The 57671-nt window shown below is 55.1% G+C and carries 53 protein-coding genes and 1 tRNA gene (2 of these 54 running past the window's edge); 28 read left to right on the forward strand and 26 right to left on the reverse strand.

The window, feature by feature from the left end; all coding sequences use genetic code 11:
* From ACOOFE_RS23365 to ACOOFE_RS23425, 13 genes are all read right to left on the reverse strand, one after another.
* On the reverse strand, positions 1–90 hold the beginning of the coding sequence (locus ACOOFE_RS23365) for a DUF1688 family protein (RefSeq protein WP_420412267.1). The gene continues 1164 nt to the left of window position 1, outside the view; 90 of the gene's 1254 nt are visible here — the first part of the coding sequence; the start codon lies at positions 88–90; its stop codon lies beyond the left edge, outside the window.
* 11 nt (positions 91–101) lie between these two features.
* Positions 102–1100: an adenosine deaminase gene (locus ACOOFE_RS23370; RefSeq protein WP_420412268.1), complete on the reverse strand. Its 999-nt coding sequence runs from the start codon at positions 1098–1100 to the stop codon at positions 102–104.
* Positions 1101–1136: 36 nt separating this feature from the next.
* Positions 1137–2357 (reverse strand): phosphopentomutase, encoded by a 1221-nt coding sequence (locus ACOOFE_RS23375; protein WP_420412269.1) that lies wholly within the window; start codon positions 2355–2357, stop codon positions 1137–1139.
* A 74-nt stretch (positions 2358–2431) separates the two neighbouring features.
* Positions 2432–3748, reverse strand: a complete 1317-nt coding sequence (deoA, locus tag ACOOFE_RS23380; RefSeq protein ID WP_420412270.1) for a thymidine phosphorylase — start codon at positions 3746–3748, stop codon at positions 2432–2434.
* Positions 3749–3750: 2 nt separating this feature from the next.
* Positions 3751–4527: a deoxyribose-phosphate aldolase gene (gene deoC / locus ACOOFE_RS23385; RefSeq protein WP_420412271.1), complete on the reverse strand. Its 777-nt coding sequence runs from the start codon at positions 4525–4527 to the stop codon at positions 3751–3753.
* Positions 4524–5333, reverse strand: a complete 810-nt coding sequence (locus tag ACOOFE_RS23390) for a purine-nucleoside phosphorylase (protein ID WP_420412272.1) — start codon at positions 5331–5333, stop codon at positions 4524–4526. The genes deoC and ACOOFE_RS23390 overlap by 4 nt, the downstream gene beginning before the upstream one ends.
* Positions 5334–5338: 5 nt before the next feature.
* Positions 5339–5737, reverse strand: coding sequence for a cytidine deaminase (locus tag ACOOFE_RS23395; RefSeq protein WP_420412273.1), 399 nt, complete (start codon positions 5735–5737; stop codon positions 5339–5341).
* Positions 5734–6702, reverse strand: coding sequence for an ABC transporter permease (locus ACOOFE_RS23400; RefSeq protein WP_141183659.1), 969 nt, complete (start codon positions 6700–6702; stop codon positions 5734–5736). Before ACOOFE_RS23400 ends, ACOOFE_RS23395 begins: the two co-directional genes overlap by 4 nt.
* Positions 6703–6704: 2 nt before the next feature.
* Entirely contained in the window at positions 6705–7811 is a 1107-nt protein-coding gene (locus ACOOFE_RS23405; RefSeq protein ID WP_141183660.1) for an ABC transporter permease, read from the reverse strand.
* Positions 7808–9361 (reverse strand): ABC transporter ATP-binding protein, encoded by a 1554-nt coding sequence (locus tag ACOOFE_RS23410; protein ID WP_420412274.1) that lies wholly within the window; start codon positions 9359–9361, stop codon positions 7808–7810. Before ACOOFE_RS23410 ends, ACOOFE_RS23405 begins: the two co-directional genes overlap by 4 nt.
* 67 nt (positions 9362–9428) lie before the next feature.
* Complete coding sequence (locus tag ACOOFE_RS23415) at positions 9429–10421, reverse strand: BMP family lipoprotein (RefSeq protein ID WP_420412275.1); 993 nt, start codon at positions 10419–10421, stop codon at positions 9429–9431.
* Between the two features lie 86 nt (positions 10422–10507).
* Positions 10508–11509, reverse strand: a complete 1002-nt coding sequence (locus tag ACOOFE_RS23420; RefSeq protein ID WP_141183663.1) for a BMP family lipoprotein — start codon at positions 11507–11509, stop codon at positions 10508–10510.
* A 69-nt stretch (positions 11510–11578) separates the two neighbouring features.
* Positions 11579–12562 carry a sugar-binding transcriptional regulator gene (locus ACOOFE_RS23425; RefSeq protein ID WP_420412276.1) on the reverse strand — a complete coding sequence of 328 codons (984 nt, stop codon included), beginning with the start codon at positions 12560–12562 and terminating at the stop codon, positions 11579–11581.
* Positions 12563–13112: 550 nt separating this feature from the next.
* Between ACOOFE_RS23425 and ACOOFE_RS23430 the strand changes: the two genes are divergently transcribed.
* The 5 genes from ACOOFE_RS23430 to ACOOFE_RS23450 all read left to right on the forward strand — a co-directional run bounded on the left by ACOOFE_RS23430 (position 13113) and on the right by ACOOFE_RS23450 (position 18943).
* Positions 13113–13964, forward strand: coding sequence for a DUF1194 domain-containing protein (locus tag ACOOFE_RS23430; RefSeq protein WP_420412277.1), 852 nt, complete (start codon positions 13113–13115; stop codon positions 13962–13964).
* Positions 13965–14170: 206 nt separating this feature from the next.
* Positions 14171–14599 (forward strand): methylglyoxal synthase, encoded by a 429-nt coding sequence (locus ACOOFE_RS23435; protein WP_420412278.1) that lies wholly within the window; start codon positions 14171–14173, stop codon positions 14597–14599.
* Positions 14599–15636, forward strand: coding sequence for an ROK family protein (locus tag ACOOFE_RS23440; RefSeq protein ID WP_420412279.1), 1038 nt, complete (start codon positions 14599–14601; stop codon positions 15634–15636). The genes ACOOFE_RS23435 and ACOOFE_RS23440 overlap by 1 nt, the downstream gene beginning before the upstream one ends.
* Positions 15603–18119, forward strand: coding sequence for an ATP-dependent helicase HrpB (gene hrpB, locus ACOOFE_RS23445; protein WP_420412280.1), 2517 nt, complete (start codon positions 15603–15605; stop codon positions 18117–18119). The genes ACOOFE_RS23440 and hrpB overlap by 34 nt, the downstream gene beginning before the upstream one ends.
* Positions 18120–18163: 44 nt before the next feature.
* Positions 18164–18943, forward strand: coding sequence for a DUF1186 domain-containing protein (locus ACOOFE_RS23450; protein WP_420412281.1), 780 nt, complete (start codon positions 18164–18166; stop codon positions 18941–18943).
* On the opposite strand, the gene putA is transcribed toward ACOOFE_RS23450, so the two are convergent.
* Positions 18940–22080, reverse strand: a complete 3141-nt coding sequence (putA, locus tag ACOOFE_RS23455) for a bifunctional proline dehydrogenase/L-glutamate gamma-semialdehyde dehydrogenase PutA (protein WP_420412282.1) — start codon at positions 22078–22080, stop codon at positions 18940–18942. The two genes, ACOOFE_RS23450 and putA, sit on opposite strands and share 4 nt — an antisense overlap.
* A 139-nt stretch (positions 22081–22219) precedes the next feature.
* On the opposite strand from putA, the gene ACOOFE_RS23460 reads away from it, so the two are divergent.
* The 4 genes from ACOOFE_RS23460 to ACOOFE_RS23475 all read left to right on the forward strand — a co-directional run bounded on the left by ACOOFE_RS23460 (position 22220) and on the right by ACOOFE_RS23475 (position 26380).
* Positions 22220–22675, forward strand: a complete 456-nt coding sequence (locus tag ACOOFE_RS23460) for an Lrp/AsnC ligand binding domain-containing protein (RefSeq protein WP_420412283.1) — start codon at positions 22220–22222, stop codon at positions 22673–22675.
* 97 nt (positions 22676–22772) lie between these two features.
* Positions 22773–23990: an ABC transporter substrate-binding protein gene (locus ACOOFE_RS23465; RefSeq protein ID WP_420412284.1), complete on the forward strand. Its 1218-nt coding sequence runs from the start codon at positions 22773–22775 to the stop codon at positions 23988–23990.
* A 10-nt stretch (positions 23991–24000) separates the two neighbouring features.
* Positions 24001–25695 (forward strand): ABC transporter permease, encoded by a 1695-nt coding sequence (locus ACOOFE_RS23470; RefSeq protein ID WP_420415629.1) that lies wholly within the window; start codon positions 24001–24003, stop codon positions 25693–25695.
* Positions 25696–25699: 4 nt separating this feature from the next.
* The gene (locus ACOOFE_RS23475; protein ID WP_420412285.1) at positions 25700–26380 is read left to right on the forward strand and encodes an ATP-binding cassette domain-containing protein; all 681 of its coding nucleotides are present in this window, start codon (positions 25700–25702) and stop codon (positions 26378–26380) included.
* Between the two features lie 10 nt (positions 26381–26390).
* On the opposite strand, the gene bfr is transcribed toward ACOOFE_RS23475, so the two are convergent.
* Both bfr and ACOOFE_RS23485 read right to left on the reverse strand, forming a co-directional pair.
* Positions 26391–26876: a bacterioferritin gene (gene bfr, locus ACOOFE_RS23480; protein WP_420412286.1), complete on the reverse strand. Its 486-nt coding sequence runs from the start codon at positions 26874–26876 to the stop codon at positions 26391–26393.
* 16 nt (positions 26877–26892) lie between these two features.
* Complete coding sequence (locus tag ACOOFE_RS23485; RefSeq protein WP_420412287.1) at positions 26893–27135, reverse strand: (2Fe-2S)-binding protein; 243 nt, start codon at positions 27133–27135, stop codon at positions 26893–26895.
* A 124-nt stretch (positions 27136–27259) separates the two neighbouring features.
* Here ACOOFE_RS23485 and ACOOFE_RS23490 point away from each other — a divergent pair, with 124 nt between their 5' ends.
* The 10 genes from ACOOFE_RS23490 to ACOOFE_RS23535 all read left to right on the forward strand — a co-directional run bounded on the left by ACOOFE_RS23490 (position 27260) and on the right by ACOOFE_RS23535 (position 37203).
* Positions 27260–28018: an SDR family NAD(P)-dependent oxidoreductase gene (locus tag ACOOFE_RS23490; RefSeq protein WP_420412288.1), complete on the forward strand. Its 759-nt coding sequence runs from the start codon at positions 27260–27262 to the stop codon at positions 28016–28018.
* A 182-nt stretch (positions 28019–28200) separates the two neighbouring features.
* Positions 28201–30636: a methyl-accepting chemotaxis protein gene (locus tag ACOOFE_RS23495; protein WP_420412289.1), complete on the forward strand. Its 2436-nt coding sequence runs from the start codon at positions 28201–28203 to the stop codon at positions 30634–30636.
* A gap of 145 nt (positions 30637–30781) precedes the next feature.
* Positions 30782–31735 (forward strand): class I SAM-dependent methyltransferase, encoded by a 954-nt coding sequence (locus ACOOFE_RS23500; protein WP_420412290.1) that lies wholly within the window; start codon positions 30782–30784, stop codon positions 31733–31735.
* The gene (locus ACOOFE_RS23505; RefSeq protein ID WP_420412291.1) at positions 31732–32562 is read left to right on the forward strand and encodes a TrmH family RNA methyltransferase; all 831 of its coding nucleotides are present in this window, start codon (positions 31732–31734) and stop codon (positions 32560–32562) included. The genes ACOOFE_RS23500 and ACOOFE_RS23505 overlap by 4 nt, the downstream gene beginning before the upstream one ends.
* On the forward strand, positions 32562–33422 hold the full coding sequence (locus ACOOFE_RS23510) for an SDR family oxidoreductase (protein WP_420412292.1): 861 nt from the start codon (positions 32562–32564) through the stop codon (positions 33420–33422). The genes ACOOFE_RS23505 and ACOOFE_RS23510 overlap by 1 nt, the downstream gene beginning before the upstream one ends.
* Before the next feature lie 80 nt (positions 33423–33502).
* A complete protein-coding gene (locus ACOOFE_RS23515) occupies positions 33503–33955 on the forward strand; it encodes a YtoQ family protein (protein ID WP_420412293.1) in 453 nt (150 codons plus the stop codon).
* Positions 33956–34235: 280 nt separating this feature from the next.
* Positions 34236–34436, forward strand: a complete 201-nt coding sequence (locus tag ACOOFE_RS23520; RefSeq protein ID WP_141183684.1) for a cold-shock protein — start codon at positions 34236–34238, stop codon at positions 34434–34436.
* A 140-nt stretch (positions 34437–34576) separates the two neighbouring features.
* Positions 34577–35839, forward strand: coding sequence for a TCR/Tet family MFS transporter (locus ACOOFE_RS23525; protein WP_420412294.1), 1263 nt, complete (start codon positions 34577–34579; stop codon positions 35837–35839).
* Positions 35839–36504, forward strand: a complete 666-nt coding sequence (locus ACOOFE_RS23530) for an alpha/beta hydrolase (RefSeq protein ID WP_420412295.1) — start codon at positions 35839–35841, stop codon at positions 36502–36504. The genes ACOOFE_RS23525 and ACOOFE_RS23530 overlap by 1 nt, the downstream gene beginning before the upstream one ends.
* Before the next feature lie 108 nt (positions 36505–36612).
* Positions 36613–37203: a hypothetical protein gene (locus ACOOFE_RS23535; protein ID WP_420412296.1), complete on the forward strand. Its 591-nt coding sequence runs from the start codon at positions 36613–36615 to the stop codon at positions 37201–37203.
* Positions 37204–37278: 75 nt separating this feature from the next.
* Here the strand turns inward: ACOOFE_RS23535 and ACOOFE_RS23540 are convergent, their stop codons facing one another.
* Positions 37279–38322 (reverse strand): M42 family metallopeptidase, encoded by a 1044-nt coding sequence (locus ACOOFE_RS23540; RefSeq protein ID WP_420412297.1) that lies wholly within the window; start codon positions 38320–38322, stop codon positions 37279–37281.
* Positions 38323–38611: 289 nt separating this feature from the next.
* Between ACOOFE_RS23540 and ACOOFE_RS23545 the strand changes: the two genes are divergently transcribed.
* Positions 38612–39697, forward strand: a complete 1086-nt coding sequence (locus tag ACOOFE_RS23545) for a patatin-like phospholipase family protein (protein WP_420412298.1) — start codon at positions 38612–38614, stop codon at positions 39695–39697.
* A gap of 121 nt (positions 39698–39818) precedes the next feature.
* Positions 39819–40847, forward strand: a complete 1029-nt coding sequence (gene mepA, locus ACOOFE_RS23550; RefSeq protein WP_420415630.1) for a penicillin-insensitive murein endopeptidase — start codon at positions 39819–39821, stop codon at positions 40845–40847.
* Between the two features lie 22 nt (positions 40848–40869).
* Here mepA and ACOOFE_RS23555 read toward each other — a convergent pair whose 3' ends face one another.
* Positions 40870–41409: a GNAT family N-acetyltransferase gene (locus tag ACOOFE_RS23555; protein ID WP_420412299.1), complete on the reverse strand. Its 540-nt coding sequence runs from the start codon at positions 41407–41409 to the stop codon at positions 40870–40872.
* Positions 41410–41629: 220 nt separating this feature from the next.
* Here ACOOFE_RS23555 and lepA point away from each other — a divergent pair, with 220 nt between their 5' ends.
* On the forward strand, positions 41630–43435 hold the full coding sequence (gene lepA, locus ACOOFE_RS23560) for a translation elongation factor 4 (RefSeq protein WP_141183691.1): 1806 nt from the start codon (positions 41630–41632) through the stop codon (positions 43433–43435).
* Between the two features lie 136 nt (positions 43436–43571).
* Here lepA and ACOOFE_RS23565 read toward each other — a convergent pair whose 3' ends face one another.
* Positions 43572–43715: a hypothetical protein gene (locus ACOOFE_RS23565; protein WP_420412300.1), complete on the reverse strand. Its 144-nt coding sequence runs from the start codon at positions 43713–43715 to the stop codon at positions 43572–43574.
* 126 nt (positions 43716–43841) lie between these two features.
* Here ACOOFE_RS23565 and ACOOFE_RS23570 point away from each other — a divergent pair, with 126 nt between their 5' ends.
* From ACOOFE_RS23570 to pheT, 4 genes are all read left to right on the forward strand, one after another.
* A complete protein-coding gene (locus tag ACOOFE_RS23570; protein WP_420412301.1) occupies positions 43842–44774 on the forward strand; it encodes a LysR substrate-binding domain-containing protein in 933 nt (310 codons plus the stop codon).
* 333 nt (positions 44775–45107) lie between these two features.
* Positions 45108–46190, forward strand: coding sequence for a phenylalanine--tRNA ligase subunit alpha (pheS, locus tag ACOOFE_RS23575; RefSeq protein WP_420412302.1), 1083 nt, complete (start codon positions 45108–45110; stop codon positions 46188–46190).
* A 25-nt stretch (positions 46191–46215) separates the two neighbouring features.
* Entirely contained in the window at positions 46216–46869 is a 654-nt protein-coding gene (locus tag ACOOFE_RS23580) for a phenylalanyl-tRNA synthetase subunit alpha (RefSeq protein ID WP_141183694.1), read from the forward strand.
* Positions 46870–46927: 58 nt separating this feature from the next.
* Complete coding sequence (pheT, locus tag ACOOFE_RS23585) at positions 46928–49345, forward strand: phenylalanine--tRNA ligase subunit beta (protein WP_420412303.1); 2418 nt, start codon at positions 46928–46930, stop codon at positions 49343–49345.
* 84 nt (positions 49346–49429) lie between these two features.
* Here the strand turns inward: pheT and ACOOFE_RS23590 are convergent, their stop codons facing one another.
* Positions 49430–49771, reverse strand: coding sequence for a hypothetical protein (locus ACOOFE_RS23590; protein ID WP_420412304.1), 342 nt, complete (start codon positions 49769–49771; stop codon positions 49430–49432).
* 196 nt (positions 49772–49967) lie between these two features.
* Between ACOOFE_RS23590 and ACOOFE_RS23595 the strand changes: the two genes are divergently transcribed.
* Positions 49968–50624 (forward strand): nucleotidyltransferase family protein, encoded by a 657-nt coding sequence (locus ACOOFE_RS23595; protein WP_420412305.1) that lies wholly within the window; start codon positions 49968–49970, stop codon positions 50622–50624.
* Between the two features lie 11 nt (positions 50625–50635).
* On the opposite strand, the gene pabB is transcribed toward ACOOFE_RS23595, so the two are convergent.
* The 5 genes from pabB to ACOOFE_RS23620 form a co-directional block, all read right to left on the reverse strand.
* Positions 50636–52495 carry an aminodeoxychorismate synthase component I gene (gene pabB, locus ACOOFE_RS23600; RefSeq protein WP_420412306.1) on the reverse strand — a complete coding sequence of 620 codons (1860 nt, stop codon included), beginning with the start codon at positions 52493–52495 and terminating at the stop codon, positions 50636–50638.
* 190 nt (positions 52496–52685) lie between these two features.
* On the reverse strand, positions 52686–54176 hold the full coding sequence (locus tag ACOOFE_RS23605; RefSeq protein ID WP_420412307.1) for a methyl-accepting chemotaxis protein: 1491 nt from the start codon (positions 54174–54176) through the stop codon (positions 52686–52688).
* A complete protein-coding gene (locus tag ACOOFE_RS23610; protein WP_420412308.1) occupies positions 54173–54439 on the reverse strand; it encodes a hypothetical protein in 267 nt (88 codons plus the stop codon). Before ACOOFE_RS23610 ends, ACOOFE_RS23605 begins: the two co-directional genes overlap by 4 nt.
* Before the next feature lie 322 nt (positions 54440–54761).
* Entirely contained in the window at positions 54762–55427 is a 666-nt protein-coding gene (gene msrA / locus ACOOFE_RS23615) for a peptide-methionine (S)-S-oxide reductase MsrA (protein WP_420412309.1), read from the reverse strand.
* 143 nt (positions 55428–55570) lie between these two features.
* Entirely contained in the window at positions 55571–55789 is a 219-nt protein-coding gene (locus ACOOFE_RS23620; RefSeq protein ID WP_420412310.1) for a hypothetical protein, read from the reverse strand.
* A 603-nt stretch (positions 55790–56392) separates the two neighbouring features.
* Here ACOOFE_RS23620 and ACOOFE_RS23625 point away from each other — a divergent pair.
* A tRNA-Ser gene (locus ACOOFE_RS23625) sits at positions 56393–56482 on the forward strand.
* Positions 56483–56561: 79 nt separating this feature from the next.
* On the opposite strand, the gene ACOOFE_RS23630 is transcribed toward ACOOFE_RS23625, so the two are convergent.
* On the reverse strand, positions 56562–57671 hold the 3' portion of the coding sequence (locus tag ACOOFE_RS23630) for an oligosaccharide flippase family protein (RefSeq protein WP_420412311.1). It continues 252 nt past the right edge of the window; 1110 of the gene's 1362 nt are visible here — the last part of the coding sequence; the start codon falls outside the window, past its right edge — the gene reads right to left on this strand; it ends in the stop codon at positions 56562–56564.

Below are 57671 nucleotides of genomic sequence, written 5' to 3' on the forward strand. Positions count from 1 at the left end.
TCGGCTTAAAAACTCTTTCGAGAGTTTGCGGACGTATTCGGCCTTAAAGATTTCCAAAAGGCCGTTGTCATTTTGCGCTTCTGTTGTCATGGCCGGTGTATCTATCCGCCATTTTTTGCACTGTCGAGGCGAACCAGCAGCCTGTTCCTCGTAGTCTCGTCACAAAAGGCAGCATCGATCGCCGTTCGGGTTACATCCAACTGGTCGTCGAGTGTCCAGCTGAACGTCTCGGCCACCGAAGAGTACTCCTTGCCCAAGGTGGTTCCAAAGAACGGTGGATCATCGGAGTTCAGAGTTATCTTGACGCCTTCCCGGCGCAGGATGTTAACCGGATGGAACCGCAGGACCGTATAGACGCCAAGCGCTGTGTTCGACCCGGGACAGACCTCGAGCACGATCTTCTCGTCCGCAAGGCGTTTGACAAGATCTTTGTCTTCAATGGCACGGACACCGTGACCGAGCCGCTTGACCCGCAAAAACTCCAAGGCAGCGGTGATGCTCTCCGGCCCGCCGAATTCGCCCGCATGAGCCGTCGTTCCAAGTCCAGCTTCCTCGGCCATCCGGAACGCTTTTGCGAAATTGGCCGGATGCCCGGACCGCTCATCCCCAGCAAGACCAAATCCAGTTACCAGCGGATGCGGATTTCCGATGACTTCCTTTGCGACCCGCTCCACGGACGCAGCACCAAAGTGGCGTACACCAATGGCGATCATCCGCCCCTCAATGGCCGTGTCGGTCTTGGCCCGTTCTATCCCAGCCGCCAAGCCCTCGACATAAGACCGGTACGATAAGCCAGCGGCCTGCGCATGGTCTGGAGAGATAAAAATCTCGCCATAAATCGCTCCTTCAGCTGCCAGCATGCGAAAATAAGTTTCGGAAAGCAGCGAATAGTCGGCCGGAGTTTTGAAGACCGAACTGGCAACGTCATAGGCCTTCAAGAAGGTCGTGAAATCGGACCAGACATATTGCCCATTACCGTCGATGATCCCCGAGACATCAACTCCGTGCTGATCTGCAAGCTGCAGAACGAGACGCGGCGGTGCGGCGCCCTCAATGTGACAATGCAGTTCGGCCTTGGGAACGCCGACGGTCTCGTTCATAGCTGGTCCTGCCACTTTCGTCCTTCGTCTTTGCCGTTACAGAAAACTGGTTCCGTGCGGCCCCAGAGCAATACCGAGGTGATCTGCAACGCTTTCGCCTATATCGGCATAGGTATTGCGTCCGCCGATTTTTTTGCCTGCGATCCCTGGCCCGGTTGCGATCACCGGAACATGTTCCCGCGTGTGATCCGTTCCTGGCCACGTTGGATCGCAGCCATGGTCAGCAGTTAAGATCAATAGATCACCATCCCGCATTTTGTCGATCATCTCAGGCAAACGCCGGTCAAAGTGTTCAAGAGCGGCCGCATAACCAGGAACGTCGCGCCGGTGGCCATAGAGCGAGTCGAAATCGATGAAGTTGGCAAAGATAAGATCCCCATCTTCCGCCAAATCCATCGCTTCCAATGTTTTGTCGAAAAGCTGATCGTTACCCGCGCCTTTCAAGACTTTGGCAACCCCTTGATGGGCAAAAATATCAGAGATCTTACCAATCCCGTAAACGGTCCGGCCTTCCGCCGTCAACCTGTCGAGAAGGGTCGGTTCTGGCGGGAGGACGGAATAATCCCTGCGGTTTGCCGTACGCTCAAACGTATCGGCGTTTTCGCCTAAGAATGGGCGGGCAATGACCCGGCCGATATTGTAAGGATCAGCAAATTCGCGTGTGATTTCACAAAGCTTATAGAGTTTCTCCAGCCCGAAATGCTGTTCGTGGGCGGCGATTTGAATGACCGAATCCGCGGAGGTATAAAAGATCGGCTTTCCGGTTTTGACATGCTCTTCGCCGAGTTCGGCAATGATTTCCGTCCCCGAGGCATGTTTGTCACCCAGAATACCGCTCAGGCCTGCCTTCTCACTAACCTTGGCAATCAGGTCAGCCGGAAACGTTGGGATGGTTTCCGGGAAATAGCCCCAATCGAACCGGACCGGGACACCGGCAATTTCCCAATGACCCGAGGGGGTGTCCTTGCCGTTGGAAACTTCAGCGGCATAGCCCCAAAGACCTTCCGGCTCACCGGAAAAAGTTAGGCCCGGAATGTGTTCACCGGTCGATAAACGACCGGCCGCACCAAGACCCAGCCGGTCCATGTTTGGAACCGACAGAAGCCCGGATCGAAGATCCTCGCGGTCGCCTTTGTCAGCGGCACAATGCTGCGCAATGTGGCCCAGCGTGTCGGAGCCCGCGTCGCCAAAGGCGTCCGCATCCGCTGCGCCGCCAATCCCGAAACTGTCCAGCACGCACAAGATCGCACGGGGCATGAGCATCTCCTCATTTTTTGTTGCCGGCAGCTTGCGCCGGAGATGGCCGGGATTTTTCCTCGGCCGGGCCGCGGTCAGGGCGCGATGCGCTCCACGACACACGGCCGGTCAATCACATCGGCAGCTGCGCCAACTGTGTAGGCATTGCGCACCGCAATTGCAGCTTGCTCTGCATCTGCTTCACTCTTTGCATGAACAATCGCCAGCGGAGCATCTGCATCCACCGAATTGCCAATGCCGGCGAGCTCTACCAGACCAACGGACGGGTCGATGACATCTGCCGCTACCTTCCGGCCGCCGCCCAGTTCGACAACGGCAACCCCGACAGCGCGAGCGTCAATGCCGGTCACTACGCCCTCATGTCTGGCATAGATCGGAGCTTGAACCGGCGCCTTGGCAAGATAGACTTCGCTCTTGTCCATAAAGTCTGCCGGACCGCCAAGGGCATGGACCATCTGGGCGAATTTCTCGGCGGCTTGACCGCTCTCAAATGCAGCCCGCATCATGTCACAGCCCGCTTCTGCGGATGGCGCAAGGTTGCCGGTGGCCAGCAGCTCACCACCTTGGGCGACGGTGATGTCCCACAGCCGGTTGTCGACGGCGGTGCCTTTTAGAAAATCGACCGCATTCTGCATTTCGATCGCGTTGCCGGCTGCTGATGCCAACGGCTCATTCATGTCTGTCAAAAGTGCCGTTGTCTTCAAACCGGCCCCATTGGCGACCAGAACCAGGCTTTCAGCAAGACCGCGCGCTTCGTCCAGCGACGCCATGAAGGCACCGGTTCCCCATTTCACATCGAGAACCAGGCCCTGAAGGCCGGCCGCCAGCTTTTTGGACAGGATCGATGCCGTGATCAGATCGATGCTTTCGACCGTCGCGGTCACGTCCCGGATGCCGTAAAAACGTTTGTCGGCAGGGGCCAAATTGCCGGTCTGGCCGATAACTGCACAGCCGACTTCCTTGACCACTTTCTTGAAGAGCGCGTTGTCCGGCTGGGTTTGGTAGCCTGGAATACTATCGAACTTATCGAGCGTACCGCCGGTGTGACCAAGGCCACGTCCGGAAATCATCGGCACAGCCGCACCGCAGGCCGCAAGCGCGGGCGCCAACATCAACGACACATTGTCGCCCACACCACCCGTAGAGTGCTTGTCGAGGACAGGCGCTTCAATATCGGACCAGTCCAGCACATCGCCGCTGTCCCGCATGGCAAGCGTCAGGGCAACCCGTTCGTCTATGGTCAGTCCCTTGAAAAAGACCGCCATGGCGAGCGCGGAGACCTGCCCTTCGCTGACGGATCCATCGGCAAGGCCCTTGACGAAGAAAGCGATTTCCTCAGCGCTCAATGCACCGCCATCGCGTTTTGTGCGAATGAGTTCTTGCGCAAGCATGCTCAGTACCCTTCACTTGCAGAGGCTTCTTGGCCTTCTATCGTCGCAATCAAAGCATCGAGCAGGCCACTTGCACCAAAGCGGAAGGTGGACGCTGCCACCCAATTGTGGCCCATGATCTTATCGGCAAGCGCGAGATAGGCAGCCGCATCTGCCGACGTCTTGATCCCGCCAGCTGGCTTGAAACCGATCACACGCTCGGCATCGTCCCGGCGCGCCTCTTCAATCGCGGTGAGCATGATTTCTGCTGCTTCCAAAGTCGCGTTCACAGCGACCTTGCCTGTCGAAGTTTTGATGAAATCAGCACCAGCGGCGATCGCAACATTGGACGCTGCGTGAATTAAAAGCGGATCTTCGATCTCACCCGTTTCCAGAATGACCTTCAGGATCGCAGGTGCCGGAATGGCATCCTTTACCTGGATGATCTGTTCCTCGGCGAACCCCTTTCGGCCTTCAACAAAGGCTTTATAGGGCATGACGAGATCGATCTCATCCGCGCCGTCGGCGATCGCCTGCCGGGTCTCGGCAACGACAGCCTCATTGTCCTCACCACCTGCTGGGAAGTTGACCACCGTCGCAACTTTCACGCCGGTTCCAGCCAGCTCTTTAACTGCTTGCGCTACAAAACGCGGCCACACGCAAACAGCAGCGACTGCGCCGTGTTGTGTCACAGTCCGTCCGGTCAGCTTGGTTATGTCTTCCGCTGTGCAATCGTCATTCAGGTTGGTGAGATCCACCAGACCCAATGCGCGTTTGGCCACTTCAATCATATCGGTCATTGTCCGACCTCTTTCACAAATGCGCGCACGAGCTGTTTCATCCGCTCCATGCCTTTGAGGGCCACAGACTTGGTTTCATCGTGAGACAAGGCATGAGTCTGCATACCAGCGCCGTAGTTGGTAATGATCGACATAGCAGCGACACGCATACCAAGGAACCGTGCCATGATGACTTCCGGTACAGTCGACATACCAACAGCATCGGCACCGAGCATCTTGGCCATGCGGATTTCGGCCGGGGTCTCAAAAGACGGGCCGGAGAACCACATGTAGACGCCTTCGGCAACCGCATCTCCGGTTTCCTCGGCGACCTTTTTCATGACGGCGCGCAACTCCGGATCATAAGCGGTGCTCATATCCAAAAAACGCTTTTCGTCTTCCTCTCCGATCAGCGGATTTTTTCCGGACCAGTTGATGTGATCAGAAATCAGCATCGGATTGCCCGGGGCGACGTCTTCACGCAAAGAGCCAGCAGCATTGGTGGCCAGCAGGATCTCGCACCCTAGTTCCTTCAAGGTCTCAACCGGCGTGCGCATTACTGTCGGATCACCGCCCTCATAATAGTGCGCCCGTCCAGACAGGATCACGACGGGAACACCAGCGAGTGTTCCGGCGACCAGTTCACTGGAATGGGAGGTTACAGTGGACACAGGAAATTCAGTCAGATGGCCATAAGGGACACGAACTGCATCCTCCACTTCCTCTGCCAAGGACCCAAGTCCGGAGCCAAGGATCATGCCAACTTTGTACGAACCCTCACGGGCGGCGCGGACAATATCCGCACACTCACGGCCATAACCACTCATAGTGATCAGTCCTTTTTGTCTTCAAGTTCAAATGCCGCCGGCAGTAACTCATCCAGGGTAAAACTGCGGCGAATGCCATTGAGGTCCGCAACATGGACCACAAGATTTCTTGTTCCGAATTCCGCGAACCGTTGGCGGCACATGCCGCACGGTGTACAGAGTGCGGCGTCGCCAATGACCACTGCTTCTTCGATTTCCCGATAACCAGCTGCAATCATCGCGCTGGCGGCACCACCTTCAGCGCAGACACTCACTGGATAAGACGCGTTCTCGACGTTGCATCCGGTAAAGATAGTGCCGTCCGGAGTGCGGAAGGCCGCCCCGACCAGAAAATTGGAATACGGGGCATAAGCCTTTTCACGCACCGCCTTGGCGGCTTCAAAAAGCCTATCCAGATCGCTCATGACCGCTCCTTCAGGTAAGGAATGCCGGCTGCTTTTGGCGGGATGGCTTTACCAATAAAACCAGCCAGAAGAATGACCGTCAGAATGTAAGGCAGCGCCTGGAAGAACTGGACCGGAATTTCACCAATTCCTGGCAATTCCTGGCCTTGCATCCGGATCGCTGTTGCATCCAGGAAACCAAACAGCAAGCAGGCAAACATCGCACTTGCCGGCCGCCATTTGGCAAAGATAAGTGCGGCCAGAGCGATAAAGCCCTTACCAGCGGTCATATCCTTGATGAAGCCGGACGATTGCGCGATCGACAAATAGCTCCCCGCGAGACCACACAGGATCCCGCAAGCAATGACCGCCCGGTAGCGCAGCCAGGTGACCGAAATCCCTGCCGTATCCACCGCAGCTGGGTTTTCACCAACAGCGCGCAGGCGCAAACCGAAGCGCGTGCGGAATAATATCCACCAGGTGACCGGAACGGCGATGAAAGCGGCATAAACGAGGATGTTGTGGCCGGATAAAAGTTCGGAATAGATCGGGCCGATGATAGGCGTGTCCCGCATCTGTTCAGCACCAGGCCAGACAACATCGCGGAACCGGCCGCCATCTGGTAGCGAAGGTGTTCGCCCCCCTTGCCTGAACCAGGTTTGGCCAAGCAGTGCCGTCAAACCAGCTGCAAGAAAGTTGATCGCCACACCAGAAACGATCTGGTTGCCGCGGTTTGTGATCGATGCAAAGCCATGGATCAGGGCCAAGCCGATCGATACGCCGATCCCGGCCAGCATACCAATCCAGGCATTTCCCGTGATGTAGGCCACCGCACCAGCACCAAAAGCAGCGCCAAGCATTTTGCCTTCAAGGCCAATGTCAACAATGCCGGACCGTTCGGAGTACAGCCCCGCCAGACAGGCCAACAGCAACGGTGTGGACAGGCGGACGGTGGAATCGAGCGTCAGGATTAAAGTCTCAAACATGATCAAGCCTCCTTCGCCGTTTTGGCCCGGGAGGGCATGAAGAAGCTGGCAATCGCCGGCCGGAACATATGTTCAAGCGCACCGGCAAAGAGGATCACCAGACCCTGGATCACAATGATCATGTCGCGGGTGATGTTCGGCATTTCAAAGGAGAGTTCGGCACCGCCCTGATAGAGCATGCCGAACAGGATCGAAGCCAGCACAATACCAACCGGATGAGCCCGTCCCATCAACGCAACCGCGATGCCGACAAAACCGTATCCGGTGACAAAGTCGATCAGCAGCCGGTGCTGAGATCCCATGATTTCATTGATGGCCATCATCCCGGCGAGGCCACCCGAAATCAGCATCGTGATGACAATCGTGCGAACAGGTGAAATCCCGGCATAGACGGCAGCGGTCGCGTTGGCGCCAAATGACCGGATCTCAAAACCAAGTTTGGTCCGCCAGATCAACAACCAAACCAGAACACAAGCACCCAGCGCCACAAACAGAGACAAGTTCACCGGCGCATAACCAAAACCGAAAGACGGGAACAGATCGTTCAAGAACGGCAGGCGTCCGCCGTCTTCGAATGTGCGTGTCTCATTCTGCATAGACCCTGGTTTCTTCAAAAAACCATTCAGCAGATAGACCATCAAAGAGGACGCAATGAAGTTGAACATGATGGTGGTGATCACCACGTGGCTGCCACGTGTCGCCTGCAGCCATGCCGGAATAAACGCCCAGGCAGCGCCCATCGCAGCAGATCCGAGGATCGCAAAGGGCAGCGTCACATACCAAGGTACATATTGGTCCAAGGCAAGGCATGCAAAGGCAACGCCGAGACCGCCAATGTAGGCCTGGCCTTCACCACCGATGTTGAACAGCCCGGCGTGGAACGCGACGGCTACAGCCAGTCCGGTGAAAATGAAATTGGTCGCGTAAAAGAGCGTATAGCCGAAGCCTTCAGTGTACCCGAGTGAGCCCCAGACAAGGATCTTCACCGCATCCAGCGGGTTCTCGCCAATCAGGATCACGACGAGACCGGACACCAAAAAGGCGGCGGCTAGATTGAGAAATGGAATCAGGCCGTAATCGACCCAGCGCGGCAGCTGCCCCCCACTCATTGGATGCCTCCTTGACCGGTGGTCTTATTGTCTTCAATCCCGGCCATGAGCAGACCAAGGTCACTTTCTTCCGCGTTGGCGCCACGTTCTCCGACGATCCTGCCATCGAACATCACCAGAACACGGTCTGACATGCCTCGGATTTCATCGAGTTCCACGGAGACGAGCAGGATGCCTTTACCGGCATCGCGCAGTTCAATCAGACGCTTATGAATGAACTCGATTGCACCGATGTCGACGCCGCGGGTCGGCTGTCCTACAAGGAGAACCTCAGGGTCGCGTTCAATCTCACGAGCCAGGACGATTTTTTGCTGGTTGCCGCCTGAGAAATTGGCCGTCTTCAACATCGGGTTGGGCGGACGGATGTCGTACTTCTCGATCTCGTTGACCGCGGCTTTCTTAATCTCTGCCAAGTCCAGCAACATGCCTTTGGAATAGGCTGGATCGCGGTGATAGCCAAGAATGGAATTCTCGTATTCGGCAAAACTGTTGATCAGGCCCATGCGGTGCCGGTCTTCCGGAACATGGCCCATGTTCTTGGCTCGCATATCCGCCGCATCCGGAGCACTCGCCGCCAAGTCGATGGTCTCGCCATTGATCTTGATCGTGCCCCGTGTGGCCCTCCGGATGCCGGACAGGGTTTCCAGAAGTTCCGACTGGCCATTGCCCGAGACGCCGGCAACGCCGACAATTTCCCCGGCGTGCACTTTGAACGACACGTCCTTAACGACTTCAACACCGCGGCTGTCAGTGACCGTGAGGTTCTCCACCTCAAGCACTGGCGCTTCGGGTTCGGCCGGTTTCTTATCGACTCGCAACAAAACACTGCGGCCGACCATCAGTTCGGCCAGCTCTTCCATCGAGGTGTTTTTTGTTTCCCGGGTCGCGACCATTTCACCGCGGCGCATCACAGACACCTCATCGGTCGCCGCCATAATTTCACGCAGTTTGTGCGTGATCAGCAGGATCGTTTTGCCTTCGTTTTTCAAAACATTGAGGATCTTAAAGAGGTGATCGGCTTCCGCCGGTGTCAGCACGCCAGTCGGTTCATCCAGAATCAAAACCTCAGCGCTGCGATAAAGCGCCTTCAGAATTTCCACACGCTGCTGCAAGCCAACCGGGAGTTCACCGGTGATGGCCTCCGGATCGACGCGCAGTTCATACTCCATTTCCAGCCGTTGAAGTTCGGTTCTGGCTCGGGTCAGCCCACCGGCCAGAAGCGCGCTGTCTTCGGCGCCCAGCACGACATTTTCCAAAACCGTGAAATTGTCGACCAGCATGAAGTGCTGGTGAACCATCCCGATCCCCATACCGATCGCAGCCTTTGAATCGGCGATCGTAACCTTTTTACCATTGACTAGAATGTCGCCACTGTCGGCTTGATAGAAGCCGTAGAGAATGGACATCAAAGTGGACTTACCAGCGCCATTTTCGCCGATAATGCCGTGGATCGATCCTTTTTTCACCACAAGGTCAATGTCCTTGTTGGCGTGAACCGCTCCAAAGCTCTTGTTAATGTTGCGCAGTTCAATTGCTGGCGTTTCGCTCATGCCATCCCCCAGGCGTGACGATTGTTTTTTGTCATTGTTGTGCCCCGTTTGGTTGTCCAGGCTGCCCTTAGAAAGGGCAAGGTCCGCCCGTCACCACATCATGGACTTCGATCTCGCCATTTGAGATCGCTTGGACCGCAGCTTCTGCCGCGGTTTTCATATCTTCCGTAATCAGGACTTCGTTATTGTCGTCCAGCACCCAGTCCATGCCGCCCTCCTTGAGACCCAGAACCTGGATGCCCGGAACGAACTTTCCGTCTTTTGCAGCTGAAAAACTGTCATAGACCGCATTGTCGACACGCTTCCGGATGGATGTCAGCACCTTTCCCGGATGCAGACCATTTTGGTTGCTGTCAGTTCCAACTCCCAAGATATTCGCATCCGCTGCAGCCTGTAGAACACCAATTCCTGTACCACCGGCAGCTTGAATGATCACATCGGCACCTTGGTTGATCTGACCGCGAGCCAGTTCAGCTCCACGCACCGGATCGGCAAAGGCGGCCGGCGTATCGCCGGTCATATTGGAGAGAACTTTTGTTTGCGGATTGGCCGCAAGAGCGCCCTGTTTGTAGCCGCACAAAAACCGCTGGATGATCGGAATGTCCATTCCGCCAACAAAACCAATTGTGCCTGACTTGGATGCCATCGCAGCCAGCAAGCCGCCAATGTACGAGCCTTCATGTTCCTTGAACACGTAGGACCGGACATTGGGCTGGTCGACGACCATATCGACGATCGCAAAATCCGTTTCAGGAAAGTCTTGAGCCACTTGGCCGAGCGCATTTGCCTGGTTAAAACCAATGGCAACAACAGGTGCATGTCCACGGCTGGCGAAATTGCGCAAGGCCTGAAGGCTTTGTGCATCGCGCTCCAGCTCAAATTCGCTCACTGTTTGACCGGTTTCGCTGGCATAGCGTGAAACCCCGGTATAGGCGCTTTCATTAAAAGAGCCGTCAAACTTGCCGCCAACAGAATAGACGATTGCCGGATCTGCCTGTGCCGGTAAAACCGTCAAGCAGCCGACCACTGCCGCCAATAGTCCTGAACGAAAACGGATCATGAGATCCCCGCTAGTATTATCCGGGAGAAATTCAAGCAAAGTAGACCCCGCGCGAAACCACGCGCGAGGCCCGATTGATTATATAATTAAGAGGGGCATTTCTGATCGGACATGTAATCGTGAACCACGATTTCGCCGGATTTGATCTTAGCGGATGCCTGCTCAACTGCCGCTTTCATCTCATCGTTGATGAGTTCGGCATTGTTGTCGTCGAGCGCCCAATCAACACCGCCTTCTTTCAGGCCAAGAACCTCAAAACCAGAAGACCAGGCATCGTTTGAAGCATCTTCAAACGCCTGATAAACAGCAATGTCGACGCGCTTGAGCATGGAGGTCAGAACAGATCCTGGATGAAGACCATTCTGGTTGCTGTCCACGCCGATGCCGAGTTTGCCAGCGTCAGCTGCCGCCTGGAGAACACCAATGCCGGTGCCGCCCGCAGCGTGATAAACAACGTCTGCGCCGCGATCGAACTGAGATTTCGCAAGCTCACCGCCCTTAACCGGGTCGTTCCATGCAGCGCCAGTAGTACCGGTCATGTTTTCGAAAACTTCTGCGTTGGGTGCAGCTGCCAGGACGCCCTGCTTGTAACCACAAGCAAAACGGCGGATCAGCGGGATGTCCATGCCGCCAACAAAACCGACCTTGTCAGCTTCCGATGCCATAGCAGCCAGCATGCCGACGATGTAGGAACCTTCGTGCTCTTTAAAGAGAATGGAGCGAACGTTCGGCAGATCGACAACCATGTCAACGATGGCGAACTGAAGGTCCGGGAATTCCTTGGCAACTTTTTCTACGGCATTCGCCTGCGAGAAACCGATCGCAACGATCGGGTTCATGCCGCGCTTTGCAAAGTTCCGCAGAGCCTGCTCACGCTGGCTGTCGTTCTGGATTTCAAAGTCGCGGTATTCAATGTTGTAGTCAGTCTTGAATTGTTCCGCGCCGGTGTAGGCGGCTTCATTGAAAGACTTATCGAAACGGCCACCCAGATCATAGAGCACTGCCGGTTTGATGTCTGCCGCAGAAGCTGCAACTGCCGAAATAGCCAGACCGGCCAAAGCCGTTCCAATGGTAAGAAACTTTTTCACTTATATGTCCTCCGACATGTGCGGGGGCCTGCGTTTTGCCGACCCGTTTCCCCTCGAGACTCAGCTGCTTTATGCAGACTGTGCCAAGTTTAAGCCGACCTTGGCGCTGAGAGCCTTAGCAAGGGTCTCATCCGCCACTAGATCGGTAATGACACCGGTACGCAGCGCAGCAAGTGTTGCATCCACCTTGCTTTCGCCGCCCACCAGCGCAATCACCCGGCTCCCGCGCACTTCATCGAAATGAAGGCCGACCGCGCAATCCCCGAGCGGGTCGGGAGCCAATTCTCCGTCAATCGTCAAAAAGCGCCCCATCAAATCACAAACGGCGCCACCCGACATTAGATTTTCTTGTTCCTGCTTTGAGATCATTCCACGCTGAACCAAGTGCCCTTCATTTTCGACCGAGCCGATGCCGATCAGGAAAGCATCCGACTGGCGCGCGCGATTCATCAGATCCTGGACACTGCGCTGCGTGAGAAACATGGCCTTTTCGTCTAGGTTTTCGGCGAAATACGGCACAGGAAGGTAATAACCGACACCGCCAGTCCGGGCCTGCATCTTCTGAATGATGTCGTAAGGGTTCGCCGCCAGGGTGCGGGTCAAGGATCCACAGATCGACATGATCTCCAGATCGCTGCGCTGGATTTTGGGCAACGCCTCTACGGAAGCGGTCAATGTACGGCCCATACCAACGCCAAGACGCTTGACGCCTGAGCCACTCAACAGCCCGGTGAGGAATTGAGACGCAGAGACAGATACAGCGCGCAGGGCACTGTCTTCATCATGGCCGCCAAGCTCCGGCGCGATGATGCAATTGGACAGATTAAAGTGTGCAGTCAGCTCTTTCTCCAACTGCAAACACTCAAGCGGCCGGCCATCAATTTGAAATTTTACGTGACCGGCTTTTTGGGCATGCGCAATCAGGCGGTGGACTTTGGCTGGCGACACACCGAGCTGGACCGCGATCTCTCCTTGGGTGCGCCCGCCGACAAATGACAGCCAGGCAGCCCGGATCGCCATATAGGAGGCCCAATCGTCGTCCCGCACCGTCATTGATATTTACGCTCCCCCAAATTTTTCAGCCTGGCCCTTCCGCTATTTCAAATCCGCAATCAGCTTCACAGCCTCTCCACGGCCTCGAATCATCGGCACCCATCCAGCTTGAAAAATTCTTCACCAAATGAGAATTTCTTCAGATCATGGTCTGACGAAGCGGCAGCGTCAATAAGAAAAGTTCACAAAAATGCGGCAAACAGCCGCCTTTTTAGGCAATTCAGAGTCAGGCCAGCCGGATTCTCGATAGGCAAATATTGCCCACCACCACCCAACAGTTGCAACCAGGCCGGAAAATTATGCCTAGCAATCCGGCACTTAATTCCCATCTGTGGAATAAATGCACTCTGTGCGCGTCTGATTTTGCCGGTTAAACAGAAACCTAGTACAATTGGCACATCACTTGCTGAGTAAAACTCTAATAACCAGCAGATCAGGATAAGACCCTAAGTAGGAATCGCGAGAAACGAAAAGCTAATAAATTAGAATAGAAAATAACAAAAAGGGGAGACGTGGCAAAGGTCAAAAAGACCTAATGATGGAGAAACCAATGCGTCTCGAAAAAACTAGACACTGTGCACATAACATCGGCAGAATACTGCCCTTCCTTTGCGTGGCTTTCGCTCTAGCCATGCCAGCTCAAGCCCGGGACTACATCCCGTCGAAGCTGTTTGCGAAACAGTACACCTATAATCCCGCTAACGAGGTTGATGTGGAATTGGTGCTTGCTGTTGATATTTCCCAATCCATGGACACCGAAGAGCAGGAGATCCAACGTGCGGGCTATGTCTCTGCACTCACGTCCCAAGAGTTTCTAGATGCGATCCAGGTAGGGCCGATTGGCAAGATAGCCATCACCTATATGGAATGGGGCGGTGTGGACGAACACTTTGTCGTCGCCGACTGGACCATCGTCCAGGATGCCACGTCGGCATCTCATTTTGCTTCTAAGATATCTGAAGCCCCCCTTCGCCAAGTTCAAAGAACCTCAATCGCCTCCGCTCTGGAGAAATCCGTTTGGATGGTTCAGCACAACGAATACCAAGGCCTGCGCCAGGTGATCGATATCTCTGGCGACGGCCCGAACAACCAAGGTGGCTCCGTGACAGAAATGCGTGACCGTATGGTGCAAGCCGGTGTCACGATCAACGGCCTGCCGCTGATGATGAAGTCGAACAAGAACACCTGGCAAGCCATGCTGAACCTTGATCACTACTACGAAGATTGTGTGATTGGCGGTCCTGGTTCTTTCGCGATCCCTGTCCGGTCAAAGGAAGGTTTCGCCGATGCCATTCGCATGAAACTGGTCATGGAAATTGCCGGGATCTCTATGCCGGAACCGGATAACTACTTCCAAAAAGTCGCCATGCGCGAACCGGTCCGCTGCAACCTGTTTGATTAAATTCCACGTCTCCATCGCGGTTCCTCAGGCTGCGCCTTGCAAAAGGCGCAGCTCTTTTTTGTTGGCGCAAACCCTTCAATCTTCCATTTTTTTTGATAGTTGAATAAAACCTCAGCTCTCCAAAGCGCATCTCCCTTTGCGCCCGGGCCGATTTGGCGGTAAACACTGGGACATTCTCCCATTTCCTTGCTCAAAGGACGAGCCTCATGCCCGCAACCCCAACGCTTGCCCTGGTCGCACACGATGCTAAAAAAGACGCCATGGTCGAGTTTGCCAAGCACCATGAGGAAAAGCTACGTGGGTTCGATCTGGTCGCGACCGGCACAACAGGAGGCCGGATCCTAAAGGCGTGTCCTGATCTGAATATCAATCGATTTAAGAGCGGACCTCTGGGCGGCGATCAGCAAATTGGCGCTATGATTGCCGAGGGCCGATTACATGGCCTTATCTTTTTTGTCGATCCTCTGTCGCCGATGCCTCATGACGTTGATGTCAAAGCTCTGATGCGCCTTGCGGTCGTCTACGATATGCCCATGGCCCTCAATCCATCGACTGCGGCGATCTTGTTGCGTTCATCCCGGCTCACCGGACTGACAACGACATCCGATACGCCTGAAGTGAGCGTTGCTTCTTAATGACTCTCCAAGACCAAAACCCGTTCTCCTATCCAGTTCTGGTGGCCGATATTGGCGGTACCAATGCGCGTTTTGCGATGGTGGACAACGCAACGGCCCCGACCCGCATGTGTGCAAAAACGGCGACTGCAGATCATGCGGATATCTCCGCGGCCATTCGGGAAACGGTTTTGGCGGAAGCCGAAAAGAAACCAAGAACAGCAATCATTGCCGTTGCAGGCCCGGTCACTGGCAATGCGATTCCGCTGACTAATGCCGCCTGGATAATCGAACCCTTGAAAATGATTGCGGAACTCGGCGTCGAACAGGTCATCGTGCTGAACGACTTTGAGGCGCAAGCCCTCGCACTTCCTGGTTATCAAGGTTCCGATGTCGAGCAGGTCGGCCAAGGGTCACTACGCGTAGATGCCACCAAATTTGTGCTCGGGCCGGGCACAGGCCTTGGCGCTGCAGCGATGATCTTTGCAGCCGACACTTGGATACCGGTTCCAGGGGAAGGTGGTCATGTAGAACTCGGCCCAGTCACACCTGAGGACTTTGAAATCTGGCCGCATATAGCGCACCGCAATGGCCGGATTGGCGCCGAAGAGATTTTGAGCGGCACTGGCCTGCCAAAACTCGCTCAAGCTGTGTCAGCTTGGATGGACGCTGACCGCGACTTTGGAACACCGGCCAGCATCACTAAGGCTGCAGACGAAAACGACGCTGTTGCTGTGAAAACACTGGAAGTGTTCGCCCGGGCACTCGGCAGAGTCGCAGGTGATTTTGCCCTGACCACTCTCGCGCGCGGTGGAGTATATTTAACCGGCGGCATCACACCGCGGATACCGCGGTTTCTAACAGATGGAAATTTCAGAGCGGCCTTTGAGGCGAAGGCACCTCATGAAGCCTTAATGAACAAAATTCCGACCTTTATTGTACGCCACCCTGATCCGGCGCTTGAAGGTCTTGCTTCCTATGCCAGAGCGCCGGAGCAATTCGCTGTCGACCGGCGCGGCCGTGAATGGACCACCAACCCGGCTCAACAACCTGCCTAAGGTCAATAAACGTGGTCAAAGCAAAGACTTTCACGACCGCCCTTCCGATTGATGATGTGCTTCCAGAAGTTCTGGAAGCCCTCGAAACGACTGTGAATGCTGTTCTTGTGGCAGAACCGGGAGCGGGCAAGACTACCCGTGTTCCCTTGGCACTTCTCGATGCTGACTGGCGGCAGGACGGCAAAATCCTGGTTTTGGAGCCACGCCGTCTGGCCGCCCGGGCCGCCGCCCGCCGCATGGCAAGCGAGCTTGGCGAAAGAGCTGGCGAGACCGTCGGTTACCGCGTCCGCATGGAAAGTAAGGTCAGTTTAAAAACACGGATCGAGGTGGTAACGGAGGGTGTTTTCACCCGCATGATCCTGGATGACCCGGAACTGACTGGCATTGCCGTCATTCTGTTCGACGAATTCCATGAACGGTCCCTTGATGGCGATCTTGGTCTAGCTCTGAGCCTGGAAGTGCAATCCGCCTTGCGGGAAGACCTGCGCCTCATGCCGATGTCGGCCACCATTGATGCGGCCGGGGTTTCGAAACTTCTCGGCGAAGCACCGGTGATTGAAAGCAGGGGCAGAAGCTTTCCAGTCGAAACCCGTTATCTCGGACGATCCCAACAAGAGCGGATCGAACCGCAGATTACCCGGGCCGTCCAGCAGGCGCTTCGCGAAGAAACCGGCTCCATCCTCGTATTTCTCCCTGGCCAAGGTGAGATCAAACGGACGGCAGACCTTTTGTCCGGCAAGGTTCCCGGAAATTGCCAGATCACGCCGCTCTATGGCGGCCTCGACAGCAAGGCGCAGGATGCTGCCATCCGGCCCACATCCGAAGGCACCCGGAAAGTCGTGCTTTCCAGCGCGATCGCACAAACATCGCTCACCATTGAAGGCGTCCGGGTCGTTATCGACTGCGGCTTGGCCCGGGTACCGAAATATGAACCGCAAACCGGCCTGACACGGCTGGAGACGGTCCGGGTATCCCGCGCCTCAGCCGATCAGCGCCGCGGCCGGGCCGGGCGGACCGAGCCCGGTGTTTGCTACCGGCTATGGGATGAAGCGCAAACCATCTCATTGCCTGCCGCCGAAACCCCGGAAATCTTGGAAGCGGATCTGACCGGTTTGGCATTGGATCTGGCGGCTTGGGGTACAGCCGATCCCAGTTCGCTGACCTTTCCAGATCCACCTCCAACTGCGGCTTGGCGCGAAGCAACAACACTACTGGCCGATCTTCATGCACTTGATAGCGCAGGCCGGCTAACATCTGCAGGCAAAGATCTCGCCAAACTGCCCCTACACCCGCGACTGGCGCATATGTTGATGGATGGCGTTGCGCGAGACCTCGGATATACAGCCGCGCTGATCGCACTCCTGCTGTCAGAACCTGGCCTTGGCGGGCGGGATCCGGATTTGCGGGCACGCCTTCAAGCCATAAAGAACGACAAGAGCCAAAGAGCAAAGGATGGTCGGGCCCTTGCATCCAGGTGGTTGAAACAAGCGGGTAGTAACGCCGGCGCAATCGACGTTGAAAGCGCCGGGATGCTTCTGGCCCTTGCCTATCCGGACCGGGTCGCGCAGGCACGCGGGCAAACCGGCCGGTTCCGGCTGGCAAACGGCCGTGGCGCGGAACTGCCCGCAGAACACGCGCTTTCCGCAGCCCAATTTCTCACCGTTGCTGAAATCCAGGGCAAAGCGGCTAGCGGGCGGATCCAGCTATGCGCACCAATCACTCGGACGGACATCGAAGACCTGTTCGCTGATGACATCATCGAAGAGGACGAGGTTCAGCTCACCAAAGATGGCAATCTTAAAGCCCGCCGCGTGACACGCTATAAAGCAGTTGAACTGCAAGCCGTCACGATCGCTGCTCCGGATCCGGCCGCGATTGAAAGAGCATTATTGGCAGAAATAAAGCGCCGCGGTGTTTCCCGGCTTCCCTGGAGCAAGGATCAAGAGCGCTTGCGCAAGCGCCTCGCATATGCCCGCGCCAATGGCGCCGAGGACTTGCCAGACCTGTCGGATGTCGCCTTGAGCGAGGATCTGGACACTTGGCTGGGCCCGTTTCTGGCAGGCATGCCAAACTTGTCCGCCATCGACGCTCAGGTGCTTGGAACTGCACTGGCCGCCCGGCTCCCCTATGACGCTTCGGAGAAGCTTAACGCCATTGCGCCCTCCCATTTCACCGCCCCGACCGGCAGCAAAGTTCCGATCGATTATGGCGCGGCGGCTGGCCCCACACTGTCGATCCGGGTTCAAGAACTTTTTGGCTTGAAAGACCATCCGTCCGTCTGCAATGGACAGCTGCCACTTCTTCTGGAGCTGTTGTCGCCGGCCCAACGCCCGATCCAGATAACCAAGGACTTGCCTGGCTTCTGGGCTGGGTCTTGGGCGGACGTTAAGGCAGACATGAAAGGCCGGTATCCTAAACATCCTTGGCCGGACGACCCGACTTTAGCAGAGGCAACAAGACGCGCAAAACCTCGAGGCACCTAAAACTCCGAACTCTACCTGTGATAGAATGTTACTAGGAGATTCTTATGGACCGTAGGAACATTCTTGAAGATTTGGCGAGCCGAAACGCCTTCCCGGTAGAGACAATTCCATATTGTCTCGACAATCCCCAGAGGTCCGCAGCCATTTTCCTGCCGCTTCTGGGCAAAGCGGCTTCTGGGAGCACATTGGAGCCGACAGAAGAAAAATCGCTCTATCTCGGGATACATATCCTCGCTGCTCTTAGGATTTCTGCCGCCCTTTCGCCCTTACTGGATCTGGCGACCAAACAGCCGCAACTGCTTTTTCAGATCCTTGGGGAAGTCGGAATTGCAACGACGCTCCCGCGTATTCTGATGTGCCTGGCAGACGGACGGGGCGATGCCTTGTGGCAGGTGGTGAAGCGCCATGAGCTCGACTTCCTGATCCGCGATGCGTGCTTACGAGCCTGGACATATGAAGCTTTGAACGACCGCATGAGTGCTGTTGCCGTAACGCAGGCACTTCGGGCCTACCTAGACGAGGACGATGCGCCTGAGCCTGACGATCCAATTTGGAGTGGCTGGCTGATCGCCATTGCAGATTTGGGACATTCAGAACTGGAACCAATCGCAGTGCGGGCAATTGAAACAGGCCGTATCCTTGCTGAGGATGGCGGCCGAGCAGAAAATGACGTCGCGGGCTTTAAGACTGCGTTGCAAGAAACAATATCGGCCACAGACCTTTCAGCTTGGCTTGAAAAGCGCGGTTACGTTCCCTTTGGAAAAGGGGAGCGTGACTGGGGCGATTGTTTCCTGAATGCACCCCAGCCGCCGCATTTGCTCTAATCGTCTGATGCGGCCACCAGGCTTGCATTGCCTCCGGCCGCAGCCGTGTTGATCGACACAACTTGTTCAAGCGCAAAGCGGGTCAGATAGGCCGGCCCGCCGGCTTTGGGTCCGGTGCCCGACAGGCCCGAGCCGCCAAAGGGCTGGGTTCCGACAACAGCGCCAATCGTGTTGCGGTTGACGTAGACATTCCCGACCGACAGCCGGTCGACAACTTTCTTGACCGTTGCATCGATCCGGCTGTGAACACCCAATGTCAAGCCATACCCCGATGCCGCTATCTGATCGAGAACTGCATCGATGTCCTTGGACTTATAACGCACCACATGCAGTACCGGTCCAAAAACTTCCCGGGTCAGAGCTTCGGCTTTGTCCAACTCGATGATGTGCGGCGCAATCCAAGATCCATTGGCCAGTTTTCCAGCTGGCGTTTCTCCGGCAAAGCGCAATGTCTGGCTCTCGCGCATTTCATCGATGTGAGATTGGATGTTGGACTTGGCTTCATCATCGATCACCGGTCCAATGTCGGTGGACGGCAAGCGCGGGTCTCCAAGTTCAAGTTCCTTGGCTGCCCCTTCCAGCATAGCCAGCAGGCTGTCGGCCACATCATCCTGCACATAGAGCAGCCGCAGCGCTGAACATCTCTGCCCGGCAGAGCGGAAGGCCGACATCATGACGTCGTCGCATACCTGCTCCGGCAGAGCCGTTGCATCCACCAGCATGGCGTTGATACCGCCGGTTTCCGCAATCAGCGGCACAATAGGACCGCGTTTCATTGCCAGCGTTTTGTTGATCGCCCAGGCCGTCTCGGTTGATCCGGTAAAAGCAACACCGGCGACCTTTGGATGCGCAGTCAAAGCTGCACCAACAGCACCATCCCCCGGCACCAGAAGGAAAACATCTTCTGGCACACCGGCTTCATAAAGAAGCTTCGCGGTTTCATAAGCGATCAGCGGTGTTTGTTCAGCAGGTTTCGCGACAACCGCATTGCCGGCCAACAGAGCGGCACTGATCTGGCCGAGGAAAATCGCCAATGGGAAGTTCCAGGGCGAGATACAGACAAACACGCCGCGGCCGCGGTGGCGGTAGCGGTTCTCCTCACCCGTTGGCCCAGGCATCAGGCGTCCGTCACCAAATTGCGTGCGGGCTTCATTGGCATAGTACCTGCAGAAATCTACTGCTTCCCGTATCTCGGCAATGCCATCCGGCAGGCACTTGCCCGCTTCGATCGACAGGATCGACATGAGACGATCCCGGTTTTCCTCCAGAAGATCCCCGGCTTTCGACAAGATCGCAGCCCGCTCTTCGACCGGGCGCCGCGACCAGCTTTCAAATCCGGCCTGGGCTATCTCGATGGCCGTTTCGGCCATGGCCTTGTCTGCAAAACAGACGCTGCCAGCCTTGGTCGTTCCATCCATCGGAGCAAACACCGGATTTACCTCGCCGGAGGTTGTTAGGCCCTTGCCAAGAGGTGTTGCAGCCGTGAACGGTGCTGTCGTCTTTGCCATCCCGGTAACAAGCGTCGTGCGTTCTTCTGCCCAGCCGAACTCTATGCCGTCGGAATTCTTGCGGCTGTCGCCATAAAGGCCGTCAGGCATCGGGATCGACCGGTTCACTGCGTGATGGCCGTTGTCCAGAATTTCCTTTGGCCGCTGCAGCATGCTTTCGACCGGCACGGACATATCGCCCACAATCGTGACAAAAGACGAGTTAGCGCCATTTTCCAGAAGGCGGCGGACAAGATAGGCCAGCAGATCCTTATGACCGCCCACCGGCGCGTAGATACGGGTCGGGAACCCATCCCTTTCGCAGACTGATTTGAACAGGCTTTCGCCCATGCCGTGGAGGCGTTGGAATTCATAGCCTTCGGAGCTGCCTCCGGCCAATTCGATGATTTGTGCAACAGTCAGCGCGTTGTGGGTCGCAAACTGCGGATACAAGACATCGCGAGCCGCCAGCATCCGTTTGGCACAGCACAGATAAGATAGGTCTGTTGCCGCCTTGCGGGAAAACACTGGATAACCTTCCGCCCCATTTTCCTGAGCATGTTTGATTTCCGTGTCCCAATAAGCGCCCTTAACCAGACGCACCATGAGTTTGCGGTTGGTTTTACGTGCCGCCTTGATCAGCCAATCGATCACGTCGACGCCCCGCTTTTGATACGCCTGAACGGCCAGGCCGAAGCCATCCCAACCTTCTGTAACCGGATCAGATAGCAGGGCGGCAATCACATCGAGTGAAATCTCAAGCCGGTCGGCTTCTTCCGCATCAACGGTGAAATTCAAGTCCCGGTCGCGCGCCATCTGCGCCAGTTCCTTCAAGCGTGGCAGCAGTTCTTCGCGGACCCGGCCGCCTTTGATCGCTTCATAACGCGGGTGCAGGGCGGAGAGTTTGACGGAGATTCCCGGACGGTCCGGCAAAGTCTTGTCGCCAGCTGATTTGCCGATGGCTTCAATGGCATCAGCATAGGATTTGAAATAGCGCTCGGCGTCCTTCTGGGTGCGGGCGCCCTCGCCCAACATGTCGTAGGAATAACGATAGCCTTTGGCTTCTTGCGACTTTGCCCGCTCCAGCGCCTTGCCGATGGTTTCGCCAAGCACAAATTGATGGCCGAGCAACTGCATGGCTTTCCGGGTCGCAACACGGACCGTCGGCATGCCCATGCGCTTAACAAGGCTGGAAAGAATGTTCTGCGGCGTATCACCAGGGTGTAGCAGGCGGGAGGTGATGCCCAACGCCCAGGAGGATGCCGAAACAAGCCAGGTGTCGGATTTTGGCCCGCTCGGATCATCGAACTTAGCGGCCGCCAGTTTGTCTTCAATCAACTTGTCTGCGGTTTCGGCATCCGGCACGCGCAACAAAGCTTCGGCCAAGACCATCATCGCCAGGCCTTCACGGGTCGTCAGCCCAAACTCACGCATGAAATCTTCGACACCGCCAAGGCCGACTTGGACAGATCGCATGTCGTCGATGTAACCGCGGGCCCGTTGATCGATCAGTTTTTCGACCACCGGATCTCCGGTAGCTTCCTTTAGAAGCGCTTCGACAAGCGGTTTGTCGTCCGGCGCATAAGCAGCACGGAACGGCTCCAAGCTATTTTCTTCGCCTCCCGGCAAGACAGCAGCTGTCACAGACATAGGCACCTCCCTTCAGGCCCTAAAGCCAAAACAAAATATTTCCCTAAAATAACTTTTTATTTCTCGCGTTTTTCTCTATTTTTCACCTAATTACCCGACTATTTCCCGGTTAAAATCAAAATTTCGGAGAATATTCACTATGCTGGATGCCACAGACCGGCGTATTCTGAAGGTGCTTCAGGAAGATGGCCGCATCACCAACACTGAGCTGTCGGAACGGGTTAGCCTTTCGGCCACCGCAACGGCTGAACGGGTGAAGCGTTTGACCCGCGAAAAATACATTGAGCGGTTCTCTGCCAGCCTTGATCCGAAGAAGGTGGATCGCGGACTGCTGGTCTTTGTTGAAATCAGACTGGAACGAACTTCACCGGAGATATTTGATGCGTTCAAGCGGGCTGTTGAACGGTCACCCGACATTTTGGAATGCCACATGGTGGCCGGCGGTTTCGATTACTTGATGAAAAGCCGGGTCAGGGACATGGAGGCCTACAGGGCATTCCTGTCCGATGTGGTTCTCGCGCTACCTGGTGTTCGAGAAACACATACGTATGCGGTCATGGAAGAGATAAAGGACACACATATTCTCCCTGTCTAAGGCCGCCCCGGGATCGGAGCATCGATCACAAAGCCTTGTCTTGACCGTGTCCGTCGGCCTGCAGGAGAGAGAACGCACCATTCTCGTGAGGTCTCATATGAAACGCTTGTTTACAGCCTGGACTGCCCTGCTAGCTCTCTTTGTCTCAATACTGCAGGCTTCTGCGCAGGATCGAGATTGGCAAGCGACCGAGACTGAAGCGAATGGCCAGACCGTCTACTTTCATGCGTGGGGCGGAGAGCCACGGATCAATGCTTACATTCAGTGGGCGGCAAGAGAAGTCAAAGACCGGTATGGTGTGCGCGTTGTTCATGTGAAAGTCAGCGACACAGCCAGTGTTGTATCGCAAGTTCTGGCGGAAAAATCCGTCGGAAAAGCAAGTGGCGGCGCGGTGGACCTCGTCTGGATCAACGGCGAGAACTTCGCCGCTATGAAAAAGCATGATCTACTTGCCGAACCCGGATGGGCTCAAAGCCTGCCCAATTGGACCTATGTCGACACAGAAAACAAGCCAACTGTCCTGACAGACTTCACTGTTCCGACAGACGGTTTGGAAAGCCCCTGGGGCATGGCCAAGTTGGTTTTTATGCATGATAGCGGCCGGCTCAAAACACCTCCGAAAACTCTTGAGGACCTCCTGAATTTCGCAAAAGCCGATCCCGGCCGGTTTGCCTATCCGCAGCCGCCAAACTTCTATGGCACCACGTTCTTGAAACAGATCCTGATCAGCACAATTAAGGACCCATCCTTGCTAAGCAAACCCGTTGACCCGGCGCAGTTTGACGAACACACAGCCCCACTATTTGATTACCTCGACGCCTTGCACCCGCATCTTTGGCGGAAAGGCCAAGCTTTTCCAAAGAACGCAGCGCACATGCGCCAACTGCTTGCTGACAGCGAACTGGACATCGCGTTTTCCTTCAATCCTGGAGATGCGTCCGGTGCAATCGCCAACGGCGAACTGCCGCCAACGGTGCGCACATTTGTGCTGAATGGCGGCACAGTCGGCAACACGCATTTTGTTGCCATTCCTTTTAACAGCTCCGCGCAAGAAGGTGCCAAGGTTTTTGCCAACTATCTGTTGTCGCCCATGGCACAAATGCGCAAACAAGATCCACAGATCTGGGGTGATCCCACAGTTCTCAATGTTGCGGATCTGCCGGCAAATGAAAAAGCGCTGTTTGACACTTTGGATCTTGGCCCCGCGACACTTTCACCTGAAGACCTTGGTCCGGTGCTGCCCGAACCTCACCCAAGCTGGGTGACGGAACTGGAGCAAGCCTGGGCAACACGCTACGGTGCTGGAGGGGAGTAAGCCTTTGGCTGTGGCCCTGCCAGTCTCCAAAGCTCCAACATTGGTCGTGACATTGTTGCTCGCTGGACCGGTCATTGCAGGCCTCGCCGGAACCATCTTACCAGCTTTTGGGTTTCTACCGGTACTTGGTGAAACCCACTGGTCGCTAGCTCCTTTTAAGCAGCTGTTCGCTATGCCGGGCCTAGGGCATTCCATTGCTTTGAGTTTCGCCACAGGACTGAATGCTTCGCTTTTATCTCTTTCAATCGTGTTCCTGTTCGCAGCCGGATGGAGCGGAACGCGCACCTTTCAAGCCATCAGCTGGTTCTTATCTCCGCTTCTATCAGTCCCTCATGCAGCGGCGGCGATCGGCCTTGCTCTCCTGATCGCGCCATCCGGTTTTTTGGTCAGGCTGAGTTCTCCCTGGGCCACGGGTTGGGACCGGCCGCCGGACCTGTTGTTGATCAATGACCCGCTTGGGATAGCCATGACCCTTGGTCTGGTGGCCAAAGAGGTTCCTTTTTTATTTCTTATGACACTTGCGGCATTGAACAAGCCGGGCATCAAGGACTTTGCCAAAGCAGGCACCAGCCTGGGCTACGGCCGGATGGCAACTTTCTTTAAAGTGGTTCTGCCGCAAATCTATCCCTTAATCCGCTTACCGATACTTGCAGTGATTGCCTACGCGACGTCTGTCGTTGATGTAGCGCTCATTCTTGGGCCAACCACTCCGGCCCCGCTAGCCCCACGCCTAATCGGCTGGATGAATGACCCGGATCTTTCAATGCGGTTAACTGCTTCGGCAGGCGCGCTTGTTCAATTGGCTGTCAGCATTTACGCAATCTCGGTCTACCTGGTTCTGGAAATCTCAGTCACACAACTGGCCAAACACCGGCTGTCATTCGGACGGCGGAGGCCCGCGGATCAGTACACAAGAGGGATTGCCCTCGGAATGATGGCTGCAATCATCGGCGCAATGTTACTGGCATTTCTGGCGCTGTGCCTTTGGGCGATTGCCAAATCCTGGTGGTATCCGGCAGTCTTGCCACAAAGCTGGGACTTCACGGCATTTACAAAAGCACTTCCTGAGACAAGGGGGATTTTCGCAACATCGCTTATATTGGGGATCCTCGCAGCCGTGCTCAGCACGGGCCTGACGTTGTGGCTTTTGGAAAGCAATACCAATCAAAGCAAACAGACAGGGATATGGCTACGAACCTTCATCTTTGTGCCGCTTGTGCTGCCTCAGGTCGCATTCCTATTCGGACTTCAGATCCTGTTTCTAACGCTCGGACTAGATGGCGGTTATCTTGCCGTGTTGCTCGCCCATTTGGTTTTTGTCCTTCCGTATGCCTTTCTTGCCCTCAATGACCCCTGGCAGCGGCTCGATCCGCGTTATGCACGACTCGCAGCGTCCATGGGCGCTTCCCGGCTTAGGATCTTTTTCAAGGTACACATACCAATGCTTCTAAGACCGATCCTGGTGACTTGTGCAGTCGCACTGGCTGTCTCCATCGGCCAATATCTGCCAACCCTTTTGATTGGCGCGGGCCGGGTGATAACTGTCACGACCGAAAGTGTTGCCTTGGCCAGCGGTGGCAATCGGCAATTCGCGGCGCTCTACGCCCTGTTGCAACTCTTAATTCCGCTGGCCGGGTTTGCACTGGCCGCCTTGATCCCGGCCATTGTCTACAGACATCGCAGCGCAATGCGCCTGGAGCTATGACGTCATGATTGCCCCGACTTCCAGCTCAACAGCGGGCCTTGTCTTTAAGAAGGTATCGCTGCGCCTTGATGACCGGCTGTTGCTGACACTCGATCATGCCATCCGCCCAGGAACCGTGCTCACTGTGATGGGTGAAAGTGGCAGCGGCAAATCTACTTTGCTCGACTTTATCGCCGGCTTCCTAAAGCCGGACTTCACGGCCTCAGGGCAGATCCTGTTGGACGGGAAAGATATCACCAGCCTGCCCCCTCAAAACCGGCACATTGGGTTGATGTTTCAAACACCGCTCCTGTTTCCGCATATGTCCGTTTTGCAGAACCTGATGTTCGCAATTCCGCAACACATCAAAGACAAAAACAAGCGCAGGAGTTTGGCAGAAGAGGCTTTGCAAGCCGTCGGTCTTTCAGGTTCGGGTCTAAAAGACCCGGCAAAACTGTCCGGCGGACAGCAAACCCGGATAGCCTTGATGCGCACACTTCTGGCCGAGCCTAAAGCGCTTTTGTTGGACGAACCTTTTTCCAGCCTTGATCAGTCGCGGCGCGCAACCGTCCGCGAGCTGGTCTTTTCCGTTGCGCGCAACAAGAATCTCCCCGTTTTACTGGTTACCCATGACGAAGAGGATGCAGAGGTCGCTGGCGGGCAAGTTTTCCGGCTGGAAAACAATAAGGCCGGTCACTCAACCTGACTGCAATCCATTATTCAGCTGAGTCTGCAGACTTCGCCTGAAGCAGGGAGTAATTGTCGATCCCGATCCGTTCAATGAGGCCAAGCTGAGTTTCGAGGAAGTCGATATGGCCTTCTTCATCGCTCAGCAGCTGTTCAAACAGCGCCATCGATACATAGTCGCCCTCTTCCCGGCACACTTCGCGGGCTTCGTGATAAAGAGACCGTGCAACATATTCGGCCGCAAGATCGCCCTCCAGGCATTCTTTCACAGATTGACCAATGCGCAGCGGATCGAGGGTCTGCAGATTTGGAAAGCCTTCCAGAAACAGGATCCGATCCATCAGATCCTGCGCATGCTGGCGCTCTTCTTCAGCTTCCTCCAGCTCCTTATCGGCAAGCTTGCCGAAGCCCCAGTCAGACAGAAGCCGTGCGTGCATCCAGTATTGATTGACCGCAGTCAATTCGTGCCGGAGAGCCTTGTTCAAATAGTCAATGACCCGCGCTTCACCCTTCATCAGTCCCTCTCAATGCTCAACCAGCCGCTGCCGAGCGCCTGCGCCGAGCAGGCTTGGCATTTTTCACTTCATTCTCTGGAGCATCTTCATGAATGATGTCAATAACGCTCGGAAAACATCCACCACAGCGCGGCCGGCATCCCAGATGTCGGAAGACCGCACCCGGTGTCGGAATTTTGCCGTTTGGATCTGCACGCATTTCGGCCGCCGCTTCGCGCAGCTGCTTGTCAGTCAATACATTACAAGAACAAATGAGCATTCTAGGGTCTGGCCGTCACCGGGTCTTGAGAGCATATTGTGGTTGACTGATTGCAGCGCAATACAGAAACCATACTATAAGAGTCAACTTTTATGTCCACGGTCTTGTTTTGGTAGGCGAACGAATGAACATTGAAAACCCTTCTGACGAACGGCGTACGTTAGTTTTAACAGGAGCAAGCCGGGGCATTGGCCACGCAACGGTCAAAAAATTCTCCGCGGAAAACTGGCGTGTTATTTCCTGCTCCCGGCAAGCCTTTTCAGAAAAGTGCCCCTGGCCGATGGGCCCGGAAGATCACATTCAGGTCGACTTGGCGGACCCGGAAAACCTGGGGTTTGCCGTTCAGGAAATCAGGAAACGCCTTGAGGCCCACGGCTCCCGCCTCCACGCCCTAGTCAATAATGCTGGCATCAGCCCTAAAGGGAGTGACGGTGAACGCCTCATGTCTCTGAACACGCCAATGCATGAGTGGCGCAATGTTTTCCAGGTGAACTTTTTTGCCCCGATCCTTTTAGCCCGCGGTCTCTTCGAAGAACTCAAAGCCGCATCAGGTTCAGTGGTGAATGTTACTTCGATTGCCGGTGTCAGGGTTCATCCCTTTGCCGGAACCGCCTATGCGACCTCCAAGGCCGCCCTTGCGTCCCTTACCCGCGAAATGGCTGCAGACTTCGGACCACATGGGGTGCGAGTCAACGCAATTGCCCCAGGGGAAATTGATACGTCAATCCTCTCACCTGGAACAGAAAAACTGGTTGAGGAAATCCCTCTGCGGCGTCTTGGCCAAACAAACGAAGTCGCGGATACGATTTTCTATTTGTGCAGCGAAACCTCGTCCTACGTCACCGGATCTGAAATACACATCAATGGCGGCCAACATGTTTAATAGGAAGGAAATTCAGTCAACCAGAAATAGTATTGGATAATGTTCCTTGATAAAATTATTGATGCTGCCTGCCGGAACACTAAAATACCGCATAGTAATTTTCCGCATTTTTACCTAATCTTCACAGCTCTCATCGAATTTAAGCCTAATGGACGAGGTTTACCGGTAGCACGGGGTTTTCGATGAGACGCGCATTGAAATGGTTGGTTGATCTGAAATTTGGTTACAAGGTCAGCGGCGGGTTCGCAGCAATTCTTTTGCTGACAGCGGTAGTTGGTGGTGTCGGTTACTTTGCGATATCCACTCTCTCCGGACGTTTTGAAGTTGCGGATCAATCCGCAGATGTCAGCAGAATGGTTCAATCAACCTCTCTGGTTCGCGAGAATTATCTGAATTCTCCTTCCTCTGAGCTAGCCGATACAACGCGTCAGGAAATCTCTGGATTGAATGGCGCCTTAGATACTCTGGCACAAAGTGTTGCCGGAGATACCGAGGCGGCGGAACAGGTAAACACTGCAAAAGCAGCTGTCGGACAATTTGCTTCTACATTTGATGAGGTGGTGGAGCAAACCAACCAGCAAGCGGAGCGCCTGTCGACCGTGCGCAGCAGCGTCCACGATCTGGAAAAACTGGCCGCCTCTATTACCGAAGCCGTTCTGACTGAAGAAAAGAAAGTCAGTGCTGAGGTGTTTTCTGCAAACGGCACTTTGGAAGATGCCAACTTAATGTTGCGCAGCGTGTTCGATTTGCAGGGTGAGGTCTCTACCATTCAGTTTGCCTATCTGAAAGGTAGCGGCAATCTGGACGGCGATGATCTGAAGCAAGGCATGGAAATCAGCTATGCGCTCGTCGACCGTACAAAGGAAATGCGATACCGGCAAATTGAAGGTATTGAGCGCAAGACCGTAAGCAAACTGGCCGGTGCAGCCAAGAAACTTGACAAGGCAATTGCTCGTCTTGGGGAAGACTTGGGCTTTGCCGAGGCTTATGAAGCACGGACTGCCGTCGGCACACATCTCGATGCCATCACCGCTCTGGCCGAAAGCATTCGTGAGCAGGCAATTTCCGCAGTCAGCAAATCAAAAGCAACGGTCCTGACTGCCAATACCCGGCTTGCGACCATCAAAGCCATCATGGAACAAGCGGCCGAGCTGGACCAGTATGCTCTAAAGGCCGAAGCAGAAACGTATAATTTGTTCGGCAACTTCGGTGTCACAGACCCTGCTGGTGTGCAGGAGCAGATCGCCGGACTGGTCAAACTGGACGAAAAACTCGTCACCTACGCAGATGCTCTGCCCGCTGCTGCTGATGCTATCAATGGTATCGCGGTTTCCGTCGCGACTTTTGATCGTGCATTTAAAGAAATGCTGACGACAAAAGCAGATCTTCAAGCGAAGAGAACTCAGCTTGATACGCTGACCAAACAAGTCAGCGCGGATATTGCCGGAATCTCGCAGGCACAATCTGCAGCAGCCAAATCAGCGGCCACTGCTGCAGAAGTGCAGATCGCAATGACTGTTCTCCTTTCGATCCTTGGCGGCATCGGTCTGGCGATTGTTCTCAATCTGGCAATTACACGTCCAATCCGCACCATCACAAATGTGATGAACAGCCTGGCTGGCGGCGACAATGAAGTCACCATTCCTGGACTTGACCGCGGTGACGAGATTGGCGACATGAGCCGAACAGTTCAGGTCTTCCGGGACAATGCAATCGAGCGCGCAAATCTACAGGCGCAAAACGCACAGGAAGAAGCCTCACGCCAGGAACGGCAGCAGCGGATCGACAGTTTGATCAACAACTTCCGCGCAACTGCAGAAGATGCGATTGGGTCTGTTGCAACAACCGCCGGCAGCTTGGACACGACCGCGCAGGCATTGACCGATATTGCCCGCGACAGCGCGGGACACGCCAGCGAAACACAAGATTCCTCCAATGAAACCACCAACAATGTTCAGACCGTTGCAAGTGCGGCGGAAGAACTGGCGGCATCCATTGGTGAAATCTCGCGGCAGGTGTCCCAAACGACCGAGATCGTGGAACGGGCAACAATTGGCACACGGGAAACCAACGACAAGGTCGAAGGCCTTGCCGAAGCTGCCACGAAGATCGGCGAAGTTGTCACGCTCATCCAGGCTATTGCCGAGCAAACCAACCTCTTGGCACTCAACGCAACGATTGAGGCGGCACGGGCTGGTGAAGCAGGCAAAGGCTTTGCTGTTGTCGCCGCCGAGGTGAAAGAATTGGCGACGCAGACCTCCAAGGCAACAGAGGAAATCAGTTCGCAAATTACCGCCATTCAAACAGCAACCAAAGATTCGGTTGTTGCGATTGGTCAAATCGCTGAGACCATGGACGAGGTCAACAACTACACATCCGCAATCGCTTCAGCTGTCGAACAGCAGGGCGCGGCAACTGCGGAAATCTCGCAGAATGTCCAGCGCGCGGCAGAAGCCACTGGGACGGTTTCCAACAATATGACTCAGTTGTCTCAAGCCGTCGATCAGACCGCCTCCTCTGCAGACATGGTTTTATCTGCGTCAGGTGAATTGACCGAGAAGACCGATGAGCTGAAGACTGAGGTCGAGAGCTTCCTGTCTGAAGTCGCAGCTGCGTAAACGGATATTCATCACTTAAAAAGTAGGCGGGCGTGCCAGGCACCCCGCCTTTTTTGTTGCCGAGCCAATGCCGCAGCGTTGACGTTGCAACGTCAGACGACTAAGGCGTGGACAAGACCCTTTGCGCAAGAATTGAGAGAGAATCGTGGCGGAGAAAACCGACGCGCCAACCTTTGCCCCAACCGGCCAGTCTCCCGTACAGGCTTGGCCCGTTGTCCTGGAAACTGGTGGCTGGAAGGATTACCGGCTCCTCGATATGGGTGCCGGCCAAAAGCTGGAACGCTACGGGCGCTACACCATTGTGCGGCCTGAGCCGCAAGCAATGGGCAAGCGTTTGCTGAAAAACTCCGTCTGGGAGCGCGCAAATGCGGTCTTTTCCGGCGACACGGATGAAGAAGGCCCCGGTCGTTGGAAATACTCCGGCAATGTCTCCGAAACCTGGCCCATGTCCTATGGTCCGGTGACCTACAATGGCCGGTTCATGTCGTTCCGCCATGTCGGGGTCTTTCCCGAACAAGCGGCCCATTGGGATTGGGTGAATTCAAAGATCCGGGCAGAGAAGCAAAAATCACCTGACAAACCGCTGAAGATCCTCAATCTGTTTGGTTACACCGGCCTGGCGTCCCTGCTTCCGGCAACGGAAGGCGCGCAAGTCACTCATGTCGATGCCTCTAAAAAAGCCATCGGCTATGCACGCGAAAACCAGGCGTTGTCTGGTCTTGAAGACCTCCCGATCCGCTGGATCTGTGAGGATGCGTCCAAGTTTGTTGCCCGGGAAGTCCGGCGCGGCAACACTTACGACGGCATTATCTTGGATCCACCCAAATACGGCCGAGGCCCAAAAGGCGAAGTCTGGGACCTCTATACCAGCCTTCCAGGGATGTTGAGCGATCTGCAGCAGCTTCTTGCCAAGGATGCCCTGTTTATGATCCTGACAGCCTATGCGATCCGGTCCAGCTTTGTGTCGATCCACGAGTTGATGGCGGAGACCCTGGCCAGCCAAGGCGGGCGGCTGGAGTCCGGCGAATTGGTCATTCGCGAAGAAAACGGTGCGCGCGCCCTGTCAACATCCCTGTTTTCCAGGTGGAGCAGCCGATGACCCCCAAACGCCAAGGCGCCGTCAAACAGATCACAAGCCATTCCAATCCCATCGTCAAGGAAATCAAGGGGCTGGTCGCCCAGCGCAAGCACCGGAGCCAGTCCGGATTGTTTGTGGCCGAAGGACTGAAACTTGCGACGGATGCCATTGCAGCCGATTGGGGCGTGCGTTATCTGGCCCTTGGCCCGGACGCCCGCGACAATCCCATCGCGCAGAAGGCGGCCGCCACTGCTAAGGCCAGAGGCGCTCTGATCTTGGAAGTCTCGACCGCAGTCTTGAGCGCCATGACCCGAAAAGACAATCCGCAAATGGTTGTCGGTGTCTATGAGCAAAAACTACTTGGCGCCAAGGATATTGATCCGGCCGGTGCGACTGTCTGGGTCGCGCTCGACCGGGTTCGAGATCCCGGCAATCTTGGAACAATTATCCGCACCGTCGACGCTGTTGGCGGCAGCGGCGTCATGCTGGTCGGCGACTGCACCGACCCTTTCGCGGTGGAAGCTGTCCGTGCCACGATGGGATCGCTGTTTCACGTACCGCTGGCGAAACTCTCCAAGGACGAGTTCAAATCCCTCGCCAAGAACTGGCCCGGAACCGTTGCCGCGACCCACTTGAAAGGCTCGGTTGATTACCGGACACCGGATTACCAGGTCCCTTCGCTTCTGGTTATGGGGAATGAACAAAAGGGACTGGAGGACGACATGGCGGATGCTTGCTCGACCTTGATCCGTATTCCGCAGGTCGGCGAGGCCGACAGCCTCAATCTTGCCGTTGCCACCGGCATTTCCCTTTATGAAATCCGCCGCAATCACCTGGAGCTTTCTTGATGCGTTTGTTTGTTTTTGGTGCTGGATACTCCGGCAAAGCCATCATGGAAGAAGTCCGGGACCAGTTTGAATGGATTGGTGGTACGACCCGCGCGGCAGATAAAGTTGATGAACTCAAGGCATCGGGGTTTGAAGCATTCCTCTTTGATGGCGAATCCCCCGGCACAGGAATAGCCGATGCCTTGTCCAAGGCAACACACGTCCTTATCTCCATCGCTCCGAACGACACCGGCGATCCGGTCTTGAACCACCACGCCAAAGACATCGCCGCCGCCAATCCAAAATGGATCGGCTACCTTTCGACCGTCGGCGTTTATGGCAACCACGATGGCGCCTGGGTCGACGAGACGACTGATTGCAAACCTGTGTCCAAACGCTCGGTTCAACGAGTTGCCGCTGAAAAAGCGTGGCTGGACTTTGCCGAAGAGCATCAGTTTGCTGTTCAGGTTTTCCGCCTTTCTGGGATTTATGGACCCGGCCGCAATGCGTTCGAGAATTTCAAAAAAGGCCGGGCCCGCCGTCTTGTAAAACCGGGTCAGGTGTTCAACCGCATCCATGTGGCCGATATAGCCGGTGCTGTCGCTAACGCGATGCAAAAGCCCAGCACACGGATATTCAACGTCACGGACAACGAGCCAGCCCCGCCGCAGGATGTGGTTGCCTATGCCGCTGAGCTTTTGGGTGTTGCTCCGCCGCCAGAAATTGCATTCGAAACCGCCGATCTTACCCCAATGGCCCGGTCGTTTTATGGCGAAAACAAACGGGTCTCAAACCAACGTGTCAAAGATGAACTCGGCTATACGTTCCGCTTTCCAGATTATCGGATTGCCTTAAACACTCTCATTCAGAACTACGCTTGACACCAGGCAGCTGTTTTTCCAGTTTCTGCGCCAATGATGCGGTGACCCAATCGCACCTTCAATATTGGAAAGGCAAAACGATGAGTGAATGGCGTGTCTACCTGTCCGGTGAAATTCACACGGATTGGCGCGAGCAGATCATAACCGCAACAAAGGAAGCTGGTTTGCCAGTCAGTTTCTCCGCCCCGGTTACAGATCACGATTCCAGCGACGATTGCGGTGCTGCGATTCTTGGCGGTGAAGACAACAAGTTCTGGTACGACCACAAAGGCGCCAAGGTGAATGCCGTGCGCACCCGGACGCTGATCGAGAAGGCCGACATCGTCGTTGTCCGCTTTGGCGACAAATATAAACAATGGAACGCCGCATTTGATGCCGGTTATGCATCAGCGTTAGGCAAGTCCCTGATTGTTCTGCATGATCCGTCTCTGACGCATCCCCTGAAAGAAGTCGATGCTGCAGCTCTTGCGGTTGCTGAAACACCGGATCAGATCGTGCGTATCCTGAAGTACGCGATCCGCGGCGAACTCTAAGAAGCGGCCTTCGTTAATCGGCCGATCTTGAAATTAACAATTTAGAAACCATATTCTCTGAGTCTGAGCAGTCTGAAGCAATCACAACTGCTCAGACCGGCTGCAGTGCCATAGCTACTGGCGCGATTGTATTGTTCCCCGGAGGAACCAGCGCCAGGCAAGCCTTCCGCTGCAGACCTGTTTTTTAGTATTACAATAAATGACTGTCATCAAAGCTTTGAACTCTAGCGATAAATGATCGCGCTGTTGCTTTGATGCAAAGAATTGGAAAGTAGGCTCCATGCTGCATGGAAACGTAAAATGGTTTGATATGGGCCGCGGTGTCGGCACCATCGAACCCGAAGATGGGGATGATGTTCTCGTCGAAATCACCGCATTGCGCCGGTCCGGCATCGACACTTTAAAAGAAGGCCAGCTCGTGGCTTTTGATCTGGAGTGGCGTCGTGGCCAGATGGTCGCAGAGGATCTCAAGGTTCTGTAACGGCCTCAAAGATACTGCGGATTTTGGAGGGCGGTTTCACCGCCCTTTTTTAATATCTGGGGTTTACACTGTAGATGCCTCAAAGGTTGCGTGTGCACCAAAATTAGGCTTCCCTTTCCGCCAAATCTAAGGAAAGCCCCTTGTCATCCAGCCTGAACAGATCCAGCGCATTTGTGTTCATTTTCATCACGCTGACCATCAATGCGATGGGCATTGGTTTGATGATGCCTGTGCTCCCCAACCTCTTGACCGAACTGACCAGCTTGCCGGTTGGTGAGGCAGCCCGCTGGGGCGGCGCGCTCAGTGTTATCTTTGCATTGATGCAGTTCCTCTGCGGTCCAACACTCGGCAATTTGTCCGACCGTTTTGGCCGGCGCCCGGTTCTGCTGATATCCATGTTGACCGTTGCGGCGGATTATCTTCTCATTGCGCTCTCCTGGAACCTCGCGCTGCTCTTCATTGCCCGTATGATTTCCGGGATCGCCGGGGCAACACACTCCGCAGCTTCTGCGTATATCGCGGATATTTCCGACAAAAAAGACCGGGCAAAAAACTTCGGTCTGCTGGGTGCCGCCTTTGGCGTCGGATTTGTTCTTGGGCCTGTTATCGGCGGGCTGCTGGGCGAGTTTGGATCCCGGGCGCCGTTTTATGCAGGTGCGGCGCTATCGTTTCTCAACTTCGTCTTCGGCTATTTCATTCTTCCCGAAACACTTAAGCCCGAAAACAGACGCTCCTTTGACTGGAAGCGCGCCAATCCATTCGGCGCCCTAAAACACGTTTCGGCGAACAAGGATGTTCAAGTCCTTTTGCTGGCGTTGTTGTTGTTCGACATCGCACACTTCGTCTACCCATCAGTCTGGAGCTATTTCACAACGGAGGTGTTTGCCTGGACACCAAGTGATATCGGCTTGTCCCTTGCCGTCGTCGGATTTGGCTATGCTTTTGTTCAAGGGTATTTGATCCGGGTTCTCGACCATCGCATCGGAACCGGTGCCATTTTGATGATTGGCCTGACCTGCAATCTGATCGCATTTGCAGCACTCGCCTTTATCAGAGACGGCTGGCTGGCCTATGCTTTTATCGGATTTGCGATCATGGGCGCTTTGGCCACCCCGGCATTCACCGGCCTGATGTCCAACCTGGTCGCGGACGATGCGCAAGGTGAACTTCAAGGCCTGATTGCCAGCGCGGCCGGGCTATCCATGATCATCAGCCCGTTTGTGATGACACAAAGCTTTTCTTATTTCACAAGCTCAAGCACAGTCTATTTCCCGGGAGCTCCTTTCGCAATTTCTGCAGTCCTCATAATCTTAGCTGCAATGATTGCCTTGCCGTTCTTGAAGAAACAGGCCAAGGCCACCGCAGAAAACAGTCCAAAGAGCCAGAAAACACCAGCCGAGTAATGACGCCCGCCTTTTCTCCACCCCCGCTTGATGGACCCCGCCTTTCGCCACGCTCCGGCGGTCCAGCCCGGCAGCTTGTTGTCATCCTGCATGGCTATGGCGCTGATGGTTTCGACCTGATCGATTTGGGACGAGCCTGGCAAGGACAACTGCCCGATGCCGCATTTGTTGCGCCCAATGCACCAGACCCCCTCCCTTTTGAAGCCTTTGGCGGCCGGCAATGGTTTCCGCTCTCCGAGCGTTCCCCTCAGGAATACGTGATCGGCGCGGAGGCTGCCCAGGCTTCGCTTGACCGTTTTCTGGATGCCGAATTGTCAAGGTTGGCGCTTGATGATTCATCACTGGCATTGGCCGGTTTCAGCCAAGGTGCAATGATGACGTTCCAGGCGGGCCTTCGCCGCAAAAAGCCACCGGCTGCTCTACTCGCCTATTCCGGATTGCTGCCAGGCGCTGCCCAGCTAAAAACCATCCAGACGACCACTCCTGTTTTGATTGTTCACGGTGAAGACGATGATGTTGTCCCCGCCTATCATTTGGGCGCAGCTAGAACCGCGCTGACTCAAGCTGGTGTTTCCGTGGACACCCATTGCCTTGCCGGTCTTGGCCATTCCATTGACGAACGCGGCATGGTGCTCGGCGGCCGGTTTCTGGAAAAGGCCTTTTAGTAAGGCGTTGCGATCGCAACCTAATTGGTTAATGGCTTCTTAACGGTTTTGCGTCATGCTTTTTCGGATTCGCCGTCCCAGAAAGGGATGGTTTCTCCGGAGAGCGCCATGCAGATCTCAATTGAAACCACCACGCAGAGCACCAGCTTGATGTCCGCGTCGTTTCAAGGATCTGGCAACCCGTCGCTGAAACCGGAAAACGAGGATGGCAAACCGGGTGCTGCACCGAAAGACACCGCAGTCAGCCTGTTAGAAGCAGCCTCCCAAAAAGCCGAAGAAGATGCCGTTGTGATCGCTGCCCTTCGCGAAGCTGTTGAAGAAGGCAAGGGCGATGAAGACGATGATGAGGATGGCGCGCTTGCGACCGTTGAGGACTATCAAAAAACGGCCGGCCAAATAGCCGCTGCGCTTGGTGAAGACGCGCCAGGTTCTACCGCATCACTTGCCTATGAAAGCGCAACGATTTCCACGACAACCATTGAAGCGGAAATCGGCGGGGAAACACTCACGGCACAGTTTGTGTCCTTTGAGCGGGTTTCCTACAACAGCGAAACCGGTCTTTCAGCCCGCTCAGCCAGCGCATCGACCATCGAAGGCGACTTTAATAACGGATCCTTCAGCTACCAAAGCGCGTCTGTCAGTGAACTCTACACCGGAACAGGCAACCAGGTATCCAATTTGGCAGGCCTCACCGCTTAGAGCCTCGGCCTTAAAACCAACTCAGAGCTTGAAATTGAACTCAGGGAAACCGTTGGTCTCCCTGAGTTTAGGCTATCAAGCCTTTTTCAGATAAGCTGCCAGGATGTCGAGCGCAGCCTGAAGATCTGATTTATGGATCATTTCGGTGACCGTATGGATGTAACGGGTCCCGACAACAATCCCGACCGCCTTGGCACCAGCTGCAGCTTGTTGAGCTGCCGCTCCGTCCTGGCCACCGGCTGCCAGCATCGTCCGCTGGAACGGGATTTTTTCCTTTTCAGCAATGGCCTCGATTTCCTTGACCAGGTCCCGGTCGGCAATGAAGCTGGAATCCTTCACATGCAAGCCGAACCCTTCACCTTGAACCGTAGTCCGATCTTGTTCGGGAACACCTGGGGTGTCACAGGCCAAAGTGGTGTCGACGCCAAGTCCAATATCCGGTTTGATCGCGAAGGACGCTGTACGTGCACCGCGCAGTCCGACTTCTTCCTGGCACGTGAAACCGACGTGGATTTCGCACTCGTGTTTGGCCTTGCCCAGCGCCCGGATTGCTTCAATGCCGAGCCAGCAGGCGATACGGTTGTCCAAGGCCTTTGAGACGACCTTTTCGCCGATCTCGATCAGTGGTTCGTCCATGGTCACCATGTCACCAACCCTGATGACATCTTTTGTGCCTTCGCCCAAACCAAGGTCAATCACAAATTCTTTTGGTTCTGGAATCTTCTTGCGTTCCTCGGGCGAGGAAATGTGGATCGGCTTGCCGCCGGGGTTCATGACACCTTTGTAGTCACCCTCGTCGGTGGAAACCAAAACCCGGCGGGAGAACAGATTGCGGGCATCAAATCCACCAACAGGCTGAACATGCACAAAGCCTTTGTCGGTCACATGAGAGACAAGAAATCCGATCTCGTCCATATGACAGAGCAGCATGACCTTCTTTGGATCACCGTTCTTCGGTTTCTTGCGCGAATTGCGGCGGCACAAAAGCGATCCCATCGGATCGGTGGTGACCTCATCGAAGAGGCCTTCGATTTCTTTTTGAATCAAGTCCCGCACGCGGTGCTCGTGACCCGGTACGCCCGGTGTTTCGCAAAGGCGTCGAAGAAGATCGATATTCATGGAACATCCCGTTTGTTAAAAAATCGGCTCGATCCTAATCCGATTTGCCGCGCTCTACAAAGATGGAATGAGCCCCCCCTTACTTCCTTTGTGTCAGCTATTTATTAGAATTGTGAGGCAACGGTTTACGATAAATCGGTCATATACGGTTTTCGGAACAAGTTTCTGGCGTTTGCCATTGCTGTGACGCATTTCATGGCAAATATTGGATTTCAACACTTGGGCCACCGGCCGCGCGGGCCGGACGTCGCTGCGCCATAATCTAAATCACTCTGCAGGGGGAATTCCGATGACCCAGAAGAAACGCTTCATTCTCTCCATTGACGGTGGTGGTGTCCGCGGATTGATCCCCTTGCGCATCCTGGAATCATTGGAAAGCCGCCTGATGCACCGGGGGATTGAACAGCCGATGCATGAGCTGTTTGACCTAATGGCGGGAACATCGACTGGTGGCTTAATCGCAGCTGGCCTGAGCGCACCGCGGCCCGGCGGCACCAATGGCGACGCGGCCGCAACGATATCCGAGCTCCGGTCTTTTTATGAATGCGAAGCCCGGGAGATATTCTCTTATTCTATCAGCGCCCGCTTGGCGCGCGCCTTTACCAATCCGCTCGGCCTCTTTGACGAGACTTATGACGCCCGCCCGCTTGAGAAACTTTTGAAGGAGCGCTTCGGCTGGACATCCATGGCCAGCGGATTGTGCAAACTGGTGCTGACAGCCTACGACATTGAGCAGCGCAAGGCGGTGTTCATGACCAATGGCCTGGAGGAAAACGGCAGCCGGCCGGACGACTACTATTTCTGGCAGGCCGTGCGCGCAACAACTGCAGCGCCGTCCTATTTCGAACCGGCCCGGATCGACAATCTGACCCGTAAGAGCCAAGAAGCCATGGTGGATGGCGGTGTCTTTATGAATGACCCGGCAATTGCCGCTTATCTGGAAGCGCGCAAGCTTGGCTGGGACGAAGACGAAATTGTAATCATTTCACTTGGCACCGGCCGGGCCAAAGAACACCCGTTCCGCTACGAGGATGCTGTTGGCTGGGGTGCTTTGGGCTGGATGCAACCGTCCAAGGGCGTGCCAATCCTGTCGATCTTCTCCGACGGCCAGACCCAGACAGCGTCTTATCAGGCGACGCATCTGTTCAACGAGATGCCGAATGTGTCTTATCACCGGATCGATGGAGAGCTGGAACCGCACGCCGAGGATTTCGCGAACGCCCGGCCGGGCAACATTATTACGCTCAATGGCGCCGCCGATCGAATGATCCGCGACAACACGGTGCTTCTGGATCAGCTCGCAGATCTGTTGACGGATCATGTTGAAACGCGGGAAAGAGATGCCTCCTCTGCCGTTTTAGGGCATGCTGCTTGATAGGTTGCCGGATACATAGGAATCGGTTTTCTGGTGCACATGGTTCCGGCGGACAGGCGCGAGGTCCATCGTGACATACGGCACTTTGTTTTTTGGCAAGACCAGGTTCGTTCAAGCAGCAATTGGCGCATTAGCGCTGGTGACTTTTGTCCCGGCGGCGGCTGCCGCGCCCATCCCTTCTGCAAAACCAGGCCAGCTGTCGTTGACAGATCCAGGCCTCACCATTCAGAAAGTTGCCGGAGTTCCTGTTCCGGTGCAAAAACGAGCGGTGCCGGAAGGCTATCAGGCAGCAAAACCCCGCCTTGTTTTACGTGGCAACCAACCGGCCAAAGACTATTTCGGCTATGTTGACGGCCCGGCCCCGCTGAAGGCTCGGGCGATCGGTTCTTACGCGAAGGGCTGCCTAGCGGGCGGCGCTATGCTGCCGACCGATGGACCGACCTGGCAAGCCATGCGGCTGTCACGAAACCGCAACTGGGGTCATCCAGAGCTCATCAGTTTTCTGAAAGCCTTGGCAGCAGATGCACCCGGCCTTGGCTGGAACGGCCTTCTGGTCGGCGATCTGGCACAGCCGCGCGGCGGGCCAATGGTGTCCGGCCACGCCAGCCACCAGATCGGGCTTGACGCGGATATCTGGCTAACGGAAATGCCGCAACGCCGCCTAACGCCCGAAGAAAGGGAACAAATCTCCGCGATTTCCATGCTGAAAGGCCGGCTGGATGTCAAAGGTGCAGACCGGCGGGTTGATCCCAAAAAATGGTCCAACACCCATGCAAGGCTCATCCGGAGAGCTGCATCTGACAAACGGGTGGCCCGGATCTTTGTGAACCCGACCATCAAAAAAGCCCTGTGTGAGTTTGAAAAAAGCCGCGACCGGGCATGGCTCCGGAAAGTGCGCCCTTGGTGGGGACACCACTATCACTTCCATGTGCGGCTGGCCTGTCCATCGGGAAGCGGCGGCTGCAAAAATCAAAATCCTCCACCTCCTGGCGATGGCTGCGGGAAAAATCTGACCTATTGGCTGTCCGACAAACCCTGGGTGCCAAAAACTCCGCCAAAGAAAGGCAAAAAGCCTAAGGTGGTCAAAAAACGCCCGATGGCTTTGGCAGCTCTGCCGCAAGCGTGTCAGACGGTTTTGAAGGCAAACTGAACACCTTTGATCAGAAAGACCTTCACATCGGCGGGCTCACCATATCCGGCGTAATGACCTTGGACAAAAACACGAGATCGAGCCAACGCCCGAATTTGGTGCCAGCTTCGGGCAACCGGCCGGAAATTTCGAAACCCAGCTTCTTATGGAGCGCGATTGAAGCTGTGTTGTCGCCATCCACGACACCAACAATCACATGCACATCTTGGTCGCGCGCTGCGTCGATCAAACACTCCAGCAGCTTGACGCCAATTCCCTGTCCTTGAAATCCAGGATCTACATAAACCGTGTGTTCAACGGTTTTGCGATACCCCTCACGCGGGCGGAACGGACCGTAGCTGGCAAAACCTATCACCTGATCGTCTTTATCGACAGCAACAATCACCGGCCAGCCGCCGTTACGGCGATTTTCAAACCAGGTGATGCGCTCATCGAGTGTCTCTTCCTGGCTCGTCCAAGCTGCGGTGGTTTCACGCACCGCCAGATTATAAAGCGCCAGGATCGCTGGAATATCGCGCGGTTCTGCGTCTCGGAGCGCCATGGCGTGTACATTCTTCCGCATTGGGTGCAAACTCTTCCACCACACCAATTAACATATTGAACTGATTGCTATTATCCGTCCGCACTTTGGCAGCCTTGTCAAGTTTCCAAGAAGCAAGTGCAGATATCCAGGATCGGCAGCGAGCCTCAGCAATTCAGGAACTTCAAAAATCCTCGGCTTTTCCGCAGTATCGGGCCGCAATCCTCTAGTCGAAATGGAATTGCGGTGGTAAACGGGCGCCATGACGACGAAGACGCTTTCCAACATCCGCAATTTCTCCATCGTGGCGCACATCGATCACGGCAAGTCGACGCTCGCCGACCGCCTGATCCAGATGACGGGAACGATGACCGACCGTGAGATGACCGAGCAAGTGCTCGATTCCATGGACATCGAGCGCGAGCGCGGCATCACGATCAAGGCGCAAACCGTGCGGCTGGTCTACAATGCCAAGGACGGTCAGCAATATATCTTGAACCTGATCGACACCCCAGGGCACGTGGACTTTGCTTATGAAGTCTCCCGGTCGCTCGCTGCATGTGAAGGCTCCCTTTTGGTGGTCGATGCCTCGCAAGGCGTGGAAGCGCAGACCCTGGCCAACGTCTATCAGGCCATCGACAACGATCATGAGATCGTCCCTGTCCTGAACAAAGTTGACCTGCCGGCCGCTGAGCCCGAGCGGATCCAGGAGCAGATCGAAGATGTTATCGGCATCGACGCGTCCGAAGCCTGCATGATCTCCGCCAAAACCGGCCTCGGCGTCGACACGGTTCTGGAAGCCATTGTCGAAAAACTGCCGGCGCCAGTAGGCGATCCGGACGATACGCTGAAAGCCATGCTCGTCGACAGCTGGTACGACACTTATCTCGGCGTGATGGTCCTTGTCCGCGTCATCAATGGGTCTTTGAAAAAAGGCCAGAAGATCAAGATGATGGGCACGGGTGCAGCCTATGACGTCGACCGCGTGGGCGTCATGACACCGAAATTCCTGCAAGTCGAGGAATTGAAAGCTGGAGAAATTGGCGTCATCACCGGCTCCATCAAGGAAGTGGCGGATACCCGCGTCGGGGATACTATTACCCTCGACAAAAAGCCCTGCGATGAGGCCCTGCCCGGCTTCAAACCGGCGCAGCCAGTCGTTTTCTGCGGCCTTTTCCCGGTCGATGCCAACGATTTTGAAGACCTGCGCGCTGCCATGGGCAAGCTGCGGCTGAACGATGCCAGCTTCTCTTTTGAGATGGAGACGTCAGCCGCGCTCGGATTTGGTTTCCGCTGTGGTTTCCTTGGGCTTCTGCATCTGGAAATCATCCAGGAGCGCCTGTCGCGTGAATTCAATCTCGACCTGATCGCAACGGCTCCGTCCGTGGTCTATCAAATGTCCATGACCGACGGCACGGAATTCGATCTGCACAATCCGGCCGACATGCCGGATGTGGTCAAGATTTCCGAGATCCGTGAACCATGGATCCGGGCCTCTATCATGACCCCGGATGAGTATCTCGGCGGCATTTTAAAACTCTGCCAGGAACGGCGCGGCATTCAGGTTGATTTGTCTTATGTCGGCAGCCGGGCACTGGTCGCTTATGACCTGCCGCTCAACGAAGTCGTCTTCGATTTCTATGACCGGCTGAAATCGATCTCAAAGGGCTATGCATCCTTTGACTATCAGATTTCCGACTACCGCGCCGGAGACTTGGTCAAGATGTCGATCCTGGTCAATGAAGAACCGGTGGATGCCCTGTCCGTTCTCGTGCACCGCTCACAGGCTGAGCGCCGCGGCCGGGCGATGGTGGAAAAGCTGAAAGAGCTGATCCCCCGGCACATGTTCAAGATCCCGATCCAAGCGGCCATTGGCGGCAAGGTGATTGCCCGTGAAACCCTATCTGCTCTGCGTAAAGACGTGACCGCGAAATGTTACGGCGGCGATGCGACCCGTAAGCGGAAGCTGCTTGAGAAGCAGAAGGCCGGTAAGAAAAAGATGCGCCAATTCGGCAAAGTGGAGATTCCACAAGAAGCCTTCATTCAGGCCCTCAAAATGGACGAATGAGCCGTTCAAGTGCATTCAAAAAACAGAAACGGCGCCGGGTCTTAGCTCGGCGCCGTTTTCTGTTTCCAAAGGTATAACCGATCGGCCATGGCCGATCAGGAAACTTTATGGCCAGCTCGAATGCTGGCCGACTGGATTACCGCCGGTTAAACGGTAGATCCGCGAGTTCACGCGGGTTCATGCGCTGGACTTCCGGATGCGACAGCGGATCGCGGCGGTCAAAAGCATTTGCGGATTGAGCGGTCAGCTGGCGGCGTTTGAACAGTTTCAACATGATCATTATTTTCCTTCTTGTTGTTTGTCTCATGGCCAAATTCCTTATCTTGAATTTAGCATGTCTATAAATAGACTCGATTTACCCCGATAAAAATCGACTTCTTCTGATTTTCAGTTTAGTTTTTCTAATATGAAAACTCTCAATCAAATTCATCTGTCCGGCTTGCGCGCAGTTGAAGCTGTCGGCCGTTTGGGGTCCGTTAAAGCAGCCGCTGACAGTCTTGGGGTGACAGTCGGCGCCGTCAGTCAGCAGGTGCAAAAAACGGAAGCCCAGCTTGGTGTTCAGTTGTTTGAGAGAAAAAATCGGCTGCTGCTTCCAACACCACAGCTACTCGCCATGCAGCCGCACTTAACGTCAGCCATGTCTTCCCTAGCAACGGCGGTGGCGACGACAGTGCGCGGCCGCGAAGATGCACTCACGATCTCAGTCGCACCTGTGTTTGCTGGAAAGTGGCTGGTTTGGCACCTAAAAGAATTCAACAGATTGAACCCGGGAATCCGAGTCCGTGTGGAAGCAACTGTTGACCTGGTGGATCCGAACACCAGTGATGTAGATTTGTGCATCCGTGTCGGCCACGGCCCTTATCCAGGCATGAATGCAGAAAAACTGCTGAACCAGCGGGTTTTTCCCGTGTGCAGCCCGGCGCTTGCAAAAGAAATCAAATGCCCGGAAGACATCGGCAAACTGCCGATCATTCATGATCCCGGGCAAATGTTTACCTGGAAAACATGGCTCGATCTCTTTGGTCTTGATGAAAGCATTCTCCAGGACGGTCCAAGTTTTTCTGATGGATCCTTGTGCCTGGATGCAGCAATCGCTGGGCAAGGCGTCTTTCTGGCCTGGGAAACCCTCGCCGTTTATGCCGTGCAATCCGGACAAGTTATCGCACCGTTCCCCGAACGGCCCGCAACAGGCTTGGGGTATTGGCTCATCAGCGGGAAAGATGTGCCCCGGACCAGAGCCAAAGATGCCTTTGGCTCCTGGCTCAAGGATGAATTGCAGCGTTCAATTGGGCGGCCCAAAGGCGCGGATGTGGCACCAGAGCAACGGCCATCTCCCTAACCCCCAAATTTGGGCGTTTCACCTTGCCTTCCCACGCGCAGTGCTTATTCTGCCGCATATGGTTTACCCAACGCTCCATATGGCTTCTGCCAGCGCAAGTGGTTGCTCGAATGCTTTACGGGCAGGTCAGCAGCGCTTTTCCAAGCGGCAAGGACCGGCTTGCGGGCGATTTATGGGCTGACGCGCCTGATTTTCTCCAGCGCAAATCTCTTCACCGGGGTTCACGTAATAATGCGTTCGAAGCCGTGGCAATGTGCGCCATTATTCGCTAAAAGACCCCGACTTTCCGTTTCGATGACACCGCGCACCGCGCGCGAACTGACCTGAGCACGCATGTCCAATCTCGATACTCTTGAATCCGACCTTCTTTCCGCCATTGAAAATGCAGGTGACGAATCCGCTCTCGAAGAGGTTCGTGTTGCCGCACTGGGCAAGAAGGGCAGCATCTCCGAGCAAATGAAAACGCTTGGAAAAATGACCCCAGAAGAGCGCCAGGTAATGGGCCCGGCCCTCAATGGCCTAAAAGCAAAAATCACCGACGCCGTCGCTGTTCGCAAACAGGTTCTGGCGGAAGCCGCCTTGGAAGCGCGGCTAGCCAGCGAAACCGTTGATGTGACCCTGCCGATGCGGCCATCACCAACGGACACCGGACGCATCCATCCGGTCAGCCAGGTGATTGACGAGCTCACCGCAATTTTCGCCGATATGGGCTTTTCGATCGCTGAAGGCCCGGACATCGAAACCGACGAGCTGAACTTTACCGCTCTCAACTTTCCTGAGGGCCACCCGGCACGCGAAATGCACGACACTTTCTTCTTCAACGAGAAGGAAGACGGCGAACGGCTGCTTTTGAGAACCCATACGTCGCCGGTTCAGATCCGCACCATGCGAACTCAAGAACCACCGATCCGGGTCATCATTCCGGGCCGCACCTATCGCTGTGACAGCGACCAGACCCACACTCCGATGTTCCACCAAGTCGAAGGACTGGTGATCGACAAAGAAAGCCACCTTGGCCATCTGAAATGGATCCTGGAAGAGTTCTGCAAGGCGTTCTTCGAAGTCGACGACATCAAGATGCGTTTGCGGCCGAGCTTCTTCCCGTTCACCGAACCGTCCATGGAAGTGGACATTCAGTGTGACCGTTCCGGCGGAGAAGTGAAAATCGGCCAAGGTGACGACTGGCTGGAAATCCTTGGCTGCGGCATGGTGCATCCGAATGTGATCCGCAACTGCGGCCTCGACCCAGATGTCTATCAGGGGTTTGCCTGGGGAATGGGGATCGACCGGATTGCAATGCTGAAGTACGGCATGCCGGATCTGCGTGCCTTTTTCGACGCCGATGTCCGCTGGATCCAGCATTACGGCTTCCGGCCGCTCGATTTGCCAACATTGTTTGGCGGGCTGACCAGCTAATTGGGACCTTCAAAGGGGCATTCTCATGTCATTCTTGACCCGACTATTTGTGGCTTTCGTTCTGATCGCGTCGGCACTCGTTCCGGCTGCAGCGCAAACGACCGACCGCGATGCCCGTGTCGCATCGCCAACGTCGTTTTTGGAAGCTTGTGCTGAAAAGATAGAAGAACGCGGCCGGCTGCGTTTTTGCGGCAGCTATTTCAGGGAAAAACTTGGTACGGAAGCCGATGCGTTGCTCTATCTCCGGGACCGGATTACCCGTCTGCGCGCCTCGCATGAGGCCAGCTCGGCTGAGAAATACCAGAGCTTTCTTCAGGCGATCTACATTGTTGCGTTTCTGACAATTGCTTCGATTGTGCTGGTTGCCAGCGAGCGCCGGATTTCCGGCACGGCCAAATGGGCAAGCCTTGCCAGCACGGCCGCCCTTCTCGTTATGGTGATCATTGTTGCAATGGGTTGGCTTGGCAAATACCGGGCGGAATATGCCGCTCAGGTCGAACTAGGCATCCTTCGCGACCGCATTGAGACAGAAGCTGCCCAAGCGATTGCGACCAAACAACAGATCACGCCGCAGATGGTGGGCGGCTGGACCCAGGAACTATCCATGATCGGACGTCGATTTGCTGAAAACTATGGTGAAGCGACAGTCCTGCCCGAAGTGGACCGGTTTGGCCAGTAACGCACCTGTTGAATAAAAATTCGCGGCCAAGCCGCACGACCGATAAAGAGATCTAGTTATGAAATTCACTCTGTCCTGGCTCAAGGACCATCTGGAGACCGACGCCAGCCTTGAGGAGATTTTGGATCGCCTGAACATGATCGGCCTGGAGGTGGAAGAGGTCACCAATCGGGCTGATCGGCTGAAGCCGTTCAAAATCGCAAAAGTTCTGGAAGCCGAACAGCACCCGAATGCCGACCGCTTGCGGGTTTTGAAAGTAGACACTGGCGAAGGTGACCCGGTTCAAGTCGTCTGCGGCGCACCAAACGCGCGGGCGGGCTTGGTCGGCGTCCTCGGCAAGCCGGGTGATTATGTTCCAGGCCTCGATGTCACGCTTTCCGTCGGCAAGATCCGCGACGTTGAAAGTTTCGGCATGATGTGTTCCGAACGTGAACTTGAGATGTCTGACGAGCACGATGGCATCATCGATCTGCCGGCAGACGCTCCAGTGGGTGTCAACTATGCGGAATGGGCCGGACTGGATGAGCCGGTCATTGAAATCGGCCTTACACCGAACCGTCCAGATTGCACTGGTGTTTATGGCATTGCCCGCGATCTCGCGGCTGCAGGTCTTGGAAAGCTCAAAGAACGTTCGCACGAACAGATCCGCGGCTCCTATCCCTGCCCGGTCGATGTGACGCTTGATTTTGGCGACACAAAACCAATGTGTAAGGCCTTCGGTCTTCGAATGGTCAAAGGCATCAAGAACGGCCCGTCGCCTCAGTGGCTGCAGGATCGCCTGACCGCTATCGGCCTGCGTCCGATCAACACGCTGGTCGACATCACCAACTACATCACTTTTGACCAAGGCCGCCCGCTGCACGTCTTCGACGCGGATAAGGTCCATGGCAATCTGGTCGTCCGGCGCGGCAAGCAAGGCGAGAAGATCGATGGACTGAATGATAAGTCCTACGACGTTGACGATACGATTTGCGTCATCTCTGATGACAATGGCGTTGAGAGCCTCGGCGGCATCCTAGGCGGCGTACCGTCCGGCTGTACCGAAGGCACCGTCAATGTACTGATCGAATCCGCGCTTTGGGACGAAGACGATATCGCCGCCACTGGCCGGAAACTCGGTATCAACACGGACGCCCGCTACCGGTTCGAGCGTGGCGTTGACCCGGACTACATGATGCCCGGCCTCGAGTATGCAACTCGCATGGTTCTGGATCTGTGTGGCGGTGAGCCATCTGAAACCATCCGGGCCGGCGATATTCCGGACAGCACCAACATCATCGATTTCCCATATTCTGAAATCAAACGCCTGTCTGGAATCGAAACCACTCCAGCTGAAGCCAATGTCACGCTGAAAGCGCTTGGGTTCTGGATTTCCGGAACCGGTGACACCGTTAAAGTTGCCGCGCCAAGCTGGCGCCCGGACATTGAAGGCAAGGCAGACCTGGTTGAAGAGGTTACACGGATCGTGGGGCTGGACCGGGTTCCATCTACACCGCTGCCGCGCATTGGAACGGTCGCGCAAACGGTGCTGACGTCCGGCCAAATCCGCCGCAGCAAAGCGCGCCGGGCACTGGCGGCCCGGGGTTTCAACGAATCGGTCACTTGGTCCTTCATTGCAAAGGAGCATGCAGAATTGTTCGGCGGTGGTGACGCGGTACTGTCGCTTGCCAACCCGATTTCACCAGACATGTCTGACATGCGGCCAAGCCTTCTGCCGGGTCTGTTTATGGCAGCTCAACGCAATGCGGATCGTGGCTATGGTGACGTGACCTTGTTCGAGATCGGCCAGGTCTTTGAATCGGATACACCAGACGGTCAGAAAACGGTTGCTGCAGGTGTTCGCCGCGGAACAGCAAAGATGGCCGGCAGTGGCCGCCACTGGTCTGGCGCTTCTGAGGCTGTCGATGTTTTTGATGCAAAAGCGGACGCGGAAGCCGCGCTTGCAGCAATCGGTGCTCCGGTCGACAAACTGCAGGTGGTGGCCGATGCACCGAACACATTCCACCCCGGCCGCTCCGGCTGCCTGAAACTTGGCCCGAAGAATACGCTTGCAGTCTTTGGCGAGGTTCATCCGCGCATCTTGCAGAAGATGGATATTGAAGGCCCGCTGGTGGCCTTTGAAATCAACCTGGATGCCCTGCCGCAGCCAAAAGCAAAAGCCGGCCGGTCTAAAGGTTCGCTGAATGCTTCCGATCTGATGCCAGTTCGTCGTGATTTTGCGTTCCTGATTGCCAAGGACGTTACAGCAGACAAGCTTCTGCGTGCGGCCCGTGGTGCGGAGAAAAATCTGATCGCGGACGTGACGCTGTTCGATATCTATGAAGGTGCCGGTGTCCCGGAAGGACAAAAATCCGTCGCGATCGATGTCGTTCTTCAACCGCGCAAGAAAACACTCACAGACGAAGAAATCGATGCCGTGGCCAAGAAGATTATCGCGAACGTCGAGAAAGCGACCGGCGGCACGCTTCGCGGCTAACTAGTTCCAATGATCGCCGCGCAGACATTTGGCGCGGCGATCAATCAGGCTTAGCGCCTAACAAAAATGATTTCAGAGAACACCTTAGCGGGTGAACCGCTTTGGCGTGACGCTGACGCAGCGGCGCACCGCACACCGTCCAACATCTTTAGTGGGCACATAATCCACCTTTGCGAATTCATTGTGCTGGCAGAAACCTCTGTGCTCAACATACCGGTCAAATGTGTGCTGGCCGGTGCTCATGACGGCAGCACCGCGTTGCGCAATGAATGACTGCACCTGACCGCAGCTCATAGTCGTTGTGTTAGCCCGCCGGGACTGAGCCTCAGCCGGCATACTTACAATCACTGTCATTCCAAATATTGCACTTGCAGCTATGACACGGGACCATCCCGTTTGTGCCGCATTAAATCCTTGCCGTGCCATAGGCGCCTCCTGATAAACACCAAATGAAATTTGGTTCTGTAGATTGCTAGATCAAGTTGAAAACCAGTTTTGATTATAGCCGCAGGCTGTCCTTCACAAATACGATTTCAGTCTGATGTTATATTATCCTGGCTTCAAGACACCCCATCAAGAATCGTTTACCGGTTTATGAGCGTTCGAGTTTTCTGGATTTCAAATGTTGCCTTCAGCCGTTTCCAATTTCGATTACAACATTCTTGCAGATACAGCCTTGACCAAAGAAACAACGCGCTTGAAGCACCTGGCGGCTCTTCTTCAGGAAATTCCGCATATCATGGACATCCTCACGTGCATCAAGGATCTTGATCTAAGGGATGGCTGGCTGGTGTCTGGCGGCATCTATCAGACTGTCTGGAACGTAATAACCGATCGGCCACTTACGCATGGCATCAAGGATTATGACGTCATTTATTATGACGGCCGCGACTTGTCCTATGAAGCAGAAGATGCGGTCATTCAGCAGATTCAATCTGCATTGCCAAAGCTCGGCGAGCTTGTGGAAGTGCGGAACCAAGCACGCGTCCACCTTTGGTACGAGCAGCGTTTTGGCCGGCCATACCGCGCGCTGGACTGTGCAATGGATTCCTTGACCACTTACGCATCACGAACCCACGCGGTCGCCGCACGGATCGGCGATGATGGTCAAATGATCATTCACGCGCCCTTCGGACTTGCAAACATCTTTGCGATGCGCCTGGTGCCAAACTACATCCAGCCCAATCCTGAAACCTACACAGAAAAGGCCGCCCGGATGAAAGCTCTCTGGCCGGAGCTGGAGATTTTGCCATGGGACGACAGCCAAATGCCCGCCTGACCTTGTCGGGGTCAGCCAGACAGCCGGTTTGCTCCCAAAGCGCCTGCGTTTTGCAATGTGCTCGCCGGTTCGGTCTTTTCGGTGGCGATCATACGCCCTCGCACCAAACCACGCACCGAATTCCCGACAAAAACCGCGTCCGCGCTTTCAAGATCTTTTCGAGTCAAATCGGCTTCCACAGCTAAACCGCGCTCCAACAGTCCTTCCCGGAACGTGCCTGGCAATACACCATGCTTAAGCGCAGGCGTCAGCAAACGGCCGCCGATTTTCAGAAAAAGCGTGGTAAAGGAGCCTTCAGTCAAATTGCCCCTCTCATTTTCAAACAAGACTTCCTGGCAGCCGGTTTCCGCTTGATACCGCGCACGGGTTTCATCGTAAAAAGCCCGGTTGGTTGTCTTGTGAAAGAGAAATCTGTCATCAGATCGGGTGGTTTCGGAGGCGAGCACCAAATTGAATACAGTCCCCCGGTCGACCGGTGGCAACTCCGTCGCTGAAATGGAAATGTCTCCATTCCGGCCAAGCAGGAGCCGGACACGCTGCGAACCTTTGTAGTTTGCCGCTTCACGTGCGAGGCGATCGTTCAAGGCCGACCGGTCAAACTCAAATCCAAAATAGGCCGCAGACTTTTGCAGCCGCTGCATGTGGCGATCCAACAGCATGAAGCCTGCATCCGGATCATAAGCCATTGTCTCGATCAAATCGAAATCCGGCACATCATCCGTCATGAATTTCAGCTTGAGCGCACATTCGTCGTATTCCTGAGCCGCCTTGGAATCAAAGATGACACCCGAACCAGTGCCAGCTTCCCCGGTTCCATCGTTACGCAACACCAGCGTCCGGATAGCCACATTGAAGCGGAAATCCCCACTTGGCGCCAAATAGCCAATGGATCCAGTGTAGACCCCGCGCGGCCCGGTCTCCAGATTATGCGCAATTTGCATGGCGCTCAGTTTTGGGGCGCCGGTAATCGACCCGCAGGGAAAAAGATGCTGGATGATCTCTGAAAACCCGGTCGTCTCCGGAACCGATGCCTCCACGGTAGACGTCATTTGCTGAACACTCTGGTAGCGCTCGACATCGCACAGTTTTTTGACTTTGACCGACCCAGTTTCAGCAATCCGCGAAAGGTCATTGCGCATCAGATCGACGATCATGATGTTTTCAGACCGCTGCTTCGCATCCTTCGCCAGATCCCGCGCAATGCGCGCATCTTCAGATGCAAACCGGCCGCGCGGCTCTGTTCCCTTCATCGGCCGGGTTCGCAAGGTCTCGCCTTGACGCTCCAAAAACAACTCTGGTGACAGCGACAAAACGGTCCGGTCCTCAAGCTTTAAGAAACTTGCAAATTCGACCGGTTGCCGCCGTAGCAAATCCTGGAACAAGCGTTCCGGTGCCCCTTGATGCTGGAAGCAGGCCCGCAGCGTCAGATTAACCTGGTAGATATCGCCTTTCGCGAGATGATCCTGAACTTGTGAAAAAGCCGTCCCATAAGCTTCCTGCCCCATGTCGAAGGCCGGTTTGGAAAATGAAGACGCGGTGTCTTCGCCACCGGCTTGCAGAATATCAATAGCTTCAGAAAGCGAGAGTTCTTGCGCCTTATCATAAAGACCAAACCACATGAGTGGTTCGCCGGTCTCCTCAAACCGGCCGCGGAGCTTTTCCTCAAAAGCAAAGCCGAGTTCATAGGCAAGGAACCCAGCCGCATAAAGGCCGTGTTTTTGCGCTGCCTCAAGACGCAGCAACCCAGCTTCTACATCACCGAGCCGGGTGCAGGACACGATCTCCTTTGGCGCATCAAACAACAGAGCCGTCCGGCGTTTCAAAACGTCCAGAAGCAGAACAGACCCGGTTTTTAACGTACGTTGAGACATCCGTTGACGCTGATTTCCTAAGAAGACTGATCTATTCCCATTCCGTACAGGTTTTATGGGACATCAGCCGTCTGTAAAAGGCGGCAGATTGCATCCATGCGTCACGCGGTCAAGTATTTCATCGTTCTGAAAAGAAAAATGACCAGCAGGTGTCCCTGCCGGTCAATATTTCGAGGGGTCAATGGAGACCCTATGCTGCCGCAACATCCTTCAAGAAATTGTCGATCGAACGCCGCATATCCGCAGCTTCGTCATTCAACATTTGCGTGGCATCGACCATCGACAGAGCGGAGGTTCCGGTGCGCTCGGCTGATTCGCGTACATCCCCAATGTTTGCAGCGACCCGTCCGGTGCCATCGGCAGCCTCCGCCACATTGCGGGAAATCTCCTGGGTCGCACCGCCTTGTTCTTCAACAGCGGCAGCAATCGCCGAGGTATAGCTGTTGACTTCATCCATGGTGGAGGCGATCGCCCCGATGGACTCAACCGCATCCTTGGTCTCTGCCTGAATGGCCGAGATCTGCGCGCCAATTTCTTCAGTCGCCTTGGAGGTTTGGGTCGCCAGTTCTTTCACTTCAGCTGCAACAACGGCAAAACCTTTGCCAGCCTCGCCGGCACGGGCGGCTTCGATCGTCGCGTTCAGGGCCAGAAGATTCGTTTGCTCGGCAATCGCTTGAATGAGTGTCACCACTTCGCCAATGCGGTTCGCTGCTTCCGCTAGTCCCGCGACTTTCTGGTTGCTGGTCTGCGCATTCTCGGTCGCCTTCATAACAATACCGGTCGTCTGTTCTACTTGCCGGGAAATCTCAGAAATCGAGCTGCTGAGTTCTTCTGCCGCAGAAGCAACAGTCTGAACGTTGGACGAAGCGTTTTCCGACGCATCGGAAACAGATGCTGCCCTGCTGGAGGTGTCATCCGCAATTTGACCTAGATCCTGGGCAGAACCCCGCATTTCGTCCACTTTTGCAGTCACACCGTCGAGTTTCGCCGTAATTTCCGACTGGAAACGCGCGATCCGATCTGCGACCGCATTTTGTTTCTCACGCTCTTCTTCTGCACGGTGCTCATCCTGATTTTGGAGAACGCTCGCTTCGGCTTGAGCCGCTTCGGCCTGCTCACGTGCCTCATCAGAGTCCGCAAAGGCTTTCGCCACACAGTCCGTCGTCCACCAAAGTGCGGCCACTTCCGCAACAACGATCAAAGCATGAAACACCACCCGGCCGAAGTCAGCCCCGGCGGGAAATACTGCCCATGGCATGGCGAAGTTCAAAACCAAGTGATGAACCGCAACAACTGCTGCATATCCAACCAGCGCCCGCCAGTCCACCCAACCGGCCAGGATCGCCAATACGGCAAAGAAATACATATGGCCATCGAGCTGGAAGGAGGCTTGAACATCTGGCGTGTGAAGCGAGGCCACAAAAAGTGCGACCAATCCAGCCTGAGACATTGCTGTCGCGAGCCGGGTTTCAATGCCAATTCCAAAGCGGACCCAGCTTGCAGTCGCTGCAACACCTAACAGCAGAGCACCGCCACAAATCGTGACAAACGACACGTTGCCAACCCACCAGGCCGTGCCGATGACCAGAAACACGTTAAACCATGTGAAGAAGATGACGATCCGGGAGAACTTCTCCCGCAGCATATCCAGGCCCGACAATTCGGTTACTGTTTCGCTCATTCCTGGCTCTCCATAGATAATCCGGTCAATCGCGCGCAGGCGTATGCAACCGTAGACGACGCGACAAATCCTGCTCCCGCCCGATAGAGGCGGGTGACAAATCCACTATCCGATGCTTCGGTAAGCGCAATCCAAGACGTAGAAGGCGCGGACATCAGCCGGCCTTCGGCCTTGGCAACCACCTCTAAGGCAGATGTACCCCAGGGTTTTGCGAAAACGACAACTGGTCCATTGCCAGACGGCACGAGACTCCCAAGAAGCATGATCAAACAACTTCCCAAGAAATAAATAGCCGCAAAGCGTTTCACGGATTTCGTCAATCGCCTCCCCCAGATGCGCGGAGCATTTGGTAAGCGATTATCCTTAGGGCAATTTAATAAACTCTAAAGCAAACCGTCATTATACAATTTTTACGGGTAAGCACTTGCTGCGCATCCGCTTTTTCTGAAGTTCAAACCCCTTCGCGCCACTTATGCGCAAACGCATTCTTGCCTCGGAACAGTGGAACCAAAGCACACTGATTCGCGGCCAGGTTTCATCGATCTATGGAACCTGAAAACCTACGCCATTAGCTAGAGATGAAAACTAGATATCCTGGCCAAGGCCGACCGGACACGCTACGCCAGTCCCGCCAATTCCGCAGTATCCATCTGGGTTTTTCGCCAGATACTGCTGGTGATAGTCCTCGGCGAAATAGAATTCGTCCAGCTTGCGTATTTCAGTGGTGATTGTGTTGCTAATCCCACCGCTGCGTAGCGCCGACTGATAAGATTCTTTGGATGCTTCAGCGTACTTTAGAAGAGTGTCGGTCGGAACATAGATGGCGGACCGGTATTGAGTGCCCGTATCATTACCCTGACGCATCCCTTGCGTTGGGTCATGGTTTTCCCAGAACACTTTTAACAGATCGCCTATTCCAATCTGTTCCGGATCATAGACAACAAGTACGGCTTCCGTGTGCCCAGTCCGGCCAGTACAGGTCTCATGATAGGTCGGATTGGGCGTAATCCCGCCAGCATAACCAACCGCCGTCACATGAACGCCCGGCAAAGACCAGAACAGACGTTCTGCCCCCCAAAAGCAGCCCATGCCCAACAGCACTGTTTCCAGTCCGTCTGGATAGGGCCCGGTCATCGATTTCCCATTTACAAAGTGGGGGGCCTCAGGATGGATCGCGTCTTGGCGCCCGGGAAGCGCCTCTGACGCGTTCGGTAAAGAGAACTTTTTACTCAACATGGTCATGAAAGACATGATCGATTCCCGGATCATTAATGAAAACCAGCGGACACCGCCACCTTTGGCCCACCGATAGGCAAAACGGCAGGCTCTGCCACATTATGTGGAACTTTTATCCAGCTTGTCCATGACCTTTGGCCAGAACAGGAACTGCCAATTCAAGCGTAGCGGAAGCGTTGTTTCTGCCGCCGGGCACCCAACCAGAGGAACATCAAGCCAAAACCTGCAAAAACCACCCACGCCGGCCAAGTCAGCATAGTTTGAATCATCGGATCCCAGACCGTCGGATGTACGTACCGTTGAATGACTGCCTGAGACAGGTTCAAAGTTTCCGGAGACATTTCAAACCAAAGCTGGCCAAGCGGTTTGAGCGTCACGCCCGATTCTGCAATTGACCGGCTGGCGTCCGAAATTCCCGATATGATTGCTAGCGCAAGTAAGACCGCGCCTAATACTCGTAATACAAATTTCAAAATACTTACCATTGCCGTACCGTAGGGCTTGTAATCCCAATAAATGTTGAACCAAGCGGGGAGTGTTTTTTACCGGCTTCAAAAACATAACCAGCGGCAACTCCGCGCCACCCATAAATATTAACTTCAAAATCTTGATCAAGTATTCCCGTTTAACACTTTTGTGTTCACCGCGCCAACAAAAGGCGCTTGCAATTTTCGCAGATAAGACCGGATCAGCCTGAGACGATCAATTCTGCTGCTTTCGAACTGATGCACCAAGGAGGTATGAGACAAGCAGCACTCATAAATTTCCGGCGTACCTCAACGCCTTGATCTCTTTGTTTAACTGGTCTTCCCCCGGCCGAAGAATGCACACTGCCCCCCGTTTTTCAGATGCAGCTTTAGTCCCAAAAACGCACTATCCCCAGCCCTGAGGAAATAGATGAAAAAAAACTTCTTCGAGCGCTTGCCTTCAACCGCCGCATCAGTATATTGCGCCCACTCAAGCGGGACACTGCTTGCGACGGACAGGTGGCCGAGTGGCTGAAGGCGCACGCCTGGAACGCGTGTATACGGGCAACCGTATCGAGGGTTCGAATCCCTCTCTGTCCGCCATTTTCTTCTGAAGATATCGAAAACAGCTCTATGCATGCCCGCGTGTCTGCTCGGGGCTGTTGATATAGCTATGTCCGGTTCAAACGCGTTTCAATGAGCCGATAAAAGACGAAGTCCCAAGATACCGCCGGACCATCAGTTCGATCATGATGGAGTAGACGATCAGCGAAACGGTGGTCGCGATAGCCGCGCCGTGCATACCAAGCCACGGAATCAGCGAAAAATTCAGAACCAAATTCAGGCCCGTGGACGCCGCCTTTGCTTTGAATTCTGCGTATTCATAGCCAACCATTTTCAGCGCATCTTCTGCCCCGCCCGTGCTGGCGCGCACCAGAAGCCCGAGCGCCAAGATCGGCAGCAGAGAATAGGCCGCAGTAAACTCTGCTCCGAACAGCCACAACAAGGGCCACCCCGCCACAAGAATTCCAACCGTGATTGCAAGTGTTGGCCAAAAGATCCACCGCACCGAATTGTGCACAAGTTCGCGCAAAGCAGCCAGATTGTCTGTCGCTTTGAAGGACGACATTTTTTGCGCCACTGCGCTTAAGACCGAAAACTGCACAGCTGCGATTTGGGACGTGATCCGTGTTGCCGCGAAATATAGAGCAACGGTGGCACTGTCTAGGAACATCCCCAAGATGATAATGTCGCTGAAGGTCAGGCAGAGCTGAAACCCACTGGCTAGAAGCATCGGCAATGCTGTTTTCATCCAGTGCCTGCGATCTGTCTTCAAAGGTGTTTTCGGCAGAATTTTCGCGGTTCTACGTAGAAAAATCACCAGTTGGCCACCGGCTGATAAAAACAATGCCAGCAGAACACAAAGCAAAGCCGTGGCCGCAGTTACAGTGTTCCCGGCAAGGACAAAAGCCAAAACCAGAACCATAATCAGAGCCTGACGCAAGACATAAGGTGGAATGTGGCCAAGACCGGTCCAGGAAAAGGAGAGCGCGTATCCCTCCATCAGCTCCTGTAAAGCCATCAGCGGCAAGCATAACAGGGCCAGGACAATGAGGGTTAAATATCCCGCGGGAAGAGTTTGCTCAGATACGAACGCCCAGGACATGCCGATGACCGCCAATCCTACGGAGGTGATAAGCGTGAGCGACAGGGCGTTCCAAATAAATCCCCAGGCAAGATCATACTTTCCGGTGTCCCGATATTCAGCGATGAAGCGGGTGGCCGCTTCACT

It is taken from the genome of Roseibium sp. (assembly GCF_965216085.1).
Lineage (GTDB): Bacteria > Pseudomonadota > Alphaproteobacteria > Rhizobiales > Stappiaceae > Roseibium.

Excerpts from the sequence above, each read along its gene's own strand:
- ACOOFE_RS23475 (WP_420412285.1), top strand. The coding sequence starts at position 25,700 with ATGATTGCCCCGACTTCCAGCTCAACAGCGGGCCTTGTCTTTAAGAAG.
- pabB (WP_420412306.1), bottom strand. The coding sequence starts at position 52,495 with ATGTCTCAACGTACGTTAAAAACCGGGTCTGTTCTGCTTCTGGACGTT.
- ACOOFE_RS23460 (WP_420412283.1), top strand. The coding sequence starts at position 22,220 with ATGCTGGATGCCACAGACCGGCGTATTCTGAAGGTGCTTCAGGAAGAT.
- ACOOFE_RS23390 (WP_420412272.1), bottom strand. The coding sequence starts at position 5,333 with ATGAGTGGTTATGGCCGTGAGTGTGCGGATATTGTCCGCGCCGCCCGT.
- msrA (WP_420412309.1), bottom strand. The coding sequence starts at position 55,427 with ATGTCTTTCATGACCATGTTGAGTAAAAAGTTCTCTTTACCGAACGCG.
- deoA (WP_420412270.1), bottom strand. The coding sequence starts at position 3,748 with ATGCTTGCGCAAGAACTCATTCGCACAAAACGCGATGGCGGTGCATTG.
- ACOOFE_RS23515 (WP_420412293.1), top strand. The coding sequence starts at position 33,503 with ATGAGTGAATGGCGTGTCTACCTGTCCGGTGAAATTCACACGGATTGG.
- ACOOFE_RS23465 (WP_420412284.1), top strand. The coding sequence starts at position 22,773 with ATGAAACGCTTGTTTACAGCCTGGACTGCCCTGCTAGCTCTCTTTGTC.
- ACOOFE_RS23570 (WP_420412301.1), top strand. The coding sequence starts at position 43,842 with ATGAAAACTCTCAATCAAATTCATCTGTCCGGCTTGCGCGCAGTTGAA.
- ACOOFE_RS23410 (WP_420412274.1), bottom strand. The coding sequence starts at position 9,361 with ATGAGCGAAACGCCAGCAATTGAACTGCGCAACATTAACAAGAGCTTT.
- ACOOFE_RS23495 (WP_420412289.1), top strand. The coding sequence starts at position 28,201 with ATGAGACGCGCATTGAAATGGTTGGTTGATCTGAAATTTGGTTACAAG.
- ACOOFE_RS23595 (WP_420412305.1), top strand. The coding sequence starts at position 49,968 with ATGTTGCCTTCAGCCGTTTCCAATTTCGATTACAACATTCTTGCAGAT.
- ACOOFE_RS23610 (WP_420412308.1), bottom strand. The coding sequence starts at position 54,439 with ATGCTTCTTGGGAGTCTCGTGCCGTCTGGCAATGGACCAGTTGTCGTT.
- ACOOFE_RS23565 (WP_420412300.1), bottom strand. The coding sequence starts at position 43,715 with ATGATCATGTTGAAACTGTTCAAACGCCGCCAGCTGACCGCTCAATCC.
- ACOOFE_RS23605 (WP_420412307.1), bottom strand. The coding sequence starts at position 54,176 with ATGAGCGAAACAGTAACCGAATTGTCGGGCCTGGATATGCTGCGGGAG.
- ACOOFE_RS23540 (WP_420412297.1), bottom strand. The coding sequence starts at position 38,322 with ATGAATATCGATCTTCTTCGACGCCTTTGCGAAACACCGGGCGTACCG.
- ACOOFE_RS23580 (WP_141183694.1), top strand. The coding sequence starts at position 46,216 with ATGTCATTCTTGACCCGACTATTTGTGGCTTTCGTTCTGATCGCGTCG.
- ACOOFE_RS23375 (WP_420412269.1), bottom strand. The coding sequence starts at position 2,357 with ATGCCCCGTGCGATCTTGTGCGTGCTGGACAGTTTCGGGATTGGCGGC.
- ACOOFE_RS23425 (WP_420412276.1), bottom strand. The coding sequence starts at position 12,562 with ATGACGGTGCGGGACGACGATTGGGCCTCCTATATGGCGATCCGGGCT.
- deoC (WP_420412271.1), bottom strand. The coding sequence starts at position 4,527 with ATGACCGATATGATTGAAGTGGCCAAACGCGCATTGGGTCTGGTGGAT.
- ACOOFE_RS23490 (WP_420412288.1), top strand. The coding sequence starts at position 27,260 with ATGAACATTGAAAACCCTTCTGACGAACGGCGTACGTTAGTTTTAACA.
- ACOOFE_RS23545 (WP_420412298.1), top strand. The coding sequence starts at position 38,612 with ATGACCCAGAAGAAACGCTTCATTCTCTCCATTGACGGTGGTGGTGTC.
- ACOOFE_RS23530 (WP_420412295.1), top strand. The coding sequence starts at position 35,839 with ATGACGCCCGCCTTTTCTCCACCCCCGCTTGATGGACCCCGCCTTTCG.
- ACOOFE_RS23590 (WP_420412304.1), bottom strand. The coding sequence starts at position 49,771 with ATGGCACGGCAAGGATTTAATGCGGCACAAACGGGATGGTCCCGTGTC.
- ACOOFE_RS23505 (WP_420412291.1), top strand. The coding sequence starts at position 31,732 with ATGACCCCCAAACGCCAAGGCGCCGTCAAACAGATCACAAGCCATTCC.
- ACOOFE_RS23395 (WP_420412273.1), bottom strand. The coding sequence starts at position 5,737 with ATGAGCGATCTGGATAGGCTTTTTGAAGCCGCCAAGGCGGTGCGTGAA.
- ACOOFE_RS23535 (WP_420412296.1), top strand. The coding sequence starts at position 36,613 with ATGCAGATCTCAATTGAAACCACCACGCAGAGCACCAGCTTGATGTCC.
- ACOOFE_RS23400 (WP_141183659.1), bottom strand. The coding sequence starts at position 6,702 with ATGTTTGAGACTTTAATCCTGACGCTCGATTCCACCGTCCGCCTGTCC.
- ACOOFE_RS23485 (WP_420412287.1), bottom strand. The coding sequence starts at position 27,135 with ATGCTCATTTGTTCTTGTAATGTATTGACTGACAAGCAGCTGCGCGAA.
- putA (WP_420412282.1), bottom strand. The coding sequence starts at position 22,080 with ATGTCTGTGACAGCTGCTGTCTTGCCGGGAGGCGAAGAAAATAGCTTG.
- lepA (WP_141183691.1), top strand. The coding sequence starts at position 41,630 with ATGACGACGAAGACGCTTTCCAACATCCGCAATTTCTCCATCGTGGCG.
- ACOOFE_RS23405 (WP_141183660.1), bottom strand. The coding sequence starts at position 7,811 with ATGAGTGGGGGGCAGCTGCCGCGCTGGGTCGATTACGGCCTGATTCCA.
- hrpB (WP_420412280.1), top strand. The coding sequence starts at position 15,603 with ATGGACCACCAACCCGGCTCAACAACCTGCCTAAGGTCAATAAACGTG.
- pheT (WP_420412303.1), top strand. The coding sequence starts at position 46,928 with ATGAAATTCACTCTGTCCTGGCTCAAGGACCATCTGGAGACCGACGCC.
- pheS (WP_420412302.1), top strand. The coding sequence starts at position 45,108 with ATGTCCAATCTCGATACTCTTGAATCCGACCTTCTTTCCGCCATTGAA.
- ACOOFE_RS23370 (WP_420412268.1), bottom strand. The coding sequence starts at position 1,100 with ATGAACGAGACCGTCGGCGTTCCCAAGGCCGAACTGCATTGTCACATT.
- ACOOFE_RS23435 (WP_420412278.1), top strand. The coding sequence starts at position 14,171 with ATGCCCGCAACCCCAACGCTTGCCCTGGTCGCACACGATGCTAAAAAA.
- ACOOFE_RS23430 (WP_420412277.1), top strand. The coding sequence starts at position 13,113 with ATGCGTCTCGAAAAAACTAGACACTGTGCACATAACATCGGCAGAATA.
- ACOOFE_RS23555 (WP_420412299.1), bottom strand. The coding sequence starts at position 41,409 with ATGCGGAAGAATGTACACGCCATGGCGCTCCGAGACGCAGAACCGCGC.
- ACOOFE_RS23520 (WP_141183684.1), top strand. The coding sequence starts at position 34,236 with ATGCTGCATGGAAACGTAAAATGGTTTGATATGGGCCGCGGTGTCGGC.
- ACOOFE_RS23450 (WP_420412281.1), top strand. The coding sequence starts at position 18,164 with ATGGACCGTAGGAACATTCTTGAAGATTTGGCGAGCCGAAACGCCTTC.
- ACOOFE_RS23510 (WP_420412292.1), top strand. The coding sequence starts at position 32,562 with ATGCGTTTGTTTGTTTTTGGTGCTGGATACTCCGGCAAAGCCATCATG.
- bfr (WP_420412286.1), bottom strand. The coding sequence starts at position 26,876 with ATGAAGGGTGAAGCGCGGGTCATTGACTATTTGAACAAGGCTCTCCGG.
- ACOOFE_RS23415 (WP_420412275.1), bottom strand. The coding sequence starts at position 10,421 with ATGATCCGTTTTCGTTCAGGACTATTGGCGGCAGTGGTCGGCTGCTTG.
- ACOOFE_RS23440 (WP_420412279.1), top strand. The coding sequence starts at position 14,599 with ATGACTCTCCAAGACCAAAACCCGTTCTCCTATCCAGTTCTGGTGGCC.